General features: G+C 66.6%; 47 protein-coding genes and 1 pseudogene (1 of these 48 running past the window's edge). 27 read left to right on the top strand and 21 right to left on the bottom strand.

The genetic code is table 11. The features are described 5' to 3' along the window. Together ON22_RS26345 and ON22_RS26340 are read left to right on the top strand one after the other, a co-directional pair. Positions 1-495 carry the final stretch of an FAD-binding and (Fe-S)-binding domain-containing protein gene (locus tag ON22_RS26345; protein WP_033246594.1) on the top strand. 2,313 nt of this gene lie to the left of the window's left edge, so only the last 495 of its 2,808 coding nucleotides appear in the window; its start codon lies beyond the left edge, outside the window; it ends in the stop codon at positions 493-495. A 325-nt stretch (positions 496-820) separates the two neighbouring features. Next, positions 821-1,768, top strand: a complete 948-nt coding sequence (locus tag ON22_RS26340; RefSeq protein ID WP_033246593.1) for a DNA-3-methyladenine glycosylase family protein — start codon at positions 821-823, stop codon at positions 1,766-1,768. A 74-nt stretch (positions 1,769-1,842) separates the two neighbouring features. Here ON22_RS26340 and ON22_RS26335 read toward each other — a convergent pair whose 3' ends face one another. Continuing rightward, positions 1,843-2,043 (bottom strand): hypothetical protein, encoded by a 201-nt coding sequence (locus ON22_RS26335; protein ID WP_033246592.1) that lies wholly within the window; start codon positions 2,041-2,043, stop codon positions 1,843-1,845. Positions 2,044-2,315: 272 nt separating this feature from the next. On the opposite strand from ON22_RS26335, the gene ON22_RS26330 reads away from it, so the two are divergent. After that, positions 2,316-2,543, top strand: a complete 228-nt coding sequence (locus ON22_RS26330; protein ID WP_033246591.1) for a DUF397 domain-containing protein — start codon at positions 2,316-2,318, stop codon at positions 2,541-2,543. An 81-nt stretch (positions 2,544-2,624) separates the two neighbouring features. Then, positions 2,625-2,822: a hypothetical protein gene (locus ON22_RS26325; RefSeq protein ID WP_033246590.1), complete on the top strand. Its 198-nt coding sequence runs from the start codon at positions 2,625-2,627 to the stop codon at positions 2,820-2,822. Positions 2,823-2,863: 41 nt separating this feature from the next. Here ON22_RS26325 and ON22_RS26320 read toward each other — a convergent pair whose 3' ends face one another. From ON22_RS26320 to ON22_RS26300, 5 genes are all read right to left on the bottom strand, one after another. Next, positions 2,864-3,610: a succinate dehydrogenase/fumarate reductase iron-sulfur subunit gene (locus ON22_RS26320; protein WP_033246589.1), complete on the bottom strand. Its 747-nt coding sequence runs from the start codon at positions 3,608-3,610 to the stop codon at positions 2,864-2,866. A 4-nt stretch (positions 3,611-3,614) separates the two neighbouring features. Beyond that, positions 3,615-5,576, bottom strand: coding sequence for a fumarate reductase/succinate dehydrogenase flavoprotein subunit (locus ON22_RS26315; RefSeq protein WP_033246588.1), 1,962 nt, complete (start codon positions 5,574-5,576; stop codon positions 3,615-3,617). Between the two features lie 15 nt (positions 5,577-5,591). Next, positions 5,592-6,425, bottom strand: coding sequence for a succinate dehydrogenase subunit SdhC (sdhC, locus tag ON22_RS26310; protein ID WP_033246587.1), 834 nt, complete (start codon positions 6,423-6,425; stop codon positions 5,592-5,594). Between the two features lie 285 nt (positions 6,426-6,710). Further along, the gene (locus ON22_RS26305) at positions 6,711-6,998 is read right to left on the bottom strand and encodes an Rv0250c family protein (RefSeq protein ID WP_033246586.1); all 288 of its coding nucleotides are present in this window, start codon (positions 6,996-6,998) and stop codon (positions 6,711-6,713) included. Between the two features lie 471 nt (positions 6,999-7,469). Continuing rightward, complete coding sequence (locus ON22_RS26300) at positions 7,470-8,657, bottom strand: ATP-binding protein (RefSeq protein ID WP_033246585.1); 1,188 nt, start codon at positions 8,655-8,657, stop codon at positions 7,470-7,472. Positions 8,658-9,120: 463 nt separating this feature from the next. Here ON22_RS26300 and ON22_RS26295 point away from each other — a divergent pair, with 463 nt between their 5' ends. Continuing rightward, complete coding sequence (locus tag ON22_RS26295; protein ID WP_033246744.1) at positions 9,121-9,699, top strand: C40 family peptidase; 579 nt, start codon at positions 9,121-9,123, stop codon at positions 9,697-9,699. 3 nt (positions 9,700-9,702) lie between these two features. Beyond that, positions 9,703-10,107, top strand: a complete 405-nt coding sequence (locus ON22_RS26290; protein ID WP_051158101.1) for an RNA-binding S4 domain-containing protein — start codon at positions 9,703-9,705, stop codon at positions 10,105-10,107. Between the two features lie 114 nt (positions 10,108-10,221). On the opposite strand, the gene ON22_RS26285 is transcribed toward ON22_RS26290, so the two are convergent. Then, entirely contained in the window at positions 10,222-12,141 is a 1,920-nt protein-coding gene (locus ON22_RS26285) for an acyltransferase domain-containing protein (RefSeq protein ID WP_033246584.1), read from the bottom strand. 541 nt (positions 12,142-12,682) lie between these two features. On the opposite strand from ON22_RS26285, the gene ON22_RS26280 reads away from it, so the two are divergent. Then, positions 12,683-13,636, top strand: a complete 954-nt coding sequence (locus ON22_RS26280) for an MBL fold metallo-hydrolase (protein ID WP_231508738.1) — start codon at positions 12,683-12,685, stop codon at positions 13,634-13,636. A 108-nt stretch (positions 13,637-13,744) separates the two neighbouring features. On the opposite strand, the pseudogene ON22_RS26275 reads toward ON22_RS26280, so the two are convergent. Further along, a pseudogene (locus ON22_RS26275) lies at positions 13,745-14,720 on the bottom strand (NAD(P)H-dependent flavin oxidoreductase). A 335-nt stretch (positions 14,721-15,055) separates the two neighbouring features. Between ON22_RS26275 and fadD5 the strand changes: the two are divergent. Then, entirely contained in the window at positions 15,056-16,624 is a 1,569-nt protein-coding gene (fadD5, locus tag ON22_RS26270; protein WP_033246582.1) for a fatty-acid--CoA ligase FadD5, read from the top strand. A gap of 137 nt (positions 16,625-16,761) precedes the next feature. Beyond that, a complete protein-coding gene (locus ON22_RS26265; RefSeq protein WP_033246741.1) occupies positions 16,762-17,352 on the top strand; it encodes a cysteine hydrolase family protein in 591 nt (196 codons plus the stop codon). Positions 17,353-17,361: 9 nt separating this feature from the next. Here the strand turns inward: ON22_RS26265 and ON22_RS26260 are convergent, their stop codons facing one another. Then, a complete protein-coding gene (locus tag ON22_RS26260) occupies positions 17,362-19,746 on the bottom strand; it encodes a lysylphosphatidylglycerol synthase transmembrane domain-containing protein (RefSeq protein ID WP_033246581.1) in 2,385 nt (794 codons plus the stop codon). A 118-nt stretch (positions 19,747-19,864) separates the two neighbouring features. On the opposite strand from ON22_RS26260, the gene ON22_RS26255 reads away from it, so the two are divergent. Then, positions 19,865-20,464, top strand: coding sequence for a DUF459 domain-containing protein (locus ON22_RS26255; RefSeq protein WP_033246580.1), 600 nt, complete (start codon positions 19,865-19,867; stop codon positions 20,462-20,464). Between the two features lie 94 nt (positions 20,465-20,558). Here ON22_RS26255 and ON22_RS26250 read toward each other — a convergent pair whose 3' ends face one another. After that, positions 20,559-21,932, bottom strand: a complete 1,374-nt coding sequence (locus tag ON22_RS26250; protein WP_051158100.1) for an ABC1 kinase family protein — start codon at positions 21,930-21,932, stop codon at positions 20,559-20,561. Between the two features lie 176 nt (positions 21,933-22,108). Between ON22_RS26250 and ON22_RS26245 the strand changes: the two genes are divergently transcribed. After that, complete coding sequence (locus tag ON22_RS26245) at positions 22,109-22,897, top strand: GntR family transcriptional regulator (protein WP_033246579.1); 789 nt, start codon at positions 22,109-22,111, stop codon at positions 22,895-22,897. A gap of 333 nt (positions 22,898-23,230) precedes the next feature. On the opposite strand, the gene ON22_RS26240 is transcribed toward ON22_RS26245, so the two are convergent. Together ON22_RS26240 and ON22_RS26235 are read right to left on the bottom strand one after the other, a co-directional pair. After that, positions 23,231-24,358 carry an NAD(P)H-dependent flavin oxidoreductase gene (locus ON22_RS26240; RefSeq protein WP_033246578.1) on the bottom strand — a complete coding sequence of 376 codons (1,128 nt, stop codon included), beginning with the start codon at positions 24,356-24,358 and terminating at the stop codon, positions 23,231-23,233. A 168-nt stretch (positions 24,359-24,526) separates the two neighbouring features. Next, positions 24,527-25,936, bottom strand: coding sequence for a glycosyltransferase family protein (locus ON22_RS26235; RefSeq protein ID WP_081595855.1), 1,410 nt, complete (start codon positions 25,934-25,936; stop codon positions 24,527-24,529). Positions 25,937-26,228: 292 nt separating this feature from the next. Here ON22_RS26235 and rpsF point away from each other — a divergent pair, with 292 nt between their 5' ends. The 5 genes from rpsF (at position 26,229) to ON22_RS26210 (ending at position 31,679) form a co-directional block, all read left to right on the top strand. After that, positions 26,229-26,516 carry a 30S ribosomal protein S6 gene (rpsF, locus tag ON22_RS26230; protein WP_033246577.1) on the top strand — a complete coding sequence of 96 codons (288 nt, stop codon included), beginning with the start codon at positions 26,229-26,231 and terminating at the stop codon, positions 26,514-26,516. A gap of 95 nt (positions 26,517-26,611) precedes the next feature. After that, positions 26,612-27,154 (top strand): single-stranded DNA-binding protein, encoded by a 543-nt coding sequence (locus tag ON22_RS26225; RefSeq protein WP_033246576.1) that lies wholly within the window; start codon positions 26,612-26,614, stop codon positions 27,152-27,154. 55 nt (positions 27,155-27,209) lie between these two features. Further along, complete coding sequence (rpsR, locus tag ON22_RS26220; protein ID WP_033246575.1) at positions 27,210-27,461, top strand: 30S ribosomal protein S18; 252 nt, start codon at positions 27,210-27,212, stop codon at positions 27,459-27,461. Positions 27,462-27,479: 18 nt separating this feature from the next. Further along, positions 27,480-27,935, top strand: coding sequence for a 50S ribosomal protein L9 (rplI, locus tag ON22_RS26215; RefSeq protein WP_033246574.1), 456 nt, complete (start codon positions 27,480-27,482; stop codon positions 27,933-27,935). Positions 27,936-28,589: 654 nt separating this feature from the next. Further along, positions 28,590-31,679 carry a replicative DNA helicase gene (locus tag ON22_RS26210; protein ID WP_033246573.1) on the top strand — a complete coding sequence of 1,030 codons (3,090 nt, stop codon included), beginning with the start codon at positions 28,590-28,592 and terminating at the stop codon, positions 31,677-31,679. Between the two features lie 14 nt (positions 31,680-31,693). On the opposite strand, the gene ON22_RS26205 is transcribed toward ON22_RS26210, so the two are convergent. Next, on the bottom strand, positions 31,694-32,122 hold the full coding sequence (locus ON22_RS26205) for a transcriptional regulator (protein WP_156052399.1): 429 nt from the start codon (positions 32,120-32,122) through the stop codon (positions 31,694-31,696). 189 nt (positions 32,123-32,311) lie between these two features. On the opposite strand from ON22_RS26205, the gene ON22_RS26200 reads away from it, so the two are divergent. The 5 genes from ON22_RS26200 to ON22_RS26175 all read left to right on the top strand — a co-directional run bounded on the left by ON22_RS26200 (position 32,312) and on the right by ON22_RS26175 (position 38,439). Further along, positions 32,312-32,518: a heavy-metal-associated domain-containing protein gene (locus tag ON22_RS26200; protein ID WP_033246737.1), complete on the top strand. Its 207-nt coding sequence runs from the start codon at positions 32,312-32,314 to the stop codon at positions 32,516-32,518. 421 nt (positions 32,519-32,939) lie between these two features. Then, complete coding sequence (gene lpqS / locus ON22_RS26195) at positions 32,940-33,314, top strand: putative copper homeostasis (lipo)protein LpqS (RefSeq protein ID WP_156052398.1); 375 nt, start codon at positions 32,940-32,942, stop codon at positions 33,312-33,314. Between the two features lie 106 nt (positions 33,315-33,420). After that, complete coding sequence (locus ON22_RS26190; protein WP_033246571.1) at positions 33,421-34,548, top strand: PLP-dependent cysteine synthase family protein; 1,128 nt, start codon at positions 33,421-33,423, stop codon at positions 34,546-34,548. Then, positions 34,545-35,840 carry an MFS transporter gene (locus ON22_RS26185; RefSeq protein WP_373280893.1) on the top strand — a complete coding sequence of 432 codons (1,296 nt, stop codon included), beginning with the start codon at positions 34,545-34,547 and terminating at the stop codon, positions 35,838-35,840. The genes ON22_RS26190 and ON22_RS26185 overlap by 4 nt, the downstream gene beginning before the upstream one ends. Positions 35,841-36,216: 376 nt before the next feature. Then, positions 36,217-38,439, top strand: a complete 2,223-nt coding sequence (locus tag ON22_RS26175; RefSeq protein WP_081595854.1) for a copper-translocating P-type ATPase — start codon at positions 36,217-36,219, stop codon at positions 38,437-38,439. Positions 38,440-38,496: 57 nt separating this feature from the next. Here ON22_RS26175 and ON22_RS26170 read toward each other — a convergent pair whose 3' ends face one another. Both ON22_RS26170 and ON22_RS26165 read right to left on the bottom strand, forming a co-directional pair. Next, positions 38,497-39,606 carry a DUF475 domain-containing protein gene (locus tag ON22_RS26170; RefSeq protein ID WP_033246569.1) on the bottom strand — a complete coding sequence of 370 codons (1,110 nt, stop codon included), beginning with the start codon at positions 39,604-39,606 and terminating at the stop codon, positions 38,497-38,499. A 229-nt stretch (positions 39,607-39,835) separates the two neighbouring features. Continuing rightward, positions 39,836-40,411, bottom strand: a complete 576-nt coding sequence (locus ON22_RS26165) for a TerD family protein (RefSeq protein ID WP_033246734.1) — start codon at positions 40,409-40,411, stop codon at positions 39,836-39,838. Positions 40,412-40,598: 187 nt separating this feature from the next. On the opposite strand from ON22_RS26165, the gene ON22_RS26160 reads away from it, so the two are divergent. Genes ON22_RS26160 through ON22_RS26145 form a run of 4 tightly spaced genes read left to right on the top strand, consistent with a single transcriptional unit; the run spans position 40,599 to position 46,585 of the window. Further along, positions 40,599-41,807, top strand: a complete 1,209-nt coding sequence (locus tag ON22_RS26160) for a coiled-coil domain-containing protein (protein ID WP_081595853.1) — start codon at positions 40,599-40,601, stop codon at positions 41,805-41,807. 12 nt (positions 41,808-41,819) lie between these two features. After that, positions 41,820-43,034 (top strand): HpcH/HpaI aldolase/citrate lyase family protein, encoded by a 1,215-nt coding sequence (locus ON22_RS26155; RefSeq protein WP_051158098.1) that lies wholly within the window; start codon positions 41,820-41,822, stop codon positions 43,032-43,034. Then, positions 43,031-45,739: a phosphoribosyltransferase gene (locus ON22_RS35325; RefSeq protein ID WP_063820664.1), complete on the top strand. Its 2,709-nt coding sequence runs from the start codon at positions 43,031-43,033 to the stop codon at positions 45,737-45,739. Before ON22_RS26155 ends, ON22_RS35325 begins: the two co-directional genes overlap by 4 nt. Further along, a complete protein-coding gene (locus ON22_RS26145; RefSeq protein ID WP_033246567.1) occupies positions 45,740-46,585 on the top strand; it encodes an HAD family hydrolase in 846 nt (281 codons plus the stop codon). A gap of 134 nt (positions 46,586-46,719) precedes the next feature. Here the strand turns inward: ON22_RS26145 and ON22_RS26140 are convergent, their stop codons facing one another. The 4 genes from ON22_RS26140 to ON22_RS26125 form a co-directional block, all read right to left on the bottom strand. Then, on the bottom strand, positions 46,720-47,685 hold the full coding sequence (locus ON22_RS26140; protein ID WP_033246566.1) for a DUF389 domain-containing protein: 966 nt from the start codon (positions 47,683-47,685) through the stop codon (positions 46,720-46,722). An 85-nt stretch (positions 47,686-47,770) separates the two neighbouring features. Beyond that, positions 47,771-48,511, bottom strand: a complete 741-nt coding sequence (locus tag ON22_RS26135) for an AIM24 family protein (RefSeq protein ID WP_033246731.1) — start codon at positions 48,509-48,511, stop codon at positions 47,771-47,773. A 17-nt stretch (positions 48,512-48,528) separates the two neighbouring features. Further along, entirely contained in the window at positions 48,529-49,227 is a 699-nt protein-coding gene (locus ON22_RS26130) for an AIM24 family protein (RefSeq protein ID WP_033246565.1), read from the bottom strand. 3 nt (positions 49,228-49,230) lie between these two features. Further along, positions 49,231-49,854 (bottom strand): AIM24 family protein, encoded by a 624-nt coding sequence (locus ON22_RS26125; RefSeq protein WP_033246564.1) that lies wholly within the window; start codon positions 49,852-49,854, stop codon positions 49,231-49,233. 235 nt (positions 49,855-50,089) lie between these two features. On the opposite strand from ON22_RS26125, the gene ON22_RS26120 reads away from it, so the two are divergent. Together ON22_RS26120 and ON22_RS26115 are read left to right on the top strand one after the other, a co-directional pair. Further along, entirely contained in the window at positions 50,090-51,436 is a 1,347-nt protein-coding gene (locus ON22_RS26120) for a TerD family protein (protein ID WP_033246563.1), read from the top strand. Positions 51,437-51,456: 20 nt separating this feature from the next. After that, a complete protein-coding gene (locus tag ON22_RS26115; RefSeq protein ID WP_033246562.1) occupies positions 51,457-53,022 on the top strand; it encodes a TerD family protein in 1,566 nt (521 codons plus the stop codon). 139 nt (positions 53,023-53,161) lie between these two features. Here ON22_RS26115 and ON22_RS26110 read toward each other — a convergent pair whose 3' ends face one another. Both ON22_RS26110 and ON22_RS26105 read right to left on the bottom strand, forming a co-directional pair. Continuing rightward, positions 53,162-54,937, bottom strand: coding sequence for a glycosyltransferase family 87 protein (locus ON22_RS26110; RefSeq protein WP_231508743.1), 1,776 nt, complete (start codon positions 54,935-54,937; stop codon positions 53,162-53,164). A gap of 144 nt (positions 54,938-55,081) precedes the next feature. Then, positions 55,082-57,562: a transglycosylase domain-containing protein gene (locus ON22_RS26105; RefSeq protein WP_086007815.1), complete on the bottom strand. Its 2,481-nt coding sequence runs from the start codon at positions 57,560-57,562 to the stop codon at positions 55,082-55,084. Positions 57,563-57,671 lie beyond the last annotated feature (109 nt).

Raw genomic sequence — 57,671 nt, 5'->3', positions numbered from 1 at the left:
GTCGGCGGGGGCGGTCTCGTGATCGGCCTCGAACCGTCGTGCACGGCCGCGCTGCGCGCCGACCTACCGGAGCTGCTCCCCGACGACGCCCGCGCCCGCCCGGTCGCTGCCGCCGTGCGAACCCTGGCCGAGTTCTTGCTGGCGCAACCGGACTGGTCTCCACCCAGCCGCCCCGAGCGGACGATCGTGGTGCAACCGCACTGTCATCACTATTCCGTGCTGGGCTTCGAACCGGATCGCCAGATATTTGCCCAGATGGGTCTGGATGTGACCGAAATCGCAGGCTGCTGCGGACTTGCCGGTAACTTCGGAATGCAGCAGGGCCACTACGAAATTTCGGTATCGGTGGCCGGAAACGGATTGCTACCGGCACTGGCAAGCGCACCCGCTGACGCCGTGTTCGTGGCCGACGGCTTCTCATGTCGTACACAGGCCGCTCAGCTGGCTGCAGGCCGCGGTCGGCATCTTGCACAAATCCTTTTGGACCACTGGTGATTTCACGGTATCGATGCGCTGGGCCGAGTGTGTGGGTGACCGGGTAGCGGGCCCGGCCACCCACTGTCGGAGATCAGCTTCCGGACGGCAGAGTGCCCGGCTGGATTTCGTAACCGGAACTACCGGCGAAGACGCTGCCCCATAGATCGAGCAGCCAATTGAGTGCCTCGGTGATCATGAAACCCTCCAATCGTGGCGGCAGCCACATATTTGCTCAACTCGGGTCATATCGTCTCGCAAACCACCACCGTTACCGCGGAAGGAAACGACCGGGTTCTCGTTTCGGCGGGCACGGTGTTCTCTGTTTTGCGGGCACAATGGCGGGGTGCCTCCTCGATCCACAGGATCCCCGGCCGAGTCCGCGCGAACCACCCGCGTGCTGACCGCCGGTGGGCCCATCCACCTCGCGCACACCCTGGCGCCGCTACGCCGCGGGCCCGCCGACCCCTGTCATCAGATCGACAGTGACGGTGCGCACTGGCGGGTATCGCGGATGCCGACCGGCCCCGTGACCTACCGGCTGACCCAGACCGCACCCCACACCATCACGGCGGATGCCTGGGGCGCGGGCGCCGCGGAATTTCTGGACCAGCTCGAGTCGATGTTCTGCCTGGACGAGAACGTGGACGATTTCGTGCCCGTCCATCCCACGATCGCCGCCGCTCATCAGCGGAATCCGGGTTTGCGCATGCTGCGCACCGGGCGGGTGTTCGAGGCTCTCGTTCCGGCGATCCTGGAGCAGAAGGTCACCATCGTGTCGTCGCATGCCGCGTGGCGGGCCCTGGTGCATCGTTTCGGTGAGCCGGCCCCCGGCCCCGCACCGGAGGGGATGCGGGTTCCGCCGGACGCCGCGACCTGGGCGCGCATACCCTCGTGGAGCTATCACCGGGCCAATGTGGGGCCGCAGCGCTGGCAGACCATCGTGCGGGCCGCACGGGTGGCCGATTCGCTGGAGCGTACGGCGGCACTCCCGCCGGCGGAAGCCGCCCGCAAATTGCGGACCATCCCGGGTATAGGGGAATGGACAGCCGCGGAAACCGCACAGCGTGCGTTCGGTGACGCCGACGCCCTGTCGGTGGGCGACTACCACCTGGCATCGGTGGTGGGCTGGACCCTGCTCGGCCGGGATATCGACGATGCCGAGATGGTCGATTTCCTCGAGCCGGTGCGTCCGCATCGCTACCGGACGATCCGGTTACTGGAGGTCAGCGGTCAGGCCCGGAAACCGCGATTCGGCCCACGCGCTCCGGTCACCGACCACAGCCGACGCTGAGCTGTGTTTATGGCGCCGCCTCCGGCGGCGCGGGGTTGGGCCTCGGCGAGGGCGGCGTCGCGGGCTGCGGCGACCTATTGGAGTGCGCGGTTGTCCAGTACGCAGCGGCCGGAATCCACGAGTGTCGCCCGGGCCCGGCGGCGTACCCGGCACATATCTACGGTGCAGTCCAGGTGCAGTTGCATTGCCGAATGAGCTTGTTCGGCGGTCATGTCTCCCGGATCGTCCCCGCAGTCGAGCAGGGTCGGGATCTGGGTACTCAGATTCAACCGCATCACACACGACCTCCTTGTCAACCCGCGGCGATCCTGTTGTCCGCGGTGGGTTTCCGGGTGTGCACATACGACCAACAGCTCACCATAGGCCGAGAAGCGTCCGGAACGGGTGATTTTCGGTGGTTTTGCACGCATCGAATTCGCATTGCACCGGTACACCACCGGTATCCGGCCCGGTGTGGCCGCCCGTGCGCGTAGCATCGCGCTCGGTGCCGGCGTGGGCGGCGCCGCCCCTCGACGGAACATATTGCGGCTGATGGAGGAGAACCCGAATGAGCGTCGACAACGGTACGAAGGTGGATCTTTCCGGCGCCGAATGGCTGAGCAGCCCCCCGGACGGTGCGCCCGGCTCGCACAGTGTCGAGATCGCGATGCTCGCCGACGGTCATGTGGGGATGCGGGACGGAAAGAATCCCGACGGTCCGGTGCTGGTCTTCACCCCGGGTGAGTGGGCGGCCTTCACGGCCGGCGTACGGGATGGCGAATTCGATCGTCCGTGATCCGGCCCGCCCCCTGCGATCGTCCGCTACAACCCGGTCACGGCGGGTTTACCAGGTCGTATAACGGGTAGACAACGATATGTGGACCGAGGGATCAAGAATTCCCATCCTCGGCTGCGCAAGTTGGGGCCCAGCGACGGTGTGGCGTGGCTGATCGTCGGGCTGCTCTTCGCGGCGGCCGCGGTGGGGGTGTTCGTACTCACCGGATCGGTGCTATCGGCACTGTTCGTCGGTGTGCTCGTGGCTTTGGTGGCCACGGGTGTGGTCACGATGCTGTGACCACACCCGTTCGGCCGTGAACGCTGTCGCCGCGTATCTGCTCAGCGGCGGAACAGTTTGTTGCCGAGCCAGACGATCGGGTCGTACTTGCGATCGGCGACCCGTTCCTTCATCGGAATCAACGCATTGTCGGTGATCTTGATGTGCTCCGGGCACACCTCGGTGCAGCATTTGGTGATGTTGCAGTAGCCCAGACCGTGCTGCTCCTGCGCCTCGTCGCGGCGGTCGGCCACATCGAGCGGATGCATCTCCAGCTCCGCGATCCGCATCAGATACCGCGGCCCGGCGAACGATTCCTTGTTCTCGTCGTGGTCACGGACCACATGGCAGGTGTTCTGGCAGAGGAAGCATTCGATGCATTTGCGGAATTCCTGTGACCGCGCGATATCCACCTGCTGCATCCGGTACTCGCCCGGTTTCAGATCCGCCGGCGGCGTGAAAGACGGGATCTCCCGCGCCTTTTCGTAGTTGTAGGACACATCGGTCACCAGATCGCGGATCACCGGGAAGGTCCGCAGCGGTGTCACAGTGACGACGTCTTCGGGTGTGAAGGTGGACATCCGGGTCATGCACAGCAGGCGTGGCCGGCCGTTCACTTCGGCCGAACACGACCCACATTTCCCGGCCTTACAGTTCCACCGGACAGCTAGATCGGGCGTCTGTGTCGCCTGCAGTCGATGAATGATGTCGAGAACCACCTCGCCCTCGTTCACCGGCACCGTGTAATCCTGGAGCTCCCCGGTCTCGGAATCGCCGCGCCATACGCGGAACTGGGCGTCGTAACTCATCGCCTCACGCCTCCTCGGTCTTCGTTTCGCGGCCCGGTGCGGCCGAACCGGCCTGGGCCGCCGGATGTCCGGCGAGTTCGTCCGGGGCGTAGTACTTCTCCAGCTCCCCGAGATCGAACAGGGCCAGCAGTTCGGGCCGCATCGGCGTTTGTTCGCGTTCGGTCACCGAGATGTCGGGGACACCGGTTACGGCCGATTCGCCGTCGATCGCGCAGACCAGCAGTTTGTTGCGCCACTGTGGGTCCATGCCCGGATAGTCGTCGCGGGTATGGCCGCCGCGGCTCTCGGTGCGCAGGAGCGCGGCTTCTGCCACGCATCGGCTGACCAGCAGCATATTGCGCATATCGAGGGCGAGATGCCAGCCCGGATTGAACTGCCGGTGCCCTTCGATGGTGACGTGGGCGAACCGCTCGCGCAGCCCGTCGAGCCGGTCGATCGCCTCGCGGACCTCCTGCTCCTTGCGGATGATGCCGACCAGATCGTTCATGGTCTGCTGCATATCGGTGTGCAAGGTGTAGGGGTTCTCGCCCGAACCGCCTTCCGGCGGATCGAACGGGGCGAGCGCGATATCCGCGGCGGCCGCGATATCGGTCTCCGATATCGCCGGCCGGGCGGGCAGCTGCCGGACGTATTCGGCCGCGCCGAGCCCTGCCCGGCGGCCGAACACCAGCAGATCCGACAGCGAGTTGCCGCCGAGCCGGTTCGAGCCGTGCATTCCCCCGGAGCATTCTCCGGCGGCGAACAGACCCGGTACGTGCGCCGCTCCGGTATCCGGGTCGACCTCGATACCGCCCATGACGTAATGGCAGGTCGGGCCTACCTCCATGGGTTCCTTCGTGATGTCCACATCCGCCAGTTCCTTGAACTGGTGGTGCATGGACGGCAGCCGGCGGGTGATCTCCTCGGGGGTCAGCCGGGAGGCGATATCGAGGTAGACACCGCCGTGCGGGGTGCCCCGGCCGGCTTTCACCTCCTCGTTGATCGCCCGCGCCACTTCGTCGCGGGGGAGCAGATCAGGGGTGCGGCGGGCCGAATCGTTATCGCGCAACCACTGGTCGGCCTCTTCCTCGGTTTCGGCGTACTGGCCTTTGAAGACCGCGGGAATGTAGTCGAACATGAACCGTTTGCCCTCGGTGTTCTTCAACACCCCGCCGTCCCCGCGCACCCCCTCGGTGACCAGGATGCCCTTAACACTGGGGGGCCAGACCATCCCGGTGGGATGGAACTGCAGGAACTCCATATTGATCAGCCGCGCACCGGCGCGCAGGGCCAGCGCATGCCCGTCACCGGTGTATTCCCAGGAGTTCGAGGTGACTTTGTAGGACTTGCCGATACCGCCCGTGGCCAGTACCACCGCCGGGGTTTCGAACAGGATGAAACGCCCGGATTCACGCCAGTAGCCGAAAGCGCCGCTGATCCGGTCGCCGTCCTTCAGCAGATCGGTGATGGTGCATTCGGCAAAGACCTTGATCCGCGCCTCGTAGTCACCGGTTTCGGCATAATCCTCCTGCTGCAGCGAAACGATCTTCTGCTGCATGGTGCGGATCAGTTCGAGACCCGTCCGGTCGCCGACATGGGCCAGCCGTGGATAGGTGTGGCCACCGAAGTTGCGCTGACTGATCCGGCCGTCGGCGGTCCGGTCGAACAGGGCGCCATAGGTTTCCAGCTCCCAGACGCGATCCGGGGCTTCCAGCGCATGTAGTTCGGCCATCCGCCAGTTGTTCAGGAACTTCCCGCCGCGCATGGTGTCGCGGAAATGGGTTTGCCAGCTGTCCTTCTCGTTGGCGTTTCCCATGGCCGCGGCGCAGCCGCCCTCGGCCATCACGGTATGTGCTTTACCGAACAGCGATTTGCATACGACCGCCACCGAAAGGCCGTGTTCGCGGGCCTCGATCACAGCGCGTAGTCCGGCACCTCCGGCACCGATCACGACCACGTCGTAGGTGTGCCGTTCCACTTCGGGCATAGCCGTCCAAACTCCTCAGTCGATGATGCGAAGATCAGAAATCGTGCCGCTCGCCACCAGCATCACGTAGAAGTCGGTGAGTACGAGGGTGCCGAGCGTGATCCAGGCCAGCTGCATATGCCTGGTGTTGAGCTTGGAGATCTGGGTCCAGAACCAGTAGCGCACGGGGTGGGCGGAGAAATGCTTCAACCGTCCGCCCGCGATATGCCGGCAGGAGTGGCAGGACAGGGTGTAGGCCCACAGCAGGATCACGTTCCCCGTGAGGATCAAGCTGCCCAGGCCCATCCCGAAACCACCGGATTTGCCGTGGAAGGCGCCGATCGCGTCGTAGGTGTTGATCACCGAGATGATCACCGCGGCATAGAAGAAATAGCGGTGCGCGTTCTGGATGATCAGCGGCAGCCGGGTCTCCCCGGTGTACTTCGTGTGGGGTTCGGCCACGGCACAGGCCGGCGGGGAGAACCACACCGAGCGGTAGTAGGCCTTGCGGTAGTAGTAGCAGGTCAGCCGGAACCCGAGCAGGAACGGCAGCACCAGGAACCCGAGCGGAATGAACATCGGGAGATCGCCGAACGGCGTGCCGAAATGGCTGGCACCCTCCACACACGACGTACTCAGGCAGGGTGAGTAGAACGGCGTCAGGTAGTGATAGTCGGGCACCCAGTACGCGGTGCGCACGAACGATCTGACGGTCGCGTAGACGACGAAGGCGCCGAGCCCGATCACGGTGATCAGGGGCGGTAGCCACCATCGATCCGTACGTAGGGTGCGGGCGCTGATCCGGGCCCGGGTCTTGCTGAAAACACCTGTTCCCGATTCGGGAGCGGTCGAAGTTGTCGCGGCACTCACTGGTCGATGCCTCACTGATCGGCGGTGCGGAAAGCCGGAAGACCTCCGCGATCGAATGTGATGCTGAGCACCATACGGCAGGGTCGCTATCGGTCGAGCGGGGTCCGTGCAATCTCGAGCCCCTTCGAGCCTAGTGATTTACGACACATTTACTGCCGATCTTGTCGGGTGAATACACCGCAAACACGAGCGGCCGGCCGCCTCTCCGGCGACCGGCCGCTCACGACGCCCCGGCCTGCGGCCTGGGGCGGAAGGTTCAGTTATCCGGTGGTGAACCCGGTGGTGCTACTGGGTGCGTGGCCGCGAATGGAAGCCGAGTCCCTCGTCCTGGGCACCCATCCACGCCGACTCGTCGGATTTGCTGTCGGGTACGTAGATGGGCTCCTGGGCGCGGCCGGCCACCGGTGGCGGCGGGCTCTGTTCGAACTCGTCGGCATCGATGCAGAGTCGCTCCAGATCGTTCTCCAGCCGGCGGATCGTGCCCGCGTCCCCGTAGTGGGCGCGTAACACTCCGATGGACTGCCGGAGCTGGTTTACGGCGTACCGGAGTTCCGCGAAGTCGCTACGTGTCATGGATACCTCCTGATTTGCTCACCGGTCGCGGTGGGTGACGCCGCGTGGGCTGCACTGGCCATCCGGCGTAGCTTGTGACCGACCACACAAGGTGATCTACAACACAGTACGGCAAAAACCTGATTCCGGCTCGTCGGATGGTCAAGATCAGGTTTCGGTTGGGAGCCGATGTGCACAACTGTCGGGGTCCGCCGATGGCTGCGGTATCCCGCCCGGCAGTGGGTGGTCGCGGTGTCGAGATGTTTCGAGTGGAAACTACGATTTTCGCTAGAACGGGGAAGAGAGGCCCATGGAACCACGGGATGAGCGCAATATCCGGGTTTCTGGAAAAATCGCTAGAAACGGTTAGATAACCCGATTGTCCGCGAATATGCCCGCCGCTGCGGTTCGTCGCAAGGCTGGGACTCGATCGGGTTCTCTGGCCTTATCTAGCGCAACTGCTAGACAGCCGGATAAACCGGAATCGGCGGCTCAGGTGGTCACGCTCCGCAGGTAACGCCCGAAATGGGGCACCGTGAACCCGATCGTCCCCCGCTCGGCGGAGTAGATGAGCCCCTTTTTGATCAGGCCGTCGCGAGCCGGTGACAGGGATGCGGGTTTGCGACCCAGCTCCGTCGCGACCGCCGCGGTCGCGACCGGGCCCTCGTCGCCGGACAGATCGGCCATCGCGCGCATGTACTCGCGCTCCGCCGGGGTCGCGCGTTCGTAGCGGGAACCGAAGAAGCCGACGGCCAGTTCCTCCTCGGCGGTCGGCGCGGCAACCTCCACGTCCTCGGCGGTGATCGGGCTACCGGGTGCCTGATCCCAGGTCGCTTTGCCGTAGGCCTGGACGAAATACGGATAGCCGTCGGCCTTGCGGTACAGCGCCGCCAATGCCTCGTCGGAGAACTTCACCTCTTCGCGTTCGGCGGGGGCGATGAGCGCCAGGTCGGCGGACTCCCGATCCAGCCGGTCGATCCGGTGATAGCTGAACAGCCGTTCGGAATAGCTCTTCGATGCCGACAGTACGGCCGGTAGATGCGGCAGGCCTGCACCCACCACGATCAGCGGCGCGGCGTCCTGACTCAGTTCGTGGCAGGCGCCGCAGATGGCCGATATATCCACCGGAGCGAGGTCTTGCATCTCGTCGATGAAGATGGCGATACCCACGCCGATATCCGCGGCCAGGCCGGCGGCTTCGGTCAGTAGCTCCACCAGATCGATTTCGATATCGCCGGAGTCGGCTCGGCCGGTGACGGCCGGGACGTCGATACCCGGCTGCCAGCGTTCCCGCATTCCTTTGTCCGCGGTGGCGCGCAGCGCGAATGCCTTGAGTATGCCGAGGAAATCGTCCACGCGTTCACTGTTGCTGTGGGTTTTGGCGATGGCCCGGGCCGCCATGTGCAGCGCCGAGGACAGCGGCCGCCGGAATTCCTGATCCGGTCGCGCCTCGATCTTCCCGGTCCCCCAGCCGCGGGCGCCGGCGGCCGATCGCAACTGATTGAGCAGAACGGTCTTGCCGACGCCGCGGAGTCCGGTGAGCATCACGCTGCGTTCCGGCCGGCCCCGCGCAATGCGTTCGCAGACGACGTCGAATGCGTCGAGTTGCTTTCCGCGCCCGGCGAGTTCGGGTGGACGCTGACCTGCGCCGGGTGCATACGGGTTGCGCACGGGGTCCATAACTCTCCTACCGTAGCGCGCCTATCCGTATATATGGGCGAATCTATGCCGTGTCCTAGATACGGCTATCCGGAAAAGGTGAGGAGCCGGCCTCATGGCAGCGGAGACGCTCCGTAGCCGAACCGACACGCCCGCCGATATCTCGCCGTGACATATCGGCGTACCGAAATTCCCTTCGCGCACAGTGCTTTACACCTGTACTCCCAGCTCGCGAGAAAAGTCGGCCCGTTCGGCTGGACAACACCGGGCAGGCATCGTAACCTCTTTGTGACTTAGTGGAGTCGAGTCGTTTCGTCAGTGAGGCGGCGCCACTGGTCGCCGCCATCGCAGGCCGTCGCGATATGTGTAGGACGCGCGTCCGACGATGGTGGGAGAGCACGAAGATCGGAGACGGAGCTCGGTGGGTAAGCACAGCTTGCAGCGAGAATCCAAGCTGCCAAATTCTGTCAAGGGCGCGCTCGTCATGGGCACTCTCGCCGCGACCACGGGCACCATGCCCGCTATCGCCAATGCCGCGACCACCACGATCGATGTTCCCGGCGTCGGCAAGTTCGATGTCGAGGTTCCGGATCAGTACGCAGCCCAGGCAGACCAGCTCAACCAGCAGCTGAACCAGGCGCTCTCGGGTGCTCAGCAGGCGATGCCGGCGGCGCCCGCGCTGCCGAATTTCGCCCCGCCCGCGCCGGCGCAACCGCAGACCGCCGGTGATGTCGCCCTCGACGCCGCCAAGACGAAGGTCGGCGCCATGTACTCCTGGGGTGCCGCGGGCCCCTACAACTTCGACTGCTCCGGCCTGGTGCAGTGGGCGTTCAAGCAGGCCGGCATCAAACTGCCGCGTACCAGCTTCGAACAGTCCCATGTGGGCGCGCCGGTGGCATTCCAGAATCTGGAGCCCGGCGATATCGTCATCACCAACGGTGGCGGGCATGTCGGCCTGTATGCCGGTGACGGCAAGCTCCTGAATGCGGTGCAGTCCGGTGAGCCGGTGTCCTATACCAACCTTTCCGCCGACGATGTGGTCACCGCGCGTCGTATCGTCTAAGGGGTGAGTCCAGCTCCCTCTGTTCCGGACAATGGTCCGGCCCAGGCCCGGGTCGACTCCTGGATATGGGCCGTGCGGTTGTTCAAGACGCGATCGGCTGCCGCGGCTGCATGCCGCGGTGGTCATGTACGTGTCAATGGTGCGACAGCCAAACCGGCTCAGCCGGTGCGGCCGGGTGACGAGATCCGTATCCGCAGTTCGGGGATCGAGCGGATCGTCATCGTGGAACGGGTGATCACCAAACGGGTCGGTGCTCCGATCGCCGCCCAATGCCTGATCGACCGCAGTCCACCCCCGCCGCCGCGGGAAGTCCTCGCCTCCCTCCCGCAACGCGACCGCGGAACCGGTCGCCCCACCAAACGGGATCGACGGGAAACCGATCGTCTGCTGGGGCGCACCGACCGCTGAATTCGCCGCGATCAGCCTCGGACCCACCGACGGGCTCTCGGGTCATTCGAACAGCTCCGCCGGGGAAGACCCACGTGCTCGGGTCTGTGCCCTGGACCGGTGGCTGTCTTTCGTTCAGGGCGGCGAATCGTGTCCGCGCGCATCCACCGACGTGAGGTCATCGATCTCCCGGGACGCGGCGATGCCGCCGAACGGTGTCGAGAACACGGCAAAGAAAGTCACCGGATCAGCGGCGGTGAGTTCGATGAGATTGGCCGCGGCCGGCGAGATACGCGCGAATCGCCGCGCGAGCCGCCCCGCATCCAATGCCGGCTCCGGCGATTCGGGTGGTGCCCGTCCTACCCGAGGCGAACCTGTCGCGGTATTCGCGGAGAGCGCGGCCACCACCGTGTCCTCGAAAACCTGCGCCGCGTGGACGACGCCGCGGATGGTGCACCCCGATTCGCGGATATCGCGCAGCGCATTGTCGAGATCGTGACGGTCGGCGGTATCGCAGCGCACCACCACGACCCGGTCTTCGAAACCGTCGAGCAGTGGGGGCACCGGGCGCGGTGAACGGGTGGGCACCAGGACATCGCGGGCACCGGATACCAGTAGCCGGCGCACCATGACCGAGCCGAGCGCGCCGAGTCCGCCACTGACCACATAGGTGCCCGCGGTATCGATATGCATCGGCGGATCCAGTGCGACCTGGGCCGCCAGCAACCGGATAGCCCTGTTGGCATCGACCATTCGAGTCCATGCGATGATATCTGTGGGTGGGAGGTTATCGGTGAGCCGTATCGAAGCCAGCGTTCCGGCGCCCGTGACCTCCGCCCGCAAATCTCCTCCGGCCGGGCCGATTTCCGCGACCGCCGGGTCCTGATGCTCCCGGCCCGCCGACGGGCCGGCGGCCGTTTCATCCGGTGCCCCCGCTTCGGTCGAAGTCCCTGGGGCGCCATGGTTTACGTATCCGCCGCCGAGCTGTGACCGGCCCTTGCCCGTGCCGGTATACGGTTCGCGGCCGTTGGAACCTGCCCGGTGCGGCCGGGTTCGGGGCGGCGCGGCGGCCCGAGTCGCCTGCACCTGGGCCAGACAGGTCAGGAACGTGGTTCCCTCGTCGTCGCTGCGGGCGGTGGGATAGGTCGTATGGGTGAACTGCGGGAGTTCGCGCAGCACATCGCAGAGAACCGGATGCGGGGCGACCTCCAGCACGATGGTCGTATCCGAGCCCGCCGCGGCCCGATCCAGTGCGGCCGCGAGTTGTACCGGTCCGGTGAAGTTCTCGATCCAATAGCGGCCCGTAGTGATCGGCGCATCGATAACCGCACCGCGGCGGGCGGTGGAATACATCGGGATATCCGGGGTCGTGGGGTGCAGCGAACCGAGGATGGCGAGGGATTCGGTCGCGGCCGCCGATCGGCTGATCGCCGGGGCGAACGTATCGCAGCGCTGCGCCGCGATATCGCGGCGTCCGGCCCGGCGCACCACGGCGTCGATATAACGCGGCGGCCCGGAGACGAGCACCGAGCCAGGTCCGTGGACGGCGGCGAGCGCGACCTGTTCGCGCACGGGATCCACCAGGCGCCGGACCTCCGGCACCGCGGCCCGTAGTTCGGCAACAACATCGGTTTCCGCCACCCGGCGCACGGCGTGGGCGCGGGCGAGGACTACACGGACGGCATCGGACAGGGGGAGAGCGCCGGCGGTCACCGCCGCCGCGACCTCACCGATACCGTGCCCGATCACCGCATCGGGTCGCACACCCCACGAGATCAGCAGCGTCGCCGCGGCCACCTGGTAGGTGAAGAGGGCGGCCTGGGCGAATACCGGATCCCGTTGCTGCCGGTCCGGCCACTGCGCTGCACCGGGGTGGCGAAAACCGTGGCGCGGAGTCCATACCCGCGGCCCGCCCGCCGCCACGACGGCGTCACTGGTGTCCAGCACCGCCGCGGCGAAGGCCGGGTACCGCCCGGCCAGGGTGCGCCCCATCCGCGCGTGTTCGCCACCTTCCGGCGAGAACAGGAAAATCACGCCGCCCGCAGAATCGGTCATCGGCACGACAACGGGTACGACGGGGTGCGGCTACGGCCGGGGCGAGCGGTGCGCACGCGCCACCGGCCGCTCGGCGAGCCGTGAATCCAGCACAGCAGCTGCGTGTCCCGCCTCACGCCACGATTATGCCGCAAGAATCCACCGTGCCGGACCGGCTGCGGGGCTACGAAACCCGCTGCTGTCCGGAATGTTTCGGCGCAAATGTCCGGCAAACATATGGCGGCCGAGCCGGATCCGCCGAACCGCGGGCCCGCCGGGCCGTCGCCTCGGCTCAGAGGGTGTCCGCGACAATACCGCCGACAAACGGAGCCCTGGACTCGAACGGGTCGCCGGGGATTCGCTGTTCCGGAGACCGGCTGCCGCTGTGGCTCGGGTGGGCGACGATCTGTCAGCTGCCGGCCGGCGAACGCAGCGCCGAAGAACGTGCCGCCGCGGCCCCCGTTACCGGCCGGTGCGCCTGGACCGGGGCCCGTCGGTGAGTCGCGCCGGCCGCTGCGCTCGTTCGCGTCGCTCGCGCCCTGGCGGCCGGTACCGTTGCGGTGTGGCTGCTTCCGCCGACGGACGAACCCCGACCTTCCCCACGGTGCTGCGCTGCTGCGCGGCCCTGGCCGCCACACCGGCGCGGCTGCTGCGGCCCCGTAAGGCCGATGCTTCGCTGCTGTCGCGGCTGGAATCGGTACCCCCGCCACCGGCCCGGGCGAGTGTCGGATTGACCGTGCTGTTGCAGGGCCGGATGAAAGCGCCGACCGCCATCGTCGCCGAAGGGGTACGCAGTCTGGGACATCTGCCGATGGCGATGGGGGCGTATCTGGTCGAACATCCGAAAGCGCGATTCCTGGTCGATCCCGCGCTCTGCGCGCATGTTCATCGCCGGGTGCTGCCGGATCTGCCGTTCCCGATCCCCCTGCTGGTCGCGCCGGACAAACCGGTGCTCGGATTGGCCGATGCGCTCGCCGCCCGCGATATCGATCCCGCCACCATCGATTTCGTACTGCCGACCCATCTGCACTGGGATCATATTTCCGGCCTGCTCGAACTACCCGAATCGGTGCCGGTACGGCTGCCCGCGGCCGAGCTGGGCTGGGCGCTGGAAGGTTCGCATGCACCGGCCGGGGTGGTGCGGGGCCCGCTGCAAGGACGATCGCTGGATCCGCTCGAATTGGACGGACCGCCCGTGCTCACCTTCGAGCGCAGCCTGGATCTGTTCGGCGACGGGTCGGTGCTGCTGGTGGACCTCGCCGGGCACACTCCCGGCAGTATCGGCGTACTGCTGGCCACCGCCGGCGGTCGCCGGGTGCTGCTGGCCGGGGATGCGGTGTGGAACCGGCTGCAGATCGCCCTCATCCGAGAGAAGGCGCCGATGCCCGGGCAGTTGTTCGACGCCGATCGGGATCAAGCCTTCGAGACCATCCACAGACTGCACGCGTTACCGTCCGATATCGAGGTGGTAGCCGCGCACGATTACGATGCCGTCGCCGCTCTGGCCGCGTGCTGATGAGCGGCAAGCTGTGGCAACGGTGCGGGAAGCCGGCTGCTAGGAGACGGCTTCCCACACCCGGCGCCGGATCGATCGCCATACCTCCGGCGCGGCTTACGGGCCGGTTCAGGCCGAAACGAACCGAGCCAGCCGGGCGTTGATCAGTTCCTCGGCCTCCGAGACCATCCGGCCGATCAGGTCGGCACAGGTCGGGATGTCTTCGATCAGGCCCTGGCACAGGCCGACCGACCAGATCCCGGCGTCCAGATCGCCGTCCTCGAACACGCGCCGGCCGCGGGCGCCGGAAACGAGTTCGCGGACGTCTTCGAACTTGCCGCCGGCCTTCTCGATCTCGACGACCTTGCGGCTGATCTCGTTGTCGGCGACCCGTGCAGTGTTGTGCATGGTGCGGAAGATCAGCTGGGTATCGCGCTCGGAGTTCGCGACGATCTGCTCCTTGACCTGCTGGTCGATGGAGGATTCCTGGGTGCACAGGAAGCGGGTGCCCATATTGACGCCGTCGGCGCCCAGCGCCAGCGCCGCGACCAGGCCGCGGGCGTCGGCGATACCGCCGGAGGCGACGATCGGGATGGTGAGCGCGCGTGCGGCCGCAGGGATCAGCACCAGACCGGGAATATCGTCCTCACCCGGGTGTCCGGCGCATTCGAAACCGTCGATGCTGACCGCGTCGACGCCGATCCTTCTGTGCCTTGAGCGCATGCCGCACGCTGGTGCATTTGTGCACGACCTTGATCCCGGCTTCGCGGTAAGTGGGCAGGAACGGCTCCGGATTGCTCCCCGCCGTCTCCACGATCTTGATTCCGCTGTCCACGATGGCCCGCACATATTCCTCGTACGGCGGCGGGTTGATCGAGGGGAGGATGGTCAGGTTCACCCCGAACGGTTTATCGGTGAGTTCGCGGGTGCGCTCGATCTCGCGCCGGAGATCGTCGGGGGTCGGCTGGGTGAGTGCGGTGATGAAACCGAGCCCCCCGGCGTTGGCCACAGCGGCGACGAGTTCGGCCCGGCCGACCCACATCATTCCGCCCTGCACGATCGGATGTTCGATACCGAAAGTCTCGGTGAACCTGGTCCGCAGCATCGCCTGCTCTCCTCACTTTCCCCGCGGATAGTCCGCGCATGCTGCATGGTGCCATGCCCATCATGACCCGATCAACCCCGGAAGTGAGTCGTGATTCGCGTAAGTGACCGTGTTCGGCGGTAGCTGGCAGGTGTGTCGATGCGCCGGTATCGTCGCAAATACGCGCGTCAACGCGCGTGAACCTGTTTCACGGTCCGGTTCCTCGGAATTAACGGCCATTCGGTCCCGATTTCCTTGCCGGTGCCGATGTGAATTGTTATTCTGCCGACATGTTCACACCGCGTGTGGCGCCGGACACTCCGGTGGGTCACGCGGTACCGAGAGGAGTACGTGGGATGACCACCGGTGCGCAGGCCCTCGACGAGCCGATCCGTTCGCGTCGCAACCACTGGAACAACCAGATCGCCACGCATGCAGTGATGCGGCCCGACGAGGTCGCGATCCGCTTCCGCGGCGCCGGCACCACCTGGCGGCAACTGCACGAACGGTCGCAGAAGTTCGCCGATGCGCTCGCCCGCCGCGGCGTCGGCTCCGGTGACCGGGTGCTCCTCCTGGCGCTCAACTACCCCGAATACCTGGAAGCCGTGTTCGGGATCAACGCGCTCGGCGCGATCGCGGTCCCGGTGAATTTCCGGCTCACCCCGCCCGAGGTCGCCTATATCGTCGCTGACAGCGGCGCCAAGGCCGTGGTCACCGATACGGTGCTGCAGCCGCTGGCCACCGCGGTGCAGGCACAGGCCACCGGGCTCGACCACGTCTTCGTGATCGGCGGGAGCAACGGTGAGGGTGTTATCGGCTACGACGACGCGCTCGCCGAGGAGGGCGCCGCGCACACCCCGCTCGATATCCCCGAGGACACCCCGTGCCTCATCATGTACACCTCCGGAACCACCGGCAGCCCCAAGGGCGCGGTCCTGTCCTACGGCAATATGAATGCCCAGGCGCTCACCTGTATCCGGGCGCTGGCGATCGAACAGGATTCGGTCGGTTTCTGCACGTCCCCGCTGTTCCATATCGCGGGCCTCGGCAGCCTCGCGCCGGCGTTCATGCTGGGCGCCAAGACGGTGCTGCATCCGCTGGGCGCCTTCGATCCCACCGAATTCCTCGACGCCGTCGAAGCCGAGCAGGCCACCACCGCATTCTGCGTACCGGCGCAGTGGCAGCTGATCTGCGACGAACCGACGGTGAAACAACGCAAACTGGCGCTGAAGGCGCTCAGCTGGGGTGCCGCCCCCGCATCCGATACCGTGCTGAAGGCGATGGCCGACGCGTTCCCGGACGCGTTCAATGTGGCGGTGTTCGGGCAGACCGAAATGTCGCCGATCACCTGCGTTCTCGAAGGTAAGGACGCCATCCGCAAACTCGGCTCGGTCGGCAAGGTCATTCCCACCATCCAGGCCCGGATCGTCGACGACGAGATGAACGATGTGGCGCCCGGCGAGGTCGGTGAGATCGTCTACCGCGGCCCCACCATGATGTCGGGGTACTGGAACAAACCGGAGGCCACCGCGGACGCCTTCGCCGGTGGCTGGTTCCACTCCGGCGACCTGGTGCGCCAGGACGACGAAGGCTTCGTCTACGTCGTGGACCGCAAGAAGGACATGATCATCTCCGGCGGTGAGAACATCTACTGCGCCGAAGTGGAGAACGTCCTGTTCGCGCATCCGAAGATCCGGGAAGCCGCGGTCATCGGACGGGCGCACGAGAAGTGGGGTGAGGTCCCGGTGGCCGTGGTCGCACTGGACGACGCGGACGGCACGCTCACCCTCGAAGAACTGGAACCGTTCCTCAACGAGAACCTGGCCCGCTACAAGCATCCGAAGGAACTGGTGATCGTCGCGGAACTGCCGCGCAACGCCAGCGGCAAGGTTGTGAAGGTGGAGCTGCGCAAGGACGGCGCGTAGTCCCCGCACCACCCGAGCATGCTCCGGGTCGGCCGGTTTCGGACCGGCCGGCCCGGCGTCGTTTCGCGGGGGCCGATGTCCTGGGATTTTCCCGACCCATTGTGCGGCACAGCCGCCGATGGTCGATCATCTACGGCATGCCGGAACAAAACGCTGCTGTTCTCGCCCTGCACTGGCAGGTGAATGTTATTCGGCCGGAGGGCTTCTTCGGTCCGATGCTCGCCGAACCGGTGGCCGCCAGTGGAGTGGTGCAACGCGCCGCCGACTTCCACAAACAGGCCGCGGACCTGGGGTTGCCGATCGTCTTCACCCGGTTCACCGTCCCCGAGGACGAGGGTCGGCTGGTGCGTAACACCGGGTTCATGGAATCGGTCGGCGCGGCGCAGCACGAGTTCCGGCCGGATGCCGCGGGCAGTCGGCTGATCGAGGAGATGGCCGATCAGGCCGACCATATCGTCGACAACCAGAAACTTTCGGGCCTGGCCGGGAACGACCTCCCGCGCTGGCTGGTGGAAAACGATATCGACACCCTCTTCCTCACCGGTGTCGCGACGAACCTCACCGTTGAGCAGACCGCGCGCCACGGCACCGATCTCGGCTTCACCGTCTACACGGTCGCGGATTGTGTCACCGCGGCCGACCCGCAGGTGCATACCGCCTCGCTGTCCAATATCGCGCTGGTCAGCGCCGGCCTGCGCACCACAGCAGACGCCTTCGACCGGCTGTAGGCGCCTACCTCAGATCATGTTCTTATCGGTCATCCAGCGCATCACCTGCCAGCCGCAGAAAACCGGGATCCAGCAGGTGAGAACGCGATAGAGCAGTACCGACGGCACCGCGACCTCGGCCGGCAGACCGAACGCGGCCAGGCCACCGATCAGCGCGGCCTCGACCGCGCCGACACCACCCGGTGTGGGCGCGGCCGAGGCCAGCGTTCCGCCGATCATCGTCACGATGGTGACGGTGACGAATGTGGTGCCGCCACCGAACGCCTGCACACTCGCCCACAGCGCCAAGGCCTGGCCCAGGGTCAGCGCCGCACAACCGAGCACGATGACCGCGCAGCGTTTCGGGTCGCGAGCCAGCCGGGCCAGCTCCCCGACCACCTCCTGCAGCTGCGGTAACACCGAAGTGTTGAGCCAGCGGCGCAGTTTCGGCACGAACATGAACGTGCCGATGATGCCGACCCCTACGCCGCCGATCAGGTACAGCACGGTGGGCGAGGGCACGAAATGCGACAGATTCGCCGAGGTTCCGGCGGCCACGCTGAACAGCACCAGCAGCCCGATATGGGTCGATACCTGGACGGCCTGCTGTAACGCGACCGCCGCGGTGGCCCGGACCGCCCCGACCCCGCCCTTCTGCAGGAATCGCACACTCAGCGCCAAACCGCCGACACGGGCCGGCGTGGTCGTGGCGGCGAAAGTATTCGCGATCTGCATCAGCACCAGCGGCCAGTACTTCACCACGCCCGAGGCGCAGGCCCACAACGCGGCCGCCGTGCCGAGGTAGGTCAGCGAGGACAGCGCCAAACCGGCCAGCGCCCACCACCAGTTGGCCTCCCGGAGCTGAGTGAAGAAGGTCGGTACCGCGCTGATGAACGGGTAGGCGACATAGACCAGCCCGATCAGCAGCACCAGCTGGAGCAGGCTCTTGCGGTTGAACCGGGTGATCTGCTCGGCCTCGATCCGGTCCTGGCCGGTTTGCGTCCGCACTTCCTCGCGGGCCGCGGTCACCACCGATTTCCACTCGGGTATGGAGGCACGGATACTGCGCGGCATGGCGAATTTGGTGAGCCGGCGCGAGGCGGTGAGCACCGTATGTTCGCCGAGGGCCTCGATCGCCGACCGCACCGCGGCTTCCGGACCGAAGACCGCGGTCATCGAGACGAGCAGCTGGGCGATATCCGATTGCAGCTGGGCATCGGAGGCACACAGTTCGGCCGCCGTGAAACCACCGAAGGCCGCGCCCTGCGCCCCGACCCGGATCTCGGCGGGCCGCAACTCCCCGTGCGAGATCCCGCGTCCACGTAGGACCGTCAGTGCCTGCCAGACCGCGTCCAGCGCGGCGGTATCGGATGGATCCTGTTCGATCGAGCGGCCGGCGGGCAGGGTATGGGCGTAGAGCATCCAGCCGCGGGGCAGCCCCGCCACCGTCACCGGCCGATGCGCGGCCACCCCCAGTTCGTCCAGCGCGATCGCCATCAGGGCCCGGTGTTCCACGGCGCGATGCATGGAACCGTGCAGGGGCGCGGTCTCGCTGGAGCGGAAAGTGAGCCGGCGCCACAGCTGGCGCACCGCGCTGAGCGTGCGCTGATTCTTTCCGTACAGTTCGACCACCAGCGCCCGCTCGCGCTCTTCGATCGTCGCCGAGAGCATCAGTGCGCCGGGACCGGCCGGTCGGACAACGGTGAGCCGGTTGACGGTGTAGCCACGTTGGGCCAGCTGGCGGACCGCCGCCTCCAGCGGAACCTCCAGCGCCGGGGTCCCGACCAGCAATACGATCACCGCGCCCACCAGCCAGCCGACGGCCAGGCCGAACATGGCGCGTGCCGGAACGACCGTGCTGACCACCAGGTGCATCGGCGCAAAGGCCAGGATCAGCGCCCACAACCAGCGCCGGGGTCGTACCGGCAGCCACGGACTGGACACCGTGAGCACCGCGGCGAGCATGGCAATCCAGCGCGGATCGTCGAGGAACTGCTGGAGAAAGGTTTTATCGGCCAGATTCTCCGGTACCTGCAGATGCCACTGCGGAGCCGATAAACCGTTCGGTGTGATGGACAGCAGCAGCCCGGCCACCAGACCGGCGGTGGCATATCCGGTGAGCAGTTTCCACTGCCCGCTCCACACCAGCTCCACCAGGATCGCGAAGGGCAGGATCAGGATGGCGATCCCGTACAGCAGGTAGACCAGATTCGACTGGTCCGAGTTCAGGAATCCGACGATATTGGATACCGAACGCTCGAGCGCCAGCCATTCGGGCCGGGTGATCAGCGATCCGGCGATGACCACGGCCACACCGGCGATCGCGAAGACGACACGCAGGATATCGCTGGTCCGCCTGGTGAGCGGTTGTAGCAGGTTGCCCGTTACCGGGATCTCCCGCCCATCGACTCGCATGTCGTATCGGTACTTTCGGATCGAGGTGAAGCCGGTCGGCCGCCCGCACACACCAGATCGTGAGTATGCAGGAGGCCGAGCCGGACGATACACACCAACACGCTGCCAGAATCTGTGGGTGAGCAATGATCTGCGCATCTGTTTCGTGGGGGATTCGTTCGTCGCCGGAGTGGGGGACCCCCAGGTGCTGGGCTGGAGCGGGCGACTGACGGTCGACGCCCACGCCGGGGGTGTCGCGCCCACCGCCTACAACCTCGGCGTCCGCCGGGAGACCTCGACCGATATCGCCGGGCGCTGGCAGGCGGAATGCCGGCAGCGGCTGCCTCGCGAGGCCCAGGGGCGCGTGGTGTTCTCATTCGGGGTCAACGACGCCGTGCTGATCGACGGCCGGACCAGAGTGGCCGCGAGCACCTCGGTGGCGAATCTGCGTGCGATGCTCGCGGCCACGCACGCCGCATCGTGGCCTGTTCTCGTGGTGGGCCCGCCGCCGGTGGACGATGCGGAGCACAACCGCCGCATCGCCGACCTCGACGACCGTTTCGGGCAGGTCTGCGCCGAGCACGAGGTCCCCTACGTCAGCAGTTGTCACCGGCTGGCGGCCGATACGGTCTGGATGGAACAGGTACGGGCCGGTGACGGGGCACATCCCGGGGCGGTCGGATATACCGCGTTCGCGGAACTGCTGCTGCCGGACTGGCGCGAATGGCTGGGATACTGACCTTTGACAGCTGGGCGGACCGGTCTTTCGCGGTACCGGATCCCGGCCCGGCAAACGTCCCAGACGGTGCGGTTTCGTTCCCGTCCGCCGCGGTTCAGCTCGCGGGTGCACCCGAGAGGAAGCCGCGCCGCACCGGGGCGAAGACATCCCCTAGTTCGGGAACCGAGCGCACCAGCTCGGCGCCGTAATCGCATTCGGTTTCCAGCTGGCTCAACGTCCCGACCATGGTGAGCGAGGCCCGGGCGAACGGAGTGCAATCCGGTGGCAGGGTCAGCTCCCGCATCACATTGGTCAGCCGCAGACTCGTGGTTCGCAGGACCTGCTTACGCAACCAGGACGTGGTCAGCCGGAAACGCTCGTGGCGGACCGGCTCACCGCACGCCGAAAGCGCCGACTCCAGTGCGACCGCGTCGAACTTCCGGCCCGGTAACGCGAACCCGTGCCTGCGCACCGCCGATTCCAGCGCCGCCGGCCCACCGTTGAAAATCGCATCGCATATCTGCACGGCCAAATCGATGAACCCCGGATGCGGCCAGGGCGCGCACGCCCCGAAATCGGCCACACCCAGGCGGCCGCCCGGCAGCAGCCACAGATTGCCCGGATGCGGATCGCAGTACAGCAATCCGTGCTGTTCCCAGCCGGTGAGGACGAACCGCATCATCAGCTCACCGACCCGGTCACGCTGGTCCCGGGTACCCGAACCGATGATCCGCGTCGCCGGGGTTCCCCGCACCCACTCCGAAATGAGCACATCACCGCGCTGTTCCAGCACTTCCGGAACATAGAACTCGGCACTGTCGCGGTAGTAGGCGGCGAAAGTCCGCTGATTCTCGGCCTCGGCCGCGTAATCCAGTTCGGCGCGCACACTCTCACACAGCGCCTCGGTCATCGATTTCACATCCGCACCCGGCAGCAGCACCGACGCCAGAATCGAAACCCGCCGCAGCTGCACCAGATCCGATTCCACCGCGATCCGGGCACCCGGATACATCACCTTCACCGCGACCTCGCGCCCGTCGTGCCATACCCCGCGATGCACCTGACCGATCGAGGCCGCCGCGGCCCGGCGATCGTCGAACTCCCGGAACAGGTCGCGCCAGCGCGGGCCGAACGTATCGGCCATCACCCCGTGCACGGTCGCCGGCAGCATCACCGGCGCCGAATCCTGCAACCGGGCCAGCGCCGCCTGATAAGGCGCCGCGATATCGCGCGGCAGGGCGAGCTGATAGATCGCCAGCAACTGACCGAGTTTGGCGGCGCAACCCTTCAGTTCACCCAGCACCGCGAACATATGCTCGGCGGTGCGGCTCTGGATATCGCGGTTCACCTCCGGTGCGGGCCGCCCGAGCGCCCGGCGGCCCGCCCCCGCCGCCTGCCGGCCCGCATAGGCGACCGGCAGCGCCATGAGCTTGGCGCTGCGCAGTGCCGGGCGTACCGGAGGCGCGCCGGAATCGCGTCGACTGCTCATGCTGTGTCCTCCGGGTACGAGTGAGAGCCCTGCGTGGTCAGGCTGTGCTGCCTCCTCCGGGCCTGATTCACTCATACCTCTGATCCCCGAACCGAATTTGCTTGTTCTCCCGTGCAGTCTGGCATATTTGTGCATAGACTGTCTGGGACGTAACAGCTGCCGAGAGAGGTGTATCCATGGGGTCCCGCACGGTGGTCGCCGACGTCGCCGACGAACTGGCCCGGCGGGTTGCCGCAGGGGAATACCAGCCGGGGGAGCTGATGCCCTCGGTCCGCCAGGTAGCCGACGAGTTCGAAATGAACCGGGCCACCGCGCAGCTCACGCTCGGCCGGTTGGAATCCTACGGTTTCGTCGAGGCCAGGCGCGGTAAGGGCTTCACCATTCGTGAGGTCCGTTCGGCCGGCGGACTGGACGTCTACCGTCACCTCTTCCGCTTCTCCATCCCGATGCCCGAGGTCGCCATCGAGATGTTCCGGGATATCGTCGAGGTCGAGCGGGGGATCGTCATGGACGCGCTGCTCGCCTATACCGGCGCGGCGCCGGGCGGCCCGGTCGCGGCCGGTTTCGATCTCGCCGAACTCAAGGCCGAAGTCGATGCGCTCGAAACTCTCGCCCGCACCGACGTACCCGATCATCGCCGCATTCTGGCCATCGAAATCGGTATCGTGCGGCGGTTGCTCGTCACCCTCGAATCGAGCCTGCAGCGCGCCATCCTGAACTCGATCGGCGATATGGTCCTCGAGGTGCCGGAGGCCGTCGAGGCATATTTCGCCGGCGCTGCCGATCTGCACGTACTGGTCTGGCGGGCGCTGATCGCGGTATGGGAATCGGAATCCGGTCCCTCGCCCGCACAACTGGCCCTGTTCGAAGATCTCTTCGGGATCTATCACCACAAGGTGATCAACCGCTTCGAGGAACTCCTGGGAGCCCAGGGCGAACCGCAAATCCACGCCGTCACAGCCTGAACGGGGCCGGGTCTTCCTGCAGTGCGGCCGCGCCCGTCAGCGCTGTTCGGCACCGAACCGGCGAGGGCCTCGCTGAACTCGGGAGTCGGTGCTGGGTACGTCGGGTACGCGGAGACCCGAACCGAACAGTTTGCCGAGCCGGTCCCGGTGCCGACGACGCATGCGGCCGGGCGTCTTCGGGCCGGCCGGTCGAAGCCTCGGCCCCTGCCCGGACATGAGCGCCGTTGGGCCGGCACGGGCCGAGGCCAGATCTCGGCCCTGTCCGCAGCCGGGCACGTTGCCCACGGCCGGGCACGTTCGGCCGGGCGGGACTTGCCCGGCCGAACGCGGTGACTACCCGGCGTCGTTGAGCTTGTTCAGGCGCTCGCAGGCGTTGACATAGTCCTCGATGAGGCGGTTCATCACATCGGCCGAACGCTCTGTCTTGTTCATCATGCCGACGATCTGGCCCACCGGATTGAAGTTCACATCCTTGGCGGCCTCCGGGTAGCGGTGGCCGCGTTTCACGCCGTCCAGCGCGACCATCATCTGCAGCGGCATGGGCAGCGGATCCGGGTTGTCGGCCGATTCCCAGGCGTCGGTCCACTCGTTGCGCAGCATCCGGGCCGGTTTACCGGTCCAGGAGCGGGAGCGGATGGTGTCATGGCTCGAGGCGTCGATCAGCGTCTGCATCTGCGCGGGCGGCACGTTGGCCTCTTCCACGGTGAGCCAGATGGAACCGGTCCAGGCGCCGGCGGCGCCCATCGCCATGGCGGCCGCGACCTGGCGACCGTCGCCGATACCGCCCGCGGCCAGTACCGGCAGATCGCCCACGGCGTCGATGACCTGCGGCCACAGCACCAGCGAGGAGACCTCACCGCAGTGTCCGCCACCCTCGGTGCCCTGGCAGACGACGAAGTCCAGGCCGGCGTTCTTGTGGTTCATGGCGTGCTTCACCGAACCGCACAGCGCGCCGATGAGGCGCCCGGACTCCTGGATCTGCGAGACGAACTCCGGCGGCGGCGTGCCCAGCGCGTTGGCGACCAGTTTCGCCTTCGGATGCCGAAGGATCACCTCGACCTGGGGTGCCGCGGTGGTGGCGGTCCAGCCGAGCAGTTGCGGATGTACTTCCTCTTCGGGAAGTTTCGGAACGCCGTGATCGGCCAGGATCTTCTCGGCGAAATCGCGATGGCCCTGCGGGACATGCTTGGCGAGTTCGGCCTCGAGCTCCTCGGGGGAGAGCCCGTCGATGCCCTTGCCCTCGTACTTGGAGGGGATCACCAGGTCGACACCGTAGGGGTTGTCGCCGACGTGTTCGTCGAGCCAGGCCAGCTCTACCTCGAGCTCTTCGGCCGTGAACCCGACCGCGCCGAGTACGCCGAGACCACCGGCGTTGCTGACCGCGGCAGCCACGTCGCGGCAATGGGTGAAGGCGAAGATGGGGAACTCGATCCCCAGCCGGTCGCAGATATCGGTACGCATGGCGCTGCTGGTCTCCCTATGCCTGGAACAAGTTACATAATTGCCGCGCGGCGGCTGATCCGGCCGCTGTCACCTCGCGGGCCCGTATGCGCCGCGTGCCATGGGTACGGGCGGTGCGTGCGCACGGGTCCGGCAGGTGCCATACCTTGAATGTAACACGTTCTAGTTTTAATGGAACCGATTCGCCGGTGCGATTGCCGGCCCGGACTCGAACCCGCCCGCCGGCGCCACGTCCGGTGCCATCGACTCGCGTGGCTTACGCAGCGGAACCTTCAGGAACAGGATGAACAGGAACACCAGCAGAGTGGCCCGCCCCCACACGCCGAAGCGCACCACCGCTTCCATCAGCTCGACCGCCTGTCCCGTGCCCATCGCATAGAAATAGCGGAAAACCCCCACCCCGATCGCGATATCGGCGACGAGATAACTCCACACCACCGGCCACGGCACCGCCAGGACGACAAAGAAGGGAATCAACCACAGCGTGTACTGCGGCGAATGCACTTTGTGGAACAGCAGAAACCCGCACAGCATCGCGCCGCTGACACCGATCCACGGATACACACCCGTTTCGAGATAGCGGCGGCGCCCGATCCACAACGCCAGGGCGAACGAGGTGATGATCAACATCGGTGACGCGATCGCCACCGTATCGGCGAATGCCGCGGTACCGGCCCGGTCGGTACCGAACAGCGGCCGCAGCCCCCAGAACCAGATCGAGTTCGTGGTGATATCGGCCTGGCGCTGCTGCTGGAATTCGATCGACGCCCGCCAGCCGTCGTATCCTGCGATCGCAAAGGGCAGATTGACCACGGCGACGGTGGCCGCCGCGGCTCCACCGGTCCACAGCGCGCCCCGGATATCGAGGCGTGTGCGGCCGTTTTCGCCGGACCCCCGGTCGCCGTCGGTCAGTACGTACAGCATCAACGGCAGCACGAAAATGGCCGGATAGATCTTGAAACAGAATCCGATCCCCAGTAATACCGCCGCGAATATCGCCCGCGACCGCACCGGTTGCCGACCGGGCACCATCACCGCCATCGCTGCCACGGTCGTGCACACCACCGGCAGTTCCCAATTGTGGAATGCGTAGAGCACCAAGGGCGGGCCCACCGCCCACAACAAGGCGGCCCGGCCGGACATCCGGGCCAGCAACCACGCCGTCAACAAGGCGAACGGGGCCAGCAGCAGCGCCGAGTACAGCAGGAACATCGCGTCGTTGTCCGCGCCGAACGCGCCCAGCCACATCAGCAGCCCGCTGAGCACCGGGTATTCGACGGCCCCGCCGATCAGGGATCCGTCGGCGGTGATGCCGCCGTGTACATACGGAAAAATATGCTGATCGATATCGCGCCCCAGCCAGAGGAACTGGATATCGGAGTAGCAGACTCGGGCGTCCTTCACGTAGTCGAACGCGACACTTCGACCGTCGGCGCGAAATGGTGCGCCGGCGCAGCGGGCCTTGTTGAGAAACGCCACCGTCAGTGTGATCGCGCACAGCAGCACCGCCGCAATCACCGACGTCTGCCGGGAAACGCGACCGCTCGCGAACGCGCGCGCGGCCGCTCCGATCGACATACCGATCACCTTAGTGGCCACGGGTGCGGTAAAGAGCGGACGAGAGCGGCACCCTCGCCCGCGGCACGGGCGGTGATCCCAGGTTGTCCGGTCCGGGATCGGCTCCGAATTCCGCTTCTTTCCCGATGCCGGGAAATCGTCCTCCACGTTCTCCGGAGTGCGGTCGCAAAGCCCGCCGGATCGATTTCGTCGTGACCCACCCCCTCAGGTAGTCTTGCCCGGTTGCTGACGCGACGACCTCCTGCCACGGACCGTCCGTGGCCGAATCCAGACCACAGGAGGTGATTGGTTCGTGCGTCATTACGAAGTGATGGTCATCCTCGATCCGAGCATGGACGAGCGCACCGTCGGGCCGTCCCTGGAAAATATGCTCAGCGTTATCCGCACCGAGGGCGGGAAAATCGACAAGGTCGATATCTGGGGCCGTAAGCGTCTCGCCTACGAGATCCGCAAACAGGCCGAAGGTATCTACGCGGTCATCGATCTGACCGCCGAGCCCGCCACGGTGAGCGAACTCGACCGCCAGCTGGGCCTCAACGAGCAGGTGCTGCGCACCAAGGTTCTGCGCAACGAAAAGTAGTTCCGGCGGTACCGCGGTTTCGTCGGAGTCTGTCTCTAGGCTCTAGCGCAAACAGCGAGTGCACCGGACTGCACACCGAGCAGGAGGAACCCACCATGGCAGCAGGCGATACCGTCATCACGGTCATCGGAAATCTGACGGCCGATCCCGAGCTTCGATTCACGCCCGCGGGCGCGGCAGTGGCGAATTTCACCGTCGCCTCGACGCCCCGCATCTTCGACCGGAACACCAACGAGTGGAAAGACGGCGAGGCACTGTTCCTGCGGTGCAATATCTGGCGCGACGCGGCGGAGAATGTCGCCGAAAGTCTGACCAGGGGCTCCCGGGTGATCGTCAGCGGACGGCTCAAGCAGCGCTCCTATGAAACCCGCGAGGGTGAGAAGCGCACAGTCGTCGAGCTCGAGGTCGACGAGGTCGGTCCTTCGCTGAAGTACGCCACGGCCAAGGTCAACAAGACCAGCCGCGGCGGTGGCGGTGGTGGATTCGGTTCCAACAGCGGTGGTGGTGGAAACTACAACGCCGGCAACAGCGGCGGTGGACGATCCGAACAGGGCGCAGCGGAAGACCCGTGGGGTAGCGCGCCTGCGGCCGGTTCCTTCGGGGGCGGCAGCCGGATGGACGATGAACCGCCGTTCTGAGACGGCCCGCACAGACCCGCGTCGGCGGGTCGCCAAGAAAACGGAGTGAACGAAAATGGCCAAGGCACCGGCGCGCGAAAAGGTGCTCAAGAAGAAGGCTTGCACTTTCTGCAAAGAAAGCAAGACCGGACCTGTCAATATCGACTACAAGGATGCGCCGCTGCTGCGCAAGTACGTCAGTGAGCGCGGCAAGATCCGTGCCCGCCGGGTCACCGGCAACTGCGTGCAGCATCAGCGCGATATCGCCATCGCCGTGAAGAACTCGCGTGAGATGGCGCTGCTGCCCTACGTTTCGACGGCTCGCTGAGGAAGGTCGGTCAAGCATATGAAGCTCATCCTGACTGCCGACGTCGACAATCTCGGCGCTCCCGGCGATACCGTAGAGGTCAAGGACGGCTACGGTCGTAACTATCTGCTGCCCCGCGGGCTGGCGATCGTCGCCACCCGTGGTGCCGAGAAGCAGGTCGAGGGAATCCGCCGGGCCCAGGAGGCCCGCCGGGTGCGAGATCTCGGCCATGCCAACGAACTGAAGCAGGCGATCGAGAACCTGGAGTCGGTTTCGCTGTCTGTCAAGACCGCCGGTACCGGCAAGCTGTTCGGCTCGGTCACCCAGTCCGATATCGCCGCGGCGATCAAATCGGCCGGTGGGCCGGTGCTGGACAAGCGCAGCATCGAACTGCCGAAGTCACATATCAAGGCCACCGGTAAGCATCAGGTCACGGTGCACCTGCACCCTGATGTCGCCGCGAGATTCGCCCTGGAGGTCGTGGCCGCGGGCTGACCGCGGTTATCGGCACGCTTCGACCGGAGATCACGCAGTCGCGTGGTCTCCGGTCGATGTGCTCTTTTCTCGGGGGTGTTAGCCAGCGGTTAGCTGGCCTTGTCGAAGGATGGATCCTCACGGTTGTGCCGGAGAGGTCCGTCTCTGGCGTGTCCGAGTTATCCACAGGATGTGAATCCTGTGGATCAATCACAAAACCAACCGGACGTACTGTGACCCAGTTCATAACTGTTCGCCTGTCTGTTAACTCAACACGCCCGGCTGTTCAACAACTCCGACACGCCGACACTTTGTTTATCCACACTGTGTTGACGCCGAAAACCCGGGTCTAGCTGGGTATTTTTCCGGGCTGACCTGCGTTTTCCCCAGGTTGTCCACAGGTTGTACACAACAAGGGGTGAACTATCCCCAGGTTATCCACAGGGCTATCCACAGGGCTGTTTGGCATGTGGATAGAACCTCGCCTAGGTTCATCGCAGCACCACGTCAAAGCTTCCGCCGGAAGCCGGCGGAACGGATCTATCCGGTCGATAGCTGGGATGTCTGAACACAGGTCGCAGACACTTCCCGACCCGGCGAAACTGTCGGACCCGTGCGGTAGAACCATTCGGCACAGGGGTGCGTCCGGTCTGGAGGAGAGGACGGTCGAGTCTGATGGCAGTCGTCGATGACCGCGGGCACACGGACTTCCCACCCGAGCCGCCCGGTGAGGATTTCGGGCGTCAGCCGCCGCATGACATGGCCGCCGAACAGTCGGTCCTGGGCGGCATGCTGCTCAGCAAGGACGCCATCGCCGATGTGATCGAAGTGCTGCGCTCCGGCGATTTCTATCGCCCCGCCCACCAGGCGGTCTACGATGCGATCCTCGATCTCTACGGCCGCGGCGAACCGGCCGACCCGGTCACCGTCGCCGCCGGCCTGGACCGTAGCGGCGAACTGAAACGAATCGGCGGCCCGCCCTACCTGGTCACTCTGACCCAGACCGTCCCCACCGCCGCGAACGCCGGCTTCTACGCCGAAATCGTCGCCGAAAAGGCGATCCTGCGCCGCCTGGTCGAGGCCGGTACCCGCATCGTGCAGTACGGCTATGCCGGCGCCGACGGTCAAGATGTCGCCGAAGTGGTCGACCGCGCCCAGGCCGAGGTCTACGAGGTCACCGAACGCCGGACCTCCGAAGATTTCCTCCCGCTGGAAGAACTCCTCCAGCCCACCATGGACGAAATCGATTCCATCGCCTCTCGCGGCGGTATCTCCCTGGGCGTCCCCACCGGTTTCACCGAACTCGACGAGCTCACCAACGGCCTGCATCCCGGGCAGATGATCATCGTCGCGGCCAGGCCCGGTGTGGGTAAGGCGCTGGCGCTGGACACGCCCCTGCCGACCCCGGCGGGTTGGACCACCATGGGCGAGGTTCAGGCGGGAGATGAACTCCTGGGTCGCGACGGCAACCCGACCAGGGTTGTGGCCGCGACCGAGATTCTGCAGGAACGCCCCTGCTACGAGGTCGAGTTCAGCGACGGTGCTGTCATCGTGGCCGATGAGCAACACCAGTGGGCCACGCTCGGCCCAGGAGCAGAGCTGCGTACCCACACCACGGGCATGCTCGCGCAGACACTCGAATCCGCTGATGGCGGGTTGCACCACTCCGTGCCGACGACGTACCGATCGGACGCGCGCGTGATCGTGGACGTCCGCAAGGTGGATCCTGTCCCGGTGCGGTGCGTGCAAGTGGATAACGCCGATCACCTCTACCTGGCGGGGCGGTCGATGGTGCCGACACACAATTCGACGCTCGGTATGGACTTCATGCGCAGTTGCTCGATTCGGCACGGGCTGGCGAGTGTGATCTTCTCGCTGGAGATGAGCCGGACCGAGATCGTCATGCGTCTGCTCTCGGCGGAGGCGAAGATCAAGCTCGGGGATATGCGGTCCGGGCGGATGAGCGACGACGACTGGACGAAGCTGGCGCGGCGGATGAGTGAGATCAGTGAGGCGCCGCTGTTCGTGGACGATTCACCGAACCTGACGATGATGGAGATCCGGGCGAAGGCGCGGCGGCTCAAACAGCGGCACGATCTGAAGCTCGTTGTGGTGGATTACCTCCAGTTGATGACATCCGGCAAGAAGGTCGAATCGCGCCAGCAGGAGGTTTCGGAATTCTCTCGTCACCTCAAGCTCTTGGCCAAAGAACTCGAGGTTCCGGTCGTCGCGATCAGTCAGCTCAACCGTGGCCCGGAACAGCGCACCGATAAGCGGCCACAGGTCTCGGACCTTCGTGAATCCGGCTGTCTTCCGGCCTCGGCACGGATTCTGCGCGCGGATACCGGCGCCGAAGTGACGCTGGGTGAATTGCTGGCCAGTGGTGAGCAGCCGCTGGTCTGGTCTCTGGACGAACGTATGCGGATGGTCGCGCGTCCGATGGTGAAGGTATTTCCCAGCGGCCGCAAGGAAGTCTTCCGGGTCCGGCTGGCCTCCGGGCGGGTAGTCGAGGCGACCGGGAACCATCCGTTCATGACCGTCGACGGGTGGATACCGCTGGAACGGTTGTCCAGCGATGATCGCGTCGCGGTTCCGCGCAGTGTGCCGGAGCCGGCGAACACCGAGCGGATGGTTGACGACGAGATCGTGATGCTGGCTCATATGATCGGCGACGGGTCCTGTGTCCGTCGGCAGCCGATTCGGTACGCGAGCATCGACGAAGAGAATCTCACGGCCGTTACCGAGGCCGCAAAGCACTTCGGCATCACAGCTATCCGAGACGAGTACGAAGCAGCGCGGGTCACGACGCTGCGTCTGCCCGCACCGTATCGACTCGCCCGCGGTAAGCGGAACCCGATTGCCTCATGGTTGGACGAACTCGGCCTGTTCGGGTTGCGGAGCTATGAAAAATTCGTCCCGCACCGAATTTTCGCACTGCCGACCGACCAAGTCGCGCTGTTCATTCGCCATCTGTGGGCCACCGACGGCTCGGTTCGGTGGGATGCAACCGGTTATCAGGCTCGTATCTACTACGCATCCACGAGCCGCCGACTGATCGACGATCTCAATCAGCTGCTGTTGCGCCTGGGTGTACACGGCCGGATCAAGACCGTGCGAAAAGCCGGCTACCGCGACTGCTGGCACCTCACCGTCGACGGTGCCGAGAACCAGACAATCTTCCTGCAGGACATCGGAGTACACGGAGCACGGGGTGTCGCCGGCCGCGCTGCTCTGGAGCATCTCGGTCCTATGACCCGGAATGTGAACGTGGATACGGTTCCGAAAGAGATCTGGAACGAAGTCCGTACCCTGCTCGCCACGAAGGAGATCACCCATCGCGAGTTCGCGACGGCGATGAGTTCCCGGTTCTGCGGCTCCACGATGTGGAAGCGATCTCCGAGCCGTGCTCGGCTGGCCCGCGTGGCGGAGGTGCTCCAGGACGCCGATATCGAGATGTACGCAACCAACGACGTCTTCTGGGACCGGATCGTCGAGGTCACCAGCCTCGGGGAGCAGGATGTCTACGATGGGACCGTGCCCGGCACGCACAACTTCGTCGCCAACGGCGTATCTCTGCACAATTCGCTGGAACAGGATGCCGATATGGTCATCCTCCTGCACCGGCCGGACGCTTTCGAACGCGACGACCCGCGCGGCGGCGAAGCCGACCTCATCCTCGGCAAACACCGTAACGGGCCGACTGCGACCATCACCGTCGCTCACCAGTTGCACCTTTCCCGGTTCGTGGATATGGCCCGCGGCTGACCGTGCGGGGCGGGTCAATCACCATGGCTTCGACGGGCATTGTCGAGGCCGGCCGCGCGTAGGTGTTGTTGCAGTTCACGGTCGTTCAAGAGGGCGAGGTAGGCGTTGTAACGGACGGTTGCGGGGTCGGGTTCCGGGTACGTGCTGATGCGGGTCGGTAGCAGTCCGGGTGGCAGTTCGCGGGTCGCCAGGGTTTCGACGTGTGCCGCCGCGGGGTGGGCCTTGCTGGTGGCGGATTGCTGTAGTCGCCGCCAGGTCAGGCCGGCGACCAGCAGGAATGCGCCGAATACCGGCCACAGCAGCACATAGCCGGCATTCTGGTCGACACCGCTCGCGCTCCCGAGTCGAGCCCACTGCCACGCGCCTATTCCGATGCACCCGATCGCCGTCGACATCAGCGCAACCCACAGCGCTATCGCTCGTGCTGAAGGACGTTTCGCCACCCTCCCTTTCTACTACAGCGTGTAGGACGATAGTGCTTGCGGCGGCACCCGCATCGATCGGCCGACCGCGCTATCGAACACTTGCATACCCAGCCGGGGTATTGTATCTATGGAAGCGTCCCCTCCGCGGCCGGGCACCACGAGTTCGGATCGGTCCGCGGGTATTCACCCGATCGACAGGAAAAAAATATGAGTACCTCGATCATCACCGTCACCGGAATGACCTGTGGCGGTTGCGCTTCCAAAGTCAGGAAAGAGGTCGGCGCTCTCGCCGGTGTCACCGGAGTAGACGCCGACCCGGCGACCGGCCGGGTCACAGTCGATGCGGAGAGCGAGGTCGGTCTCGATGCCATCAGGAACGCTGTGGAGGCCGCCGGTTACCGAGTCGTCGCCTGAGTGAGCCCGGGCCGGGCTCGGTTCCAGCGCCGCGGGCGAGGCGCTGGAACCGGGCCGCCTCCGGCACGTGGCGCCGAGCGGTCGTCGCGTACCGGAGGCGCTCGTCCCGCGGTCGGCAGTGCTGGTGGCCCTGGCCACAGGCCGGTGGATGAGACTGGGGGTGGCGAGTAGGTTGTTCTGCGACCGTTGCGGTTTACTTCGTCGACAAAGCCTCGCCGCGAAAGCAATTGGGTGAAGGGGAAGGAGGTGGTGCGGTGACGACCGGGAGATTCGTCCACGTCGATGGACGGCGTTCAGGCGAAGATCAGGTCCGGTACCGCGGCGCACTATCTCCAGGGGGCGATGCACCGACACCGGGCCTTCGACCCCCGTATCCGGGTGCTCCGCGGTGAATCCCTCCGCTCGGCTGCGCCGTGTATCGGTGGCACTGATAATGGCGGTGCTGCTCATCGCACCGCTCCTCGACTGCATGCTACATCTGGCCGACGAGCACACCGGTCCGGTTGTCGCGGCGGCTGCACCGGCCGTCGGTAGCGCCCACTCGGGTCATCTGCACGGTATGAACGGCCACCTCGATCATTGTGATCAACACATGATCCACTGCGTCGAGAAATCGGTGCTGCCCTCCGGCAGCACTCTCCAGCAGCTGCTGTTGACGGTGCTGATCGGCATGGCCACAGTCACCGTCTTCGCCCTGGTCTCCACCGGTACACGCGGGAGTCGAGGCCCGCCGGGGGGCTTGCCCGTGTTGAACGGGCAAGCCATTCTCACGAATTTCTGTATCTCCCGACGCTGATCGGTCAGCGCCAGGCCGAGACATCTCCGTCGTCGGCCGGTGTTCGCTGCCCGCTCACCGTCACGACCGCCCTGTGTGGCGGATCGGATACAGAAAGCGACAAATCATGAACGACATCGTGTTCGGCCCGCCTGCCGAACCTGTCTCGACCGTGCTCACCCCGCCTGCTCCGGCGCGGGAATCGAGTTCGCTGGTCGGCAACACGCCCGTTCTGTGGGTGGGGGAGCCGCTGGCGCCCGCCGGCCGCGGCTTCTGGGCGAAACTGGAAGGTTTCAATCCCGGCGGGATGAAGGACCGGCCCGCCCTGCACATGGTCCGGCGCGCGAAACAACGCGGCGATCTGGCACCGGGAGCCCGGATCATCGAATCCACCAGCGGCACTCTCGGACTGGGGCTGGCGCTGGCGGGAGCGGTGTACCACCACCCGGTCACGGTGGTCACCGATCCGGGACTCGAACCGATCGTGGATCGCTTGCTCGTCTCGTACGGTGCGCGGGTCGAACTGGTGGCCGAACCGCATCCCAGCGGCGGCTGGCAACAAGCCCGCCGCGATCGGGTCACCGAACTCATGGCGGCCGAGCCCGGGGCCTGGTGCCCCGACCAGTACAGCAATCCCGACAATATCGACGGATACGAATCACTCGGGCGGGAGCTGATACAGCAGCTGGGCGAGGTCGATGTGCTGGTGTGCGCCGTAGGAACCGGCGGTCACTCCGCGGGTGTGGCGCGGGTGCTGCGCCGAGCCAACCCGGACCTGCAGCTGATCGGTGTGGATACTGTCGCCTCCACGATCTTCGGCCAGCCCGCCGGTCCGCGGGTCATGCGGGGACTCGGGTCCAGTATCTTCCCGCGCAATGTCGACTACTCGTCCTTTCGTGAAGTGCATTGGGTGGCACCGGCCGAGGCCGTGTGGGCGTGCCGGGCGCTGGCCGGTACGCACTATGCAACAGGCGGCTGGAGCGTAGGTGCTGTGGCCTTGGTCGCGGGATGGGTCGCGCGTACTCGGCCGGCGGATACCCGGATTGCGGCGGTGTTCCCCGACGGCCCGCAGCGCTACTTCGACACCGTCTACAACGACGACTACTGCCGCGCGCACGGCCTGCTCGATACCGATCCGCCGATCGAACCGGACGTCATCGGGCATCCCGGCCAGCGGGTGGTGCACTCCTGGACCCGCTGCACCACCGTCGTCGACCCGCACGCCACCGACCGGGCAGGAGGAGCCGCATCGTGACCGTCCTGAGGAGCTTCCGCAGCTTCGACCTCGCCGCCCGGCTGCTGATGATCAACCAGTTCGGCATCAATCTCGGCTTCTACATGTTGATGCCGTATCTGGCCGGCTACCTCGCCGGGCCGCTGGGCTTGGCGGCCTGGGCGGTCGGCCTGGTGCTCGGTGTACGAAACTTCTCCCAGCAGGGCATGTTCCTCATCGGCGGCACCCTCGCCGACCGGCTCGGCTACAAACCCTTGATCGTCGCGGGCTGTCTGCTGCGTACCGGAGGGTTCGCCCTCTTGGTGTTCGCCACCTCACTGCCCTGGGTGCTCATCGCTTCCGCCGCAACAGGTTTCGCAGGGGCGCTGTTCAATCCGGCAGTCCGCGCCTACCTGGCGGCCGACACCGGGGAACGGCGGGTAGAAGCGTTCGCGGTGTTCAATATTTTCTACCAAGCCGGAATCCTGGCCGGGCCGCTGGTCGGCCTGGCCTTGATGTTCCTCGATTTCCGGGTGACCGCCGCGGCCGCGGCGGTCGTGTTCGCTGTCTTGACCGTCGCTCAGTTGTTCGCGCTACCGGCGCGTCGCGAACAGAAGGCCGCCGAACAGACCACGGTGCTGCAGGACTGGCGCGCTGTGGCCGCCAACCGCCGCTTCCTGCTGTTCTCGCTGACGATGATCGGCTCGTATGTGCTGTCGTTCCAGGTCTATCTGGCCTTACCTTTGCAGGCCGAATATCTGGCCGGCGCACAATCGCAAGTGCTGGTCTCGGCGCTGTTCGTGGTCTCCGGTGTGGTTGCCGTGGCCGGACAGCTGCGGATCACCGGGTGGTTCCGGGCGCGCTGGGGTACCGGGCGCAGTCTGGCGGTGGGTATGGCGATACTGGCCGCGGCGTTCCTGCCGCTACTCGTGATACCCGGCCCCGGGCGATTCGGCGTCCCCGCCGCGATCGTCGCGTTGCTCCTGGCGACGGCGGTGCTCGCGGTCGGAACCGCCGCGGTGTTCCCCTTCGAAATGGATACCGTCGTCTCGCTCGCGGACGGAAAACTGGTAGCCACCCACTACGGCTTCTACAACACGATCGTGGGTATCGGCATCCTGGCCGGCAACCTCGCCACCGGCGCGGTTGTCGGGGCTGCGCGCGCCGCCGGTGCGGATTGGGCGGTATGGGCCGGGCTCGGCCTCATCGGGGCGATGGCGGCTGCGGCGTTGTACCGGCTCGACCGGTCGCAGCCGCACGGGACCGCTGGAGACGGCGTGCCCGAGGGGAGCGACCGGCAAGGAGGCGAACCGGCAAGACCGATACGTCGCTGAGCTCGGCCGGCGGGTCCGCCGCGGCCCGGCAGGGTCCGGAGAACCCGTCGAGATCATCGCGGTCCGCCTGGCGAGGAGAACCTTCCGGGTGGTCGCGGTGCCGGTCGGCTCAGGTCTCGATTTCGGCGGGGGCGGAGCCGGAATCGGTGATCGAGCCGGCCGTTCGTGACGCCGGGAACCGATCGGCAACCGTCGCGAACCGGGCGGATAGGCCGCTGGTTGCCAGGACCGGGGATCACGGTTGGCTCGCGTTCCGGGCTGTGATGACCTACCGCCAGGAATGGCGTGGAGGATGAGTGGGAGGACATTACGACGGCTCCCCAGATGCGGAAGGTTCCCCGGAGCAGGCTCCGGTCGACCATTAGGAGACTTCTCGATGTCGAATCCCGAGCACCGGCACACCGGCTCCGTCCCCGCTGGGCACGACCACGGCAGATCCGCGCAGAACCCGAACCGCGGCGAGATCGGGCGCGGCGACCACCTCGGGCACGGTGGTGAGGCCGGGCATGGCGGTGAGGCTGGGCGCGGTGGTGAGGCCGGGCACGGCGGTCATGATGGGCATGCCGGGCACGGGGCGCACGGGGCGATGTTCCGCCGCCGGTTCTGGCTCTCTCTGATCCTGTCGGTGCCGGTCGTCGGGTTCAGCCATATGGTTGCCGAGCTGCTGGGATACCGGCTGCCGGATGTCCCGGGGGTCTCGTGGATTCCGCCGGTCCTGGGCACGGTGATCTTCGTCTACGGCGGGATGCCGTTCCTCACCGGCGGCTGGAGCGAGCTGCGTTCCCGCCGGCCGGGGATGATGCTGTTGATCGCCATGGCGATCACGGTCGCGTTCGTCGCGTCGTGGGTCACCACGCTCGGGCTGGGCGGGTTCGAACTGGACTTCTGGTGGGAACTGGCCCTGCTCATCGTCATCATGTTGCTGGGGCACTGGCTGGAGATGCGGGCGCTGGGTTCGGCATCCGGCGCGCTCGACGCCCTGGCCGCGATGCTGCCCGATACCGCGGAGAAAATCACCGGTGAGGGTATCGCCGAGGTGCCGCTGACCCAGCTGTCCCGTGGTGATCTGGTACTGGTGCGTGCCGGTGCGCGGGTGCCCGCCGACGGCACGGTCACCGACGGCCGCGCCGAGGTCGACGAATCGATGATCACCGGTGAGTCGAAAACCGTGAGCCGCGATATCGGCGAGACCGTGGTCGCCGGCACCGTCGCCACCGACAGCGCCCTGCGGGTGCGGATCACCGCGATCGGCGAGGACACCGCCCTGGCCGGTATCCAGCGCATGGTCGCCGACGCCCAAGCCTCTTCGTCCCGTGCCCAGGCGCTGGCCGACAAAGCCGCCGCATTCCTGTTCTATTTCGCCGCCGGTACCGGCGTACTGACCTTCGTGATCTGGGCGCTGCTCGGCAATCTCGACGAGGCGGTGGTGCGCACGGTAACCGTTCTCGTCATCGCCTGTCCGCACGCCTTGGGTCTGGCGATCCCGCTGGTCATCGCGATTTCCACCGAACGGGCCGCGAAAGCCGGGGTACTCGTCAAAGACCGTCTCGCGCTCGAGCATATGCGCACCGTCGATGTGGTGCTGTTCGATAAAACCGGCACCCTGACCCAGGGCCGCCACCAGCTCACGGGGGTCACCGCCACCGCCGGTACGAGCGAAGAGTATCTGCTCGCGCTCGCCGCGGCCGTCGAAGCCGATAGCGAACACCCCCTCGCTCGGGCCATCGTGGCCGCGGCCGAAACTCGCGTCTCGGCGCCGGAACAGCTGACCGCCGGCGATTTCCGTTCACTGCCCGGCCGCGGGGTACGCGCCCGGGTCGCCGGCACCGAGGTCACCGTCGGCGGTCCGGCCATGCTCGCCGATTCCGGGTTGCCGGTACCCGATGATGTCACCACCGTCGCTCGCGGCTGGGTCCAACGCGGCGCCTCGGTGCTGCATATCGTCCACGACGACCGTGTTCTCGGCGCCGTCGCCCTCGAAGACGCCGTCCGCGACGAATCCCGCCGCGCCATCGACGCGTTGCACGCCCGCGGCGTGAAGGTCGCGATGATCACCGGCGACGCCCGTCAGGTCGCCGACGCCGTCGCCGCCGACCTCGGTATCGACGAGGTGTTCGCCGAAGTGCTGCCCGAACACAAAGACGCGAAGGTCACCGAACTGCACAACCGCGGGCACAAGGTCGCGATGGTGGGTGACGGCGTCAACGACGCTCCCGCGCTGGCCCGCGCCGATGTCGGGGTGGCGATCGGTGCGGGCACCGATGTCGCCATCGAGTCCGCCGGTGTCGTCCTCGCCGCGAACGACCCCCGCGCGGTGTTGTCGATCATCGAACTGTCCCACGCCAGCTACCGGAAAATGTGGCAGAACCTGCTCTGGGCCACCGGCTACAACGTCATCGCCGTCCCGCTGGCCGCGGGTGTGCTGGCCTTCGCCGGTATTGCGATATCTCCCGCCGTCGCCGCGGTGCTCATGTCGGTATCCACCATGGTCGTCGCGCTCAACGCCCAACTGCTGCGCAACCTCGATCTCGACCCTGCCCGCCTGGCCGGCCCGCACAACCAGAATGTACGCCCGGTGCGGGGCGCCGTCTCCCGGTGAAACGACCGCGGGAGCGGACCGTGTGGTCCGCTCCCGCGTCTACTTTCCGGTTCCCGGTCAGGCGACCGGAGTGCGCTCCGGGGTGAGAGGCTTCTCCGAATCGCCTTCCTTGCGGTTGCGAAGGACGCTGGAGACCACCGCGGCGCCGATGAACGCGATACCGACGAGACCGGTGATGAGCTCATGAACGTGGATATCGCCGACCGTGATCAGCAGGATCAGCGCCAGGGCGCCGATCGCCCAGTGGGCGCCGTGTTCGAGGTACACGTATTCGTTGAGTGTGCCCTTGCGCACCAGGTAGACGGTGATCGACCGGACGAACATGGCGCCGATCAGGCCCAGGCCCAGGGCGATGATGATCGGGTCGGCGGTGATGGCGAACGCGCCGATCACGCCGTCGAAGGAGAACGAGGCGTCGAGGACTTCGAGGTAGAGGAACAAGAAGAACCCGGCCTTACCGGTGGCCTTGGCCAGCCCGGACGGGCCGGCGGCCTCTTCGGCCTGTTCCTCGACGTGGAACATCGAGCCCAACCCGTCGACCGCGATGTAGAGGATCATGCCGAGCAGGCCGGCCAGTAACACCGTGGAACGCGTGTCGTCGTGCGCGAGGAACTCCGCCGACAGCACCAGTCCGACTCCCGCCACGACCACCGACACCATGTCCAGTTTGCCGGCCTTGGCCAGCGGGCGTTCCACCCAGGACAGCCATTTGATTTCGCGGTCGGCGAAGATGAAGTTCAGGAACAGCATCGCCAGGAACATGCCGCCGAACGCCGCGATCTGCGGGTGGGCGTCGGTGAGCAGGGTCTCGTAGCTGGGGCTGCCGTCGGGGAAGGTCGCCGCATCGTTCGGCGGCGGGTTGAGCGCCAGGTCGAAGGCTTGGACCGGGTTGAGTCCGGCGGTGATCCACACGATGGCCAGCGGGAAGACCAGCCGCATACCGAAGACGGCGATCAGGATTCCGATGGTGAGGAAGATCTTCTGCCAGAACTCACTCATCTTTTCCAAGACGGTGGCGTTGATCACGGCATTGTCGAACGAGAGGGAGACTTCGAGGATGCCGAGGATGAGACAGAGTGCCAGGGCGGTCGGGCCGCCGTAGAGGAACGCCACTCCCAGCGACAGCACTGTGACGACTATGGATAAACCGAATATTCGCAGGACCACTCTGGGACCTTTCGTGTGCGGTGGCCGGACTGCGGTCGGTATCCCGGCCGTTAACGAGAAACCTGGTCGGCGGTGTCCGGAGGCCTCTGGGCACCAGCGTTGCCGCTCTGGGGACCAGCGTTACCGCCGACTGCCATTTTGTCCAATTTGTCCCCTCCGCGTCGTTGGGGAGACGTAAATGAGGGGGCCCGTTACCGGACCCCCTCACGCTACCCGGAGGTGCGGATCGTCAGACGTTGACACCGTAGTCGCGGGCGATCCCTGCCAGGCCGGAGGCGTAGCCCTGGCCGATGGCGCGGAACTTCCATTCGTCACCGTTGCGGTACAGCTCACCGAACACCATCGCGGTTTCGGTGGAGGCATCCTCGGAGAGGTCGTAGCGGGCCAGCTCTTCGTTGTTCGCCTGGTTCACGACGCGGATGTAGGCGTTGCGGACCTGGCCGAAGGACTGCTGGCGGCCGTCGGCTTCGTAGATCGAGACCGGGAAGAAGATGCTCTCGATGGCCGGCGGGGTGTTCGCCAGGTCGACGTTGATGACCTCGTCGTCGCCCTCGCCCTCACCGGTGGTGTTGTCGCCGATGTGCTCGATGCTGCCCTCGGGCGACTTCAGGTTGTTGAAGAACACGAAGTGCTTATCGGACACGACCTTCTTGTCGGCTCCGGTGGCGATCGCGCTGGCGTCGAGGTCGAAGTCCGTGCCCGTGGTGGTACGCACATCCCAGCCCAGGCCGACGGCTACCGCGGTGAGCCCCGGAGCTGCCTTGCTCAGCGAGACGTTGCCGCCCTTGGACAAACTGACACCCATGCGGGATTCCCTTTCGTAGTTGTCTGCGATTCCCAGCATGTCCGAAATCGCCGGGTACGAAAACGACAGTAGTGGTTTTCGGCGAACTTGCGTAGCGTGATGCGCCCATCCGGGCTCGGAAGCCCTCTTGCACCTGCGATATACGCCGTCGCTACGCCCGGGCCGGCGATCTCATACCATCGGGTCTGTGGCAGGCCGTAGGCGTGGATGGTTCCGGTCGGGGGAGGATCCGTGGTTCGAGCAGGCGCGATCGGCGCTGACGGCGGCGTTCCTGGATATGGACCGCCGCCAATCGGCCGCGGATACGGCCACCATCGCCTCCGAGGAAATCTTCCCGGAACGGGCACTCGGCCGGAGCTGGGCGCCGGTCCGCCAGCAGTGCTACGCCGCTGGTGAGGCCTATCTCGCGTTGACCGACGAGATCGGCCGGGCCGAGCAGTCCGGCGCCGGGATTCCGGGGCGGCAGGAGCGGCTGGACACCGTGGTGCGCCGGCTGCAGGCGGCCGCCCGCGAGGTGGACCGGTTCTATCACGGTGACCGCGCCCGGCTCGACGAAGCGGTCGCGGTGCGTGGTGCGGTGCCGGAACTGGTCGCGCATGTCACCACCGAGGCGGCACGGGTGCGCGGACAGGCGGCGGAATCGGAATACGCCGGATATCCGTCGGTGCGGGCCGCGGCCGCGCGTATCGATGAGGCAATGGTCACATTGGAAGCCGTGCCGGCGGAGGAACGTGGCCGCGTGCGGGCGACGGCGAACCAGTTGGACGCCGCGACGGCGGAGTTGTCGGAAGCTTTGGCCCAGGCGCCATCTCGGGCCGGTGCAGCGCGGAACGCAATCGCCTCGGTCACTACACGGATCGCGGCGGTGCGCACTCGCGCGGAACGTCTCGGGCCCGCGTACTCTGCCCTGTTGCGCGAGTTCAATGCTGCGAGTTCGGCCGACCTGACCGACAATGAGCGCGCAAGTGAGCGTCATATCACCGCTGCGGACAGTGCCCTCGCCGGCGCCCGCACCGCCGCGGCCGAACACAACCCGGAGCTGGCCCTTGACCTGACCACAACTGCGCGCGGACATCTCGCCGACGCCGAACAACTCGTCGATGCCGTCACCAAACGGCTGACCGAGTTGCGTACGGTCCGAGACGATCCGCGCCGACGCGCGGAGGCTGTGCGGTTCCGGCTCCGGGACGCGCAGATGCTGGCAGTTTCACGGGGATTGGTCGCCGAATGGGGTTCGGTACTGGACGCCCAGGTCGACCGGATCGACCGGGTCACCGGATCGCTGACCGGTCGGCATCCCGATTATTGGGCGTATGTGAACGAACTCGACACCATCACCGAATTCATTGCCGGTGTGGTGGATCGAATGCGCAAACAACCAGGACAAAATGGATGAGACGGGGGATCGATGACCGCAGCCATGGCCGTTCGGCAGGAAGTGTCCCTGCACAAACGGGTACCGCGCCGGCATTTCCGGCAGTTGCAGGGCCCCGATGCGCGGGCCCTGTTCCATCGGCAACCCGAACCGTTCGACGACTATGCCGACCGGGAGATGCTGGCGCTGGCGCTGGGCGCCACCCTGTACGTTCCGGCGACCCGCGATGACCTGACGGCCACCATCGTCCGGCGGGCCGAACGCGGGGTGTGTTCGATGGTGATCGACCTCGAGGATGCGGTCGCCGATCACGAACTCGCCGCCGCCAAAGACCAGACCGTGCGGACCCTGGACGAGCTCGCCGGCCGCCGGGACCCGAGCCCGTTGCTGTTCGTCCGGGTACGCGACGCCGATACGGTGCCCGAAATCCTCGAACGGCTGGGGCCTGGGTCCGATGTGCTCACCGGATTCGTCTTCCCCAAGTTCGACAGTGCTTCGGCGCCGAAATACCTGGCGGCGCTGACGTCGGCCGCCGCTGTGCGCCCCGAGCGGCCGCTCTACGGTATGCCCGTCCTGGAGTCCGCGGCGCTGGTGCACCGGCAGACGCGGGATTCCGAACTGGCCCAGATCGCCGCGCTGCTGGCCGAGCACCGGGAACGGATCCTGGCGGTCCGGGTCGGGGCCACCGATATGTGCGCGACCTTCGGTATCCGCCGCGACCGCGATCTCACCATCTACGACGTGCGGGTGATCGCCGATGTCATCGCCGATATCGTCAACTACCTGGGCCGCACGGACGGTACGGGTTTCGTGATCACCGGGCCGGTGTGGGAGTACTTCGCCGATCACGAGCGGATGTTCCGGCCGCTGCTGCGTACCGCGCCGTTCGAGGAATCCGATGCGGTGCCGTTCCGCAGCTACCTGGTGAGCCGCGACCTCGACGGCCTGCTCCGCGAGATAACCCTGGATCGTGCCAACGGAATCCAGGGCAAAACGGTTATCCATCCCTCGCATGTGGCGGCGGTGCACGCCCTGTCGGTGGTGACGCACGAGGAGTACACCGATGCCCTGGACATCCTCCAAGTCGAGGTCGGCGGTGTTGCCGCGTCCGGGTACCGGAACAAGATGAACGAGATGCGGCCACACCGTAGCTGGGCCCGGCACACCCTGGCCCGGGCCTGTGTCTTCGGGGTCGCGAAGAAAGGGGTGTCCTTCGTGGACCTGCTATCCGCGCTGGTCACAGCATGAGTGAGGCAGACGTGGAAAGTTGTTGGGCCACCCGCACACTCGGAATCGAACTGCTCCACCGCGAATGTTTCCGCCACAGCGACCGGCCGGACGCCTTACCGGCGCGGCCGGTGATCACCGATCTGCTGCAGCCGGGGTTGCGCAAGAATCCTCGGCGGGCGCATCTGCTGGTGTCCACGGTGCTGGGTAAACACCTGCCGACCGATCCGCTGGTGGTACGGGATGCGGCCGACCGGCTCGGTGATCTCGTCCGCGGAGTGCTCGGCGAACAGGATGCGGTCGCACTCGGTTTCGCCGAGACCGCGACGGGTCTGGGGCACTGTGTGGCGACCCGGATCGACGCCGCCTGCTACCTGCATTCGACCCGCCGGGCGGTGCCGGGCGCGCGGACACTGACAGGTTTCGAGGAGGGGCATTCGCACGCCACCTCACATCTGCTGCAACCGATGCCCGGCGATGTTTTCACCGCCGGGTTGCCGCTGGTGCTCGTGGACGACGAGATCTCCACCGGCAATACCGCACTGGATGCGATCGCGGCACTGCACGAATTCGCGCCGCGGACCCATTATGTGCTGGCCGCGCTGGTCGATATGCGTACCGAGGCCGATCGGGCCCGGTTCGCCCGGGTCGCGGCCGATCTCGGCGCTCGCATCGATACGGTCTGCCTCGCCACCGGTAGTGCGGTCCTGCCGGACGGGCTGGTCGGCGCGGTACTGGATCTGCCGGAAGCCGAACTGAATCCGGTCGCCGCGGCGCGGGGTAGTTCCACCCGGCTGGACCTGCCCTGGCCGCAGGATGTGCCCGACGGTGGACGGCACGGGTTCCTGCGTGCCGACTGTCCGGCGTTCGAACAGGCCGGCGCCGCCGCGGCGAAAATGCTGCGCGATCAGCTCATCACCGAATACCCGGACCGGCCGGTGGTCGTGCTCGCGCACGAAGAGCTCATGTATCTGCCGCTGTGCCTGGCGGTGACGCTGGCCGACTCCGGGATCCCGGTGCGGTATCAGACGACCACGCGTTCACCCGCCTACGTTCTGGACGAACCGGGTTACCCGCTGCGCCGCGGGTTCCGATTCCAGGCACCGGAACCCGGCGAGGAGCAGCCGCGTTTCCTGTACAACGCCTGCTGGCCGGACACCCCGGCGGCCGGCGCCGACCCGGTGCTGGTGTTCGTGGTCGATACTCCTGGCGACAGTGCGCAACTCTACGCACCCGGCGGGCTCGTGGACGTACTCACCGCGGCGGGGTCGGATGTGCTGGTTGCGGTGGTGCCGGGAGCCGATCCGGTAGCTCTCGAAGCGGCCCGGACTCGGGCAACCGGGGCGCCGGATTCGGCTGCCTCGGCTCGCCGGCAGCTGTCGGTGCCTTCCCCCGGAGAGCGGGCGGGGTCCTCGCGGCCGGAATCGGGTGCGCCCGCGCAGCCGGAAGCGCAAGTGCCTTCGTGGCCGGAAGTGGACGTGTCCTCGCGGCCCGATACCGAGGTGCTCGCACGACCGGAGTCGGTGGCGCCTTCGCGGCCGGCAGTGGGGATCGCTTCCGGACCGACAGCACAGATGGTTTCACGATCGGCGCCGGCCGGTGGGCCCCGGCCGCTCTACGGTCCCGGATTCGGCTCGTATGCCCGTGACGATGTGGCGTGGCTGTTGAAGGACCTGTCGGATGCCGAATTGGAGGCCGATCTCGTCTATCGCGAACAGCGGATCCAGGCCGGGGTCGCGCACTACGCCGAATCACTACCCATCGAGTACCAGCCCGATGCTGCCTACCGGGAGTTGTTCGACCGGGTCCTGGACGACAGCGCGCAGCGGCTGGCGCTGGCGGTGGGAACGGTCGCCGAACTCGTGGTCGCCGAACGCGGTACCGATATCGTGCTGGCCTCCTTGGCCCGTGCGGGCACCCCGATCGGCATCCTGATCCGCCGCTGGCTCGCCGCCGGGCACGGGTCCCGGCGCGGACTGGATATACCGCATTACGCAGTATCGATCGTGCGCGACCGCGGAATCGACACTGTCGCACTGGATTATCTGGCCGGGCGGCACAACCCTGCCGATGTGGTGTTCGTCGATGGCTGGACCGGGAAGGGCGCGATCGCCAAGGAGCTCACCGAGGCCCTGGACGCCTACCACGCGGCCGGCGGTGCACGGTTCGACCCCGACCTGGCGGTACTCGCCGACCCCGGCCACTGTGTGCGCACCTACGGCACCCGCGACGATTTCCTCATCGCCTCGGCCTGCCTCAATTCCACGGTTTCGGGCTTGGTCTCGCGCACGGTGCTCAACCGGGACCTCATCGGCCCGGATGATTTCCACGGGGCGAAGTTCTATGCCGATCTCGCCGCCGACGATGTCTCCGGTCGCCTCGTCGATACGGTCACCGCCGCCTTCGATACGGTTCGCGACCGGGTCACCGAGCAGGTCGGTAGCCTGCGGACCGCCGACCGGACGCCGACCTGGGCCGGCTGGGCATCGGTCGAGCAGGTCCGCGCCGAATACGGCATCGACAGCGTGAACTTCGTGAAACCGGGTGTCGGGGAGACGACCCGGGTGCTGCTGCGACGGGTGCCGTGGCGGGTTCTGGTGCGCGAGCCCGACGCCGCCGAACACGCGCATATCCGGTTGCTTGCGCAGGCGCGTGAGGTACTGGTGGAGGTCGTACCGGAGCTGGCCTATTCGTGTATGGGTCTGATCAAGGATGTGCGGCGGTAGATGATGTCTCCGAAACCGGTGCTGGTGGCGACCGATCTGGATCGCACGATGATCTACTCGCGTAATGCGTTCGGGGCGAGCGAACCCGACACGGTCTGCGTGGAATATCTCGACGGCGACCCGCTGTCGTATATGACCGTCGCCGCCGTCGGCGCGATGACGGAGCTGGCGGCCACGGCGGCCGTGCTGCCGACGACGACCCGCACCATCGCGCAATTCGACCGGATCCGGTTCCCGGGTGCCCCGTGGCCGTTCGCGGTCACCAGCAACGGCGGAAACATCCTGGTGGACGGGTCGCCCGACGTCGGGTGGCGCCGGTCGGTCGATTCAGCGGTCCGGGCGGGGGGTGCCACTTTGGCCGAGATCGGCGCCGCCCTCCGTGATCGGATCGACGATTCGTGGGTGCTCAAATACCGCGAGGCCGACGACCTGTTCTGCTATCTGGTGGTCGATCTCGCCGTCACCCCGGCCGATTTCCTGGCCGAATGGGACAACTGGTGCCGGCCGCGCGGATGGGCGGCGTCGCGGCAGGGTCGCAAGATCTACACCATGCCGATGGCGGTGTGTAAGAGCCGGGCGGTGGCCGAGGTCCGCGATCGGCTCGTTGCCACTGGCCGCCTCGACCCGATGGCGCCGACACTTGCCGCCGGTGACGGCGCGCTGGATGCGGAAATGCTGATGGCCGCCGATCGGGGGATCCGGCCGCGGCACGGTGAACTCGAGGAACTCGGCTGGGCCCACCCCGGTGTCAGTGTCACCTCCGCGACGGGAATCCTCGCCGGCGAGGAGATCGTCGACTGGTTCACCGCCGCCCTGCCGGGCCGGCGCGCGGAATCCACCGTTTAGTTCTACTTCGTCGGCGCTCCCGCGGGCCGAACAGGCGAGTCGTCACCCTCGAACACATATCCGCTGCCATCGGAGGCGTCCGCGCCGTTTCGGGTGCGCACAAAGAGCTGCCGGCCGGTCTCCGGTGGTACTCGTCAGAGCATCCGGCGGCGCGCACGCGCTTCGGTACGGGCCCGGCGCAACGCGACCCGCGACCAGACCACATCCTGCAGCGCCAGCGTCGCCCAGCCGGCCAGCGCCATCCCCGCCAGGTTCACCACCAGCTGCAATGCGCTACCCCAGATCACCGACCCGGCGCCGAAGGCGAGGCCGAGCGCGATATTCCCGGCGGCGGGCACTGTCGTCACCGAGATGAAAACGCCCACGAGAGCTCCGGATTTGGCCGAGGTGAGCGAGAGCACCCCGGCCGCCGCCGCAATGAGCGCCACCACGAACGACCATTTGTCGGGGGTGTAGATGAACGCCGTCTCCGGTCGCTCGCCGGTGACCATATCGGCGGTGATCCAGCCGAGCAGCCGCGCACCCATGGCGGCGGTGAAGGCGAGGAATATGGCCGCCGCGAATCCCGCCAGCAGTGTGCCGACCGCCCGGCCGAGCAGTGCCGGTCGGCGGCGGACCAGTGCTACGCCCAGCGCGGCGATCGCGCCGAACTCCGGACCGAGCACCATGGCGCCGATCACCAGGATCTGGGAATCCGTCACGATGGCGATACCGGCCAGGACGGTCGCCAGGGTCATGAAACTCAGGTAGGTCCAGTCGAGTTCGGTTTCCTCGTAGGACCGCTGCGTCACATCCGCCCACACCACCGAGTCCGCGCTGTAGCCCGGGGTCCGGAGCTCGGCCAGGTATCCCGACAGCGACATCCAGGTGCGCACCGGCTCCAATTCGATACTGCCGTGATGGTGCAGGCCGGTGGCGCGCAGACGTTCGACGATATCGTTGGCGGCTTCCCGGGCCAGATCCGCCAGGATCACATCGCCGGCCGGGCGAATCGCACTACCGCGCAGCACCGCCAAACCGCTTACGGCATCGTCGGGTTCGAGAACGCCCAGCACCTCGTCGGTCAGGTCGGCCGGCGACATCACCCGCAGATGCAGCATGGGGCCGAGTCTGCCCGGTCGGACCGGCTTTGCCTACGCGGACGAACCGGACACCGGGGGCGTGTCGCCGCTCGGGGCCAAGAGGTCAGTGCCCCTGCTGACCCGCCAGTTGCTGCGCGATAACACCCTGCAACCGCTGCAGGCCGGGCACCGTGATCCCACTCTGCAACTGTCCTTCGATGGTGCGGATCAGGGCGGAGTCGCTGAGCACCTTTTCGCTCGACTGGATCAGCACCGTTCCGGCGCCGGTGAAATCGAACTGCCGTTCCTCCCCGGAGTTCACGCCGAAGGCGGCCGCGCCCGCCGAGAGGAAACCGGAAACCCACCGCTGGTCGTAGTGATGGCTCGGTGACGGGCAGTCGGCCCAGCCGACCAGGGATTCCGGATCCACCCGCAGCGGCGGTTCGGCGAAGATCACCGGACCGTTCGAGGAGGCCAGGAACTTGCCGGTGCCGATGAGGGTGAGGAAACCGGGGACGATCGACTGGTTCAGCGATAGGCCCGGTTCGAAGGCGAGCAGATTCGCGGCCCGGATGGTGAGGTTGCCGTCGTCGAGATCGTAGGAGTTGATGTCGTAACCACGGTCGCCGATCAGCAGTTTGCCCTGCCCTTCGGCGACCACATAGTCGCCGGTGAACAGCGGGGCAGAGAACTGATGCGCCACCATGTGCATCAGCTGGCCCTGCAGCCCGTGGGTGAGTGCCTGGAACCGCATCTGGCCGTAGTAGGCGATCATCGCGCCTTTGCGCATGAACCAGGGTTTGTTCAGGTCGATGCAGTAGGCGTAGCTGTTGCCGGGGATATTGTCGCTTTCCCCGAGAGTCATCGGGCTGAGGATCTCGTTCACAGTTTCTCCTCCGACGCCTGGACGTAGACGACGCCTTGTCCGGCGCACTGCAACTGCATGGCCTCACCGGATCCGCGCCCCACGGCATCCCGCCAGCTCACCGCGGCCTTCAGCTCGGTCTGCACGTTCCCGTAGGAGGCGATGAACGCCTGCGGGTCGACCACCACCGGGTTGGGGCCACCGATCTGCAATTCGAGATAGCCGCCGTGGGCCAGCAGCACCGCGCTGCCGTGCCCGGAGAGCTGGGTGGTGAACATGCCCTGGCCGGTGAGGGCGCCGGAAGCCGCGCCGCGCAGCGCCCCCATGATGCCGCCGCCTCCGCCGCCGCCACCGGAGCTCCCGACCGAAACCACCGAGGTCTGCAGTCCCGCCGTATAAGCCAGCAGTCGCGACGCTTCGACCTGCAGCATCGCACCCGGCTGGATCGGTACGACATGAACTTCGAGTCCGGCGAATCCGTAATGCACCTGGCCCGTGCCCTGGGCGAGCATGGTGCGCTGATGTTCCCCGGCCATCATCCGGCCGGCCATCCGCACCAGGCCACCGCCGCCACCCATACCGCCGCCACCCGGGATCTCGTGCGGCGCGAAGGACACATCGCCGGTGTAGAACAGCATCCCGCCGGTCCGGGCGACCACACCGCCCGCCGCACCGACATCGACCTTGACGACCTTGGAGTTGATTTGCTCGAACATGCTCTACCGTTCCGCCGGTTGGATCGAGACCACGCCCTGTCCGTCCCACCGCAGTGAGAACGCCTCGCCGCCGTCCTGCCCCACCATCGAGCGCCACGACACATCGGTGACGAACGACTGGTTCAGGTTGCCGCGGGCAGCGACGAACGCATCCGGGTCCACCACCAGTGGGAATTGCGGGGAGACCTCGAGGTGGATGAGTGGTCCGCCCGCCGAGAGCAGGGCGACCTGTCCCTGCCCGCTCACCGTGGTGGTGAACAGTCCTTGTCCGCTGGACGCCCCGCGGACCCCGGCGAAACGTACATCGGTGCGCAGATTCCCGGCGAAGGCCAGCAGCTGCTGCGATTCGACCTGCAGGGTTTCGTTGTTCAGGTTCACCACCGATATGTACTGGCCGTTGACCGCCAGGAAGACGCGGCCGTTACCGCCGCATTCCATCAGCGACAGCTTCTCGCCCGTGGCGCGGCGTTTCATCCCGGCGAGAACGCCGTCACCGCCGCCGAATCCGGCGGATTTGAACTGGACGGCGCCCTCGTAGGCGACCATCGAACCGGAGATCGCGCGGATGCCGGAGTTCGCGAGGTGCGCCTCCACCACCTTCTTCGAGTGTTCGAAGAGTTGTGCCATAGAAAGAATCGCCCGTCGTCGTCGCCACCCCGAGCACCGTTCCCGTACGGCGCCCGTCCATCGCCGCTACCCTAATCGCCGCGGTTCGATCACGTCCATCGGTGCGGTCCGCCGGGCCGTGCCGGAACTGCCCGCCGGTGGCCTCGAGCGGTCCGCGCCGCTGTTAACGATATTTGCGGTCGGCGCGTATCTCGTAGAGTGGCACGTACACGCACCGACAAGCGAAGGGTCTGACTTGTCCGCAACACTCGCCAAAGGCCAGAACGGTCCACTGGCCACTAATGATGTGGTGATTTCGATTCAATTGGCCGCCCCGGCCGATCTGTCCGCACTATTGGTCACCGAGCAGGGCAAAGTCCGGTCCGACGCCGATTTCGTGTTCTACAACCAGCCCAGCGGGCCCGGTGTGGATCTGCGGCCGGGTCCGGCCGGGCAGCCGGCCGCGCTGGTGGTGAACCTCGCCGCGGTACCCGCCGATATCGCGCAGGTTCGGGCGGTGATCACCCTCGACGATCCGAATTCGAATTTCGGTCAGTTCGCGCCGCCGGTCGCCTATGTCGCCGATCAGTCCGGTACCCAGCTGTTCGAGTACCGGATCGACGGCCTGGCCAGCGAGTCGATCGTGATCGCGCTCGAACTGTATCGCCGCCAGGGTGCTTGGAAGGTGCGCGCGGTCGGCCAGGGGTACGCCGGTGGTTTCGCGGCGCTGGTCACCGACCACGGTGTCACGGTGGACGATTCGGCCGCGCAGACGCAGGCCGCGCCTCCGCAGGCCGCGCCCGCTCCGCCGCCGCCGATGCCCGCGCAGGCCCCGATGCCTCCGCCGCCGGCCTCCCCACCGCCGCCGCAGGCTCCGCCTCCATACCCGGCCCAGCAGCCGCCGCCCACCGCGCCCTATCCGCCGCAGGGCGGTGGGTTTCCGCCGCCGCCCGGCCCGGGCTACCAGCAGCAGCAGCCGCCGCAGCAGCAACAACAGGCCGGCGAGATCAGCCTGAGCAAAACCGGTCCGGTGAGCCTGCAGAAGGGGCAGCGGGTCAGCCTCCGCAAGGAGGACGGTGTCGCGCTCACCTTCGTGAAGATGGGCCTGGGCTGGGATCCGGTGCAGCAGCGCGGATTGTTCGGTAGCCGCACCGTGGATATCGACCTGGATGCCTCGGTGGTGATGTTCGCCGATATGAACCCCGTCGACGTGGCGTACTACGGGCAGCTCACCTCGAAGGACGGTTCGATCCGTCATCAGGGTGACAATCTCACCGGTGAGGGCGCCGGCGACGACGAGGTGATCCTGGTCGACCTGATGCGCATACCGGCGCATGTCAACAGCATGGTGTTCATCGTGACCTCGTACAAGGGCCATACCTTCGGCCAGGTGCAGAACGCCTTCTGCCGGTTGATCGACGGCGCGAACAACGCCGAACTGGCGCGGTATTCGCTCACCGGCGGCACCCCGACCACGGCGATGGCCATGGCCAAGCTGTTCCGGGCCGGCGCGGACTGGAAGATGCAGGCCATCGGTGAAGGTTTCAACGCCAAACACCCGGGCGAGGCCATACCGCAGCTGGGCCGGTTCCTGCAGGTATGAGTGGTAGCGGGGGAAAGGATATGAAGGTTTTGCAGGCGGGACAGAACATCGCTCTCGACGGCGGTGTGTCCCGCTTCCAGGTGCACGCGGCGGTGCCGCTGACCGTTTCGGCGTTGGTGGTGGGCACGGACCTGCGGGTGGAAACCGCCGGGGATGTGCTGGTTTCGGAACGCCCCACGGGTCCGGGGGTGCAGATCGATGCGGCGGCCGCCGCGGTGGTGGTCACCCCCGCGGAGGTGCGCGCCGATGCCCAGGCGGTGCTGTTGACCGCTTCGGCGCCCGGTGCGCCGGGTGTGGTGACCGCGAGCCTCGCCGAAAACGACGCGCCGGTCGCCGAATTCGTGATCGCCCCGCAGGCCGGGGAAACCGCGCTGATCTGCTTCGAACTGTATCGGCGCGGTCCGGGGTGGAAACTGCGCGCGCTGGGGCAGGGGTACGCGGGTGGTATCGCCGAGCTTCTGCGCGCCCACGGCGCCCAGGACCATGTGACAGCAGTACCGGTTGCTGCTGCCACAACCACCGTTGTCGGCGGTACGGACACCTCGGGTGCCGCACCGCCACCTCCCGCGCCCGCCGAGGGGTCCCCGTTGGAGGTCGGGCACGGGCTGGAGCGGCTGTGGATGATCTTCGAAGATGCCGCCCGGTCGGCCGCCGCCCTCGAATCGGCCCGCGATTACGCGGCGCAACGGCTCGACCAGGAACTGTCCGCGGCGGTTTCGGACCCGGCGACCCGCAACACCCCCGCCGCCGCTGCCGCCCGAACGGCCGCACAGAGCCGCTACGACGAACTCACCGCCACCGCCGAGAACAGTCACCAGCGCGACAGTGCCCAACTGCAGCGGGAACTCGCCGAGGCGGACGCGGTACTACCCGCCGCGCTGGCATCGTGGAATTCGCCGGCCTGGGATCGTCCGGCGGCACCTGCCGACGGTATCCGGCTCGGCGAGCTCTATGCACTGGACCGCAGCGCGCTGCGGATCCCGTACTGCGTGCCGGTCCCGCTGAACCGGCCGCTGTGGGTGGATACCGAATCGTCCGCCGCGGTGGCCCCGGTGATCGGCGCACTACTGGCCCGTCTGCTGCGGGCCGCACCGGGCCGCCGGACGATCGTCGACATCATCGACCTCACCGGAGCGTTCACCGGTTTCACGGGAATGCTGGCACCGGTACTGGCGGGACCGCCGATCAACGATCACGCCGATATCTCGCCACGGCTGCAACAACTCGTGGACGCCGCCGAACTCGCCGAAATGGCATACAACTCGGGGCAGGGCGTACCGCCGGCCGAACATCGCATCCTGCTGGCGGCGGACTTCCCGCACGGCTACCAGTCCGCGGACGCGCAGCGCCTGGCGGCACTACTGGCGCGTGGCGACCTGATCGGGCTGTCCACCGTGATAGTCGGTACCGCCGAAACCGACTCCCACGACAACATGGTGGCCACGCTGTCCCGGGCCTGCCGGCATCTGCCGACGATCGCCGGAACCCCGCTGTTCGATCCGTGGACCAACAACGCCTGGCAGCTGGACCTGGACATGCTGCCGCACGAACCGGAACAACAGGCAAGAATCCTGCGCGCGAGCTGAGTTCTCGGCGAGGCGGCCGAACCTCTCGGCGCCTCGCTGAACTCGGCAACCACCGCTCGGCGGTAGTCCGGACAGTGTCCAGCCGTGACAGCGTCGGTGCTGCTCGTACAGGGCCGTGGAACTGTGTGCGCAGTCCGGATCAGCCCAGGCGCGCGGGCGGCCGGGGCTCGATCGGGCGTGCGTGGGGTACCGGCTGGGGTTCGGCCGGCTTTTGCCGGCGTGTTCGCCGGGCCGTGGCGACGGCACCGGTCCAATGAGTGTCCAGCGAGATCCGGGGGCGCAGGAACTGCGGGAGCCAGGGGAGTAGGGGGTCGGGGGCTCGGTCGACCACGCCGCCGACGGGATCGTCCAGGTAGTCGCGGCGTACCAGGTCCTCGTCCGGGCGGTAGATCTGGCGGATGATCAGCACGCACAATCCGATCACCGCGAGGTCGCGCACCAGGACGGTGCCGGTGAACCACTGCTCGGGCAGACCTTTCCGGTCGACGCCGAGGTAGTAGAACATGCGCGGCACCCAGACCAAGGCGTCGATCGTCATCCAGGTCAGCAGCAGGCGCCGATGCGGGAACGCCAGCACGGCGATCGGCACGAGCCACAACGAGTACTGCGGGCTCCACACCTTGTTGGTCAGCAGGAAGGCCGCGATCACCAGGAAACACAACTGCGCCAGGCGTGGGCGGCGCGGTGCGGTGAGACCGATATAGGCGATACCCAGGCAGGCGGTCGCGAACAGCAGCAACGACACCATGTTCAAGATGGCCGGTGCTTCACCATGGCGCAGCACACCGTCGAAACCGTTCCAGTCGGTGAACGACATCACCACGTTGTAGAGCGAATCCGGGTCTGCATGGCGGGTGGTGTTCAGCCGGAAGAACTCTCGCCAGCCGTCCGGGTACAGCCACGCGATAGGCAGGTTCACCAGACCCCAGGTCGCGAGCGCGCCGCCGGTGGTCAAACCGGCGGCACCCAGCGGGCGGGTACCCAGCAACCGGATCCGCGCCGGAGTTTCGGCCAGCCAGCTGCCCAGGGAATTCGCATCGCGCACATCGCGTAACCGCATCGACAGCTGACCGCGCGGAGTGCGCTGCATCGGGTCGGCGCGCAGGCACAGCACCAGGATCGGGCCCAGCAGCAGCAGCGGATACAGTTTCGCCGCACCGCCCAAACCCAGCAGGACACCCGCCAGCAGGGGCCGGCGCCGGGCCCAGGCCAGCAGACCGCCGGCGGCGAAGGCCGTCGCGAGGAAGTCGAAATTGGTGAAGGCGTGCACGATCACCAGGGGAGAACACGCCATCAGTGCGACATCCCAGACCCGGCGCCCGGCGAGGAGCGTGGTCGCCCAGATGGTCGCCAGCCAGGCCATCGACAGACCCAGCGCGACCACGTTGAAGTACAGCACCACCTGCAATGCGCCGGGCAGCGGGCTCGCGTCCCACGTTTTGGCCACCAGCATCGAAACGTACTGGTACAGGCCGGAAAGCACCGGATACTCCATATGCCGGATCTCGGTACCGCCGCCCGGGGCCTCCTCCACCCAGTACTTCTTGTACGGGAAGGCGCCTTCGTTGAGCCGTTCGGCACCGTAGAGCGGGACGGTATCGGAGTAGCACATGGCGGTGTACTGGCGGCCGTCGTTCCAGTCGAGTGACAGGCCGCCGCCGGGGGTGGCGGTTTGCTGGATACAGCCCGCTTTGGCGAACCATCCGAAGGCCAGGAAGATCACCGTGAACGCCAGTAGCACCCGCACCGGGGTCCAGAAACGGGCACGCCCGATAAGCGCGTGGTCGCCGACCGGACCGCCCACCACGGTGCACAGCTGGGCGGCCATCGAATCGTTGCGGCTCGGTTTATCGCGCGCGTCGGCCGATCGCAGGTCGGGGGCGAGCGGTGCGGGCGAATCGTACCCGCGGCCGATATCCCGGTGGGTCGGTCCGTTTCCGGGCTGGTGCCCGTCGTCCGGCCCACCCGCCAGTCGCTGCTCGCTCACGGCACCCGAGGTTACCTGTTAGCGGGGTCCGGCCCGGACCGAGCCGGACCCCGGAGCGTGGCGGGCCGCCCGTCAGCCGCCGGTATCGCCGCTGTCGGTGCCACCCGTATCGGTGCCGCTGTCGCCGCCGGAATCGGTTTCGCCGCCGGTATCGCTCTCGGTACCCGCACTCGGTGCCTGGGTGACCGTCGGCGCGGTCCCCTCGGCTCCGGCGGTCGGCTGACCGGGCATCGGGCCGGGGCCGTTGTTGCCCTGTGGCTGACCCTGCGGTTGCGTCTGGCTACGCGGATTGGGTTGCAGACCGGGCACCGGGATGGTGATACCGGGCAGGATCTCGACCTGGCTCGGCTCGATCACCACGGGGGGTTCGAAACTCGGCATCGTCGTGGACGGCGCGGTATACGGTGCCGTCCACTTCGGGACGCCCGCCTGGCCCTTGATCGGTGCGGGTTTCGGGAATTTCTCGTTGGGTGTGCCCTCGAGGGCACCGTCCATCGTGTCCTTCCAGATATCGGACGGCAGGCTCGAACCGTAGATCATCGCGCCGCCGTAGTTGCGCAGCGGCGAGTTATCGGTGGTGCCCACCCAGACCGCGGTGGCCAGCGACGGGGTGTACCCCACCATCCACGCGTCCTTGTTCTCCCCGGTATCACCCAGCTGTGCGGTACCGGTCTTGGCGGCCGAGGGGCGGCCACCGGCGAGCCCGTGGTTGCGTGAGTACGCGGCGATCGGTTCCATGGCCGCGGTCACGTTGTCGGCGACCGCCTCCGAAACCCGGCGTTCCCCGGCCACATCACCGCGGTCCAGCAGGACCTGTCCGTCGGCCGTGACGACCTTCGTCACGAAATGCGGTTTGTGGTACATCCCGGATGCGGCCAGCGTTGCGTAGGCGGAGGCCATATCCAGCGGCCGGGCCTGGTACTGGCCGAGCACGATACCGTTGTTCGGGCCGGCGCCACCGGGCTCGGTGAGCGTGGGGCCCAGACCCGGGAGTTCTTCCGGAATGCCCAGTTTGTGGCCCATATCGGCGATCTTCTGGGGGCCGTTCTGCATCTCCAGCTGCATCCGGTAGAAGCTGGTGTTCAGGGATCGTTTCAACGCTTCTGCGATGGTGCAGACCCCGCAGTCTTCGCCTTCTACGTTGGTGATCTTGATCCCGTTGACGGTGACGGGCGTGCTGTCGTACATCTGCGACAGCGGAATACCCATTTCGAGGTTCTGCGCCAGGCCGATCACCTTGAACGAGGAACCGGTTTGCAGGGCGGCATTGGCGAAGTCGTAGCCGTAGCCGTCCTCACCGCCGTAGTAGGCACGTACCGCACCGGATTTCGGGTCGATCGACGCCACTGCGGTACGCAGTGTGTCCGGTTCGCCTTCCATATTCGTCCGCGCGGCGTTCACCGCCGCCTCCTGCGCCTGGTGATCGATCGTGGTGGTGATCTGCAGGCCGGCAGTGTTCATCTGCTGTTCGCTGATCCCGGCATCGGAGAGCTCGCGCAGCACCTGCGCTTTTATATGGCCTTCCGGGCCCGAGGAATCGGTTTTCTGCCCGGCCGCCGCGGACGACGACAGCACCTCGGGATAGGTCATGCCCGTGCGTTCGTTGCGGTCCAGGTTGCCTTCGGCGACCATACCGTCGAGCACATAGTTCCAGCGGGTCTCGGCGCCTTCCGGATTCGATTCCGGATCCAGCAGCGACGGCAACTGGATGGTCGCGGCGAGAACGGCGCCCTCGGCGACGTTCAACTCCTGCACCGGTTTACCGAAATACGCCTTGGCGGCCGCATCGATACCGTAGGCGCCGCGCCCGAAATAGATGGTGTTCAAGTAGGCGGTGAGGATTTCGTCCTTGCTCCACTGCCGGGCCATCTTCGCCGAGATGACCAGCTCATGGAGTTTACGGGTGTAGCTGCGTTCGTCACCGACCAGCGCGTTCTTCACATACTGCTGGGTGATCGTCGAACCACCGCCGGCGCTTTCCCGGCCGAGTAGGTTATCGCGCGCGGCGCGGGCGAAACCGGAGATGGAGAAACCGGGGTTGCTGTAGAAGTCGCGGTCCTCCGCGGCGATCACGGCGTTGCGCACATGCGGCGGAATCTGATCGATCGTCACATCGGTGCGGTTGCCCTGCGGCGGAACCACACGGGTGATCTCGGTTTCCCCGTCCTTGGCGAGGATCGTCGCAACCTGGTTGGTCTTGAGATCGCCCGGTTCCGGGACCGACACCGTGGAATAGGCGACCAGGAATACCGTGCTCGGCACCACGATGGCCAGCGCCACCAGGACATAGGCGATCCGGCGCGCGATCTTCCAGCGGTTCTTGCGTTTCTGACCGGGGCCACGGCCCTCGGGGCCGCCGGGACCACCCGAACGGTTCCCGCCGGGCCGCCGCGGCGGTGGTCCACCACCGGGGCCGGAGCGGTTACGCGCCCGGCCGTCGGCGCCGGCGGCCCGCCGCTCCCCGGTGTTCGGGCCGGGACGGGTGGCCGCGCTGGGGCCGGTAGGGGTGCGTTCGCGCCGAGTGGCCTCTGCCGACCCGGCGGGATTCTGCATTTTCACGGTGCCCTGTTCACCGCGCTGCGGGGCCGGTTCACCCGGGTGGCCCATCCGCTGTGTCGACTGATCGGGCGGCTGCGGGCGACCCTGCGGCGGGCGGCCGGGC

The sequence above is a fragment of the Nocardia carnea NBRC 14403 genome, from assembly GCF_000308515.1.
Classification (GTDB): domain Bacteria; phylum Actinomycetota; class Actinomycetes; order Mycobacteriales; family Mycobacteriaceae; genus Nocardia; species Nocardia carnea.
The sequence above is the reverse complement of the archived record's forward strand: the minus strand, read 5'-3'. Positions and strand labels throughout refer to the sequence as shown.

What these genes read in the sequence shown, in the direction of transcription:
- ON22_RS26335 (WP_033246592.1), bottom strand. Translation starts at nt 2,043, where the DNA reads ATGCGGTTGAATCTGAGTACCCAGATCCCGACCCTGCTCGACTGCGGG.
- ON22_RS26330 (WP_033246591.1), top strand. Translation starts at nt 2,316, where the DNA reads ATGAGCGTCGACAACGGTACGAAGGTGGATCTTTCCGGCGCCGAATGG.
- ON22_RS26320 (WP_033246589.1), bottom strand. Translation starts at nt 3,610, where the DNA reads ATGAGTTACGACGCCCAGTTCCGCGTATGGCGCGGCGATTCCGAGACC.
- ON22_RS26315 (WP_033246588.1), bottom strand. Translation starts at nt 5,576, where the DNA reads ATGCCCGAAGTGGAACGGCACACCTACGACGTGGTCGTGATCGGTGCC.
- ON22_RS26305 (WP_033246586.1), bottom strand. Translation starts at nt 6,998, where the DNA reads ATGACACGTAGCGACTTCGCGGAACTCCGGTACGCCGTAAACCAGCTC.
- ON22_RS26300 (WP_033246585.1), bottom strand. Translation starts at nt 8,657, where the DNA reads ATGGACCCCGTGCGCAACCCGTATGCACCCGGCGCAGGTCAGCGTCCA.
- ON22_RS26295 (WP_033246744.1), top strand. Translation starts at nt 9,121, where the DNA reads ATGGGCACTCTCGCCGCGACCACGGGCACCATGCCCGCTATCGCCAAT.
- ON22_RS26285 (WP_033246584.1), bottom strand. Translation starts at nt 12,141, where the DNA reads ATGACCGATTCTGCGGGCGGCGTGATTTTCCTGTTCTCGCCGGAAGGT.
- fadD5 (WP_033246582.1), top strand. Translation starts at nt 15,056, where the DNA reads ATGACCACCGGTGCGCAGGCCCTCGACGAGCCGATCCGTTCGCGTCGC.
- ON22_RS26265 (WP_033246741.1), top strand. Translation starts at nt 16,762, where the DNA reads ATGCCGGAACAAAACGCTGCTGTTCTCGCCCTGCACTGGCAGGTGAAT.
- ON22_RS26260 (WP_033246581.1), bottom strand. Translation starts at nt 19,746, where the DNA reads ATGCGAGTCGATGGGCGGGAGATCCCGGTAACGGGCAACCTGCTACAA.
- ON22_RS26250 (WP_051158100.1), bottom strand. Translation starts at nt 21,932, where the DNA reads ATGAGCAGTCGACGCGATTCCGGCGCGCCTCCGGTACGCCCGGCACTG.
- ON22_RS26245 (WP_033246579.1), top strand. Translation starts at nt 22,109, where the DNA reads ATGGGGTCCCGCACGGTGGTCGCCGACGTCGCCGACGAACTGGCCCGG.
- ON22_RS26240 (WP_033246578.1), bottom strand. Translation starts at nt 24,358, where the DNA reads ATGCGTACCGATATCTGCGACCGGCTGGGGATCGAGTTCCCCATCTTC.
- ON22_RS26235 (WP_081595855.1), bottom strand. Translation starts at nt 25,936, where the DNA reads ATGTCGATCGGAGCGGCCGCGCGCGCGTTCGCGAGCGGTCGCGTTTCC.
- ON22_RS26225 (WP_033246576.1), top strand. Translation starts at nt 26,612, where the DNA reads ATGGCAGCAGGCGATACCGTCATCACGGTCATCGGAAATCTGACGGCC.
- rpsR (WP_033246575.1), top strand. Translation starts at nt 27,210, where the DNA reads ATGGCCAAGGCACCGGCGCGCGAAAAGGTGCTCAAGAAGAAGGCTTGC.
- rplI (WP_033246574.1), top strand. Translation starts at nt 27,480, where the DNA reads ATGAAGCTCATCCTGACTGCCGACGTCGACAATCTCGGCGCTCCCGGC.
- ON22_RS26210 (WP_033246573.1), top strand. Translation starts at nt 28,590, where the DNA reads ATGGCAGTCGTCGATGACCGCGGGCACACGGACTTCCCACCCGAGCCG.
- ON22_RS26200 (WP_033246737.1), top strand. Translation starts at nt 32,312, where the DNA reads ATGAGTACCTCGATCATCACCGTCACCGGAATGACCTGTGGCGGTTGC.
- ON22_RS26190 (WP_033246571.1), top strand. Translation starts at nt 33,421, where the DNA reads ATGAACGACATCGTGTTCGGCCCGCCTGCCGAACCTGTCTCGACCGTG.
- ON22_RS26175 (WP_081595854.1), top strand. Translation starts at nt 36,217, where the DNA reads ATGTCGAATCCCGAGCACCGGCACACCGGCTCCGTCCCCGCTGGGCAC.
- ON22_RS26165 (WP_033246734.1), bottom strand. Translation starts at nt 40,411, where the DNA reads ATGGGTGTCAGTTTGTCCAAGGGCGGCAACGTCTCGCTGAGCAAGGCA.
- ON22_RS26155 (WP_051158098.1), top strand. Translation starts at nt 41,820, where the DNA reads ATGACCGCAGCCATGGCCGTTCGGCAGGAAGTGTCCCTGCACAAACGG.
- ON22_RS35325 (WP_063820664.1), top strand. Translation starts at nt 43,031, where the DNA reads ATGAGTGAGGCAGACGTGGAAAGTTGTTGGGCCACCCGCACACTCGGA.
- ON22_RS26145 (WP_033246567.1), top strand. Translation starts at nt 45,740, where the DNA reads ATGATGTCTCCGAAACCGGTGCTGGTGGCGACCGATCTGGATCGCACG.
- ON22_RS26140 (WP_033246566.1), bottom strand. Translation starts at nt 47,685, where the DNA reads ATGCTGCATCTGCGGGTGATGTCGCCGGCCGACCTGACCGACGAGGTG.
- ON22_RS26135 (WP_033246731.1), bottom strand. Translation starts at nt 48,511, where the DNA reads ATGACTCTCGGGGAAAGCGACAATATCCCCGGCAACAGCTACGCCTAC.
- ON22_RS26130 (WP_033246565.1), bottom strand. Translation starts at nt 49,227, where the DNA reads ATGTTCGAGCAAATCAACTCCAAGGTCGTCAAGGTCGATGTCGGTGCG.
- ON22_RS26125 (WP_033246564.1), bottom strand. Translation starts at nt 49,854, where the DNA reads ATGGCACAACTCTTCGAACACTCGAAGAAGGTGGTGGAGGCGCACCTC.
- ON22_RS26115 (WP_033246562.1), top strand. Translation starts at nt 51,457, where the DNA reads ATGAAGGTTTTGCAGGCGGGACAGAACATCGCTCTCGACGGCGGTGTG.
- ON22_RS26105 (WP_086007815.1), bottom strand. Translation starts at nt 57,562, where the DNA reads ATGCAGAATCCCGCCGGGTCGGCAGAGGCCACTCGGCGCGAACGCACC.